Annotated in this window: 46 protein-coding genes (1 of these 46 running past the window's edge); 22 read left to right on the top strand and 24 right to left on the bottom strand. The window is 72.5% G+C overall.

Going from position 1 to position 57671, the window contains the following annotated elements; translation table 11 throughout:
- A protein-coding gene (gene zwf / locus ACI3EY_RS04740) for a glucose-6-phosphate dehydrogenase (RefSeq protein WP_405039587.1) crosses the window boundary here: on the top strand, window positions 1–397 show its final stretch. The gene continues 1037 nt to the left of window position 1, outside the view; the window shows 397 of its 1434 coding nt (coding positions 1038–1434); its start codon lies off the left edge, out of view; its stop codon occupies window positions 395–397.
- A 189-nt stretch (window positions 398–586) separates the two neighbouring features.
- Here the strand turns inward: zwf and ACI3EY_RS04735 are convergent, their stop codons facing one another.
- The 5 genes from ACI3EY_RS04735 to ACI3EY_RS04715 all read right to left on the bottom strand — a co-directional run bounded on the left by ACI3EY_RS04735 (window position 587) and on the right by ACI3EY_RS04715 (window position 5467).
- On the bottom strand, window positions 587–1036 hold the full coding sequence (locus tag ACI3EY_RS04735; RefSeq protein ID WP_405039586.1) for an excalibur calcium-binding domain-containing protein: 450 nt from the start codon (window positions 1034–1036) through the stop codon (window positions 587–589).
- Between the two features lie 155 nt (window positions 1037–1191).
- Window positions 1192–2802, bottom strand: coding sequence for an RNA polymerase sigma factor (locus tag ACI3EY_RS04730; RefSeq protein ID WP_405039585.1), 1611 nt, complete (start codon window positions 2800–2802; stop codon window positions 1192–1194).
- Window positions 2803–3009: 207 nt separating this feature from the next.
- Window positions 3010–3417, bottom strand: a complete 408-nt coding sequence (locus tag ACI3EY_RS04725; protein ID WP_405037730.1) for a universal stress protein — start codon at window positions 3415–3417, stop codon at window positions 3010–3012.
- 46 nt (window positions 3418–3463) lie between these two features.
- Entirely contained in the window at window positions 3464–4690 is a 1227-nt protein-coding gene (locus tag ACI3EY_RS04720) for a DUF4192 family protein (RefSeq protein ID WP_405039584.1), read from the bottom strand.
- Window positions 4691–4753: 63 nt separating this feature from the next.
- Window positions 4754–5467, bottom strand: coding sequence for an EcsC family protein (locus ACI3EY_RS04715; protein WP_405039583.1), 714 nt, complete (start codon window positions 5465–5467; stop codon window positions 4754–4756).
- Between the two features lie 96 nt (window positions 5468–5563).
- Here ACI3EY_RS04715 and ACI3EY_RS04710 point away from each other — a divergent pair, with 96 nt between their 5' ends.
- Window positions 5564–6265: a hypothetical protein gene (locus tag ACI3EY_RS04710; RefSeq protein ID WP_405037727.1), complete on the top strand. Its 702-nt coding sequence runs from the start codon at window positions 5564–5566 to the stop codon at window positions 6263–6265.
- Here the strand turns inward: ACI3EY_RS04710 and ACI3EY_RS04705 are convergent.
- Window positions 6241–7233, bottom strand: a complete 993-nt coding sequence (locus ACI3EY_RS04705; RefSeq protein ID WP_405037726.1) for a PAC2 family protein — start codon at window positions 7231–7233, stop codon at window positions 6241–6243. The two genes, ACI3EY_RS04710 and ACI3EY_RS04705, sit on opposite strands and share 25 nt — an antisense overlap.
- A gap of 85 nt (window positions 7234–7318) precedes the next feature.
- On the opposite strand from ACI3EY_RS04705, the gene ACI3EY_RS04700 reads away from it, so the two are divergent.
- Window positions 7319–9409, top strand: a complete 2091-nt coding sequence (locus ACI3EY_RS04700; RefSeq protein WP_405039582.1) for a S9 family peptidase — start codon at window positions 7319–7321, stop codon at window positions 9407–9409.
- On the opposite strand, the gene coaE is transcribed toward ACI3EY_RS04700, so the two are convergent.
- Together coaE and ACI3EY_RS04690 are read right to left on the bottom strand one after the other, a co-directional pair.
- Window positions 9375–10607, bottom strand: a complete 1233-nt coding sequence (gene coaE, locus ACI3EY_RS04695; RefSeq protein WP_405039581.1) for a dephospho-CoA kinase — start codon at window positions 10605–10607, stop codon at window positions 9375–9377. The genes ACI3EY_RS04700 and coaE overlap by 35 nt on opposite strands.
- Window positions 10607–11287 carry a VOC family protein gene (locus tag ACI3EY_RS04690; protein ID WP_405039580.1) on the bottom strand — a complete coding sequence of 227 codons (681 nt, stop codon included), beginning with the start codon at window positions 11285–11287 and terminating at the stop codon, window positions 10607–10609. Before ACI3EY_RS04690 ends, coaE begins: the two co-directional genes overlap by 1 nt.
- A gap of 60 nt (window positions 11288–11347) precedes the next feature.
- On the opposite strand from ACI3EY_RS04690, the gene ACI3EY_RS04685 reads away from it, so the two are divergent.
- On the top strand, window positions 11348–12688 hold the full coding sequence (locus ACI3EY_RS04685) for an MFS transporter (RefSeq protein ID WP_405039579.1): 1341 nt from the start codon (window positions 11348–11350) through the stop codon (window positions 12686–12688).
- 8 nt (window positions 12689–12696) lie between these two features.
- On the opposite strand, the gene hrpA is transcribed toward ACI3EY_RS04685, so the two are convergent.
- The 3 genes from hrpA to ACI3EY_RS04670 all read right to left on the bottom strand — a co-directional run bounded on the left by hrpA (window position 12697) and on the right by ACI3EY_RS04670 (window position 18489).
- Window positions 12697–16674 carry an ATP-dependent RNA helicase HrpA gene (hrpA, locus tag ACI3EY_RS04680; RefSeq protein ID WP_405039578.1) on the bottom strand — a complete coding sequence of 1326 codons (3978 nt, stop codon included), beginning with the start codon at window positions 16672–16674 and terminating at the stop codon, window positions 12697–12699.
- 55 nt (window positions 16675–16729) lie between these two features.
- Complete coding sequence (locus ACI3EY_RS04675) at window positions 16730–17161, bottom strand: hypothetical protein (protein ID WP_405037720.1); 432 nt, start codon at window positions 17159–17161, stop codon at window positions 16730–16732.
- 77 nt (window positions 17162–17238) lie between these two features.
- Window positions 17239–18489, bottom strand: a complete 1251-nt coding sequence (locus ACI3EY_RS04670) for a DUF445 domain-containing protein (protein ID WP_405037719.1) — start codon at window positions 18487–18489, stop codon at window positions 17239–17241.
- Between the two features lie 172 nt (window positions 18490–18661).
- Here ACI3EY_RS04670 and ACI3EY_RS04665 point away from each other — a divergent pair, with 172 nt between their 5' ends.
- Window positions 18662–20404 (top strand): aminotransferase class V-fold PLP-dependent enzyme, encoded by a 1743-nt coding sequence (locus ACI3EY_RS04665; RefSeq protein WP_405039577.1) that lies wholly within the window; start codon window positions 18662–18664, stop codon window positions 20402–20404.
- Between the two features lie 40 nt (window positions 20405–20444).
- Window positions 20445–20774 carry a DUF1905 domain-containing protein gene (locus ACI3EY_RS04660; protein WP_405037717.1) on the top strand — a complete coding sequence of 110 codons (330 nt, stop codon included), beginning with the start codon at window positions 20445–20447 and terminating at the stop codon, window positions 20772–20774.
- Between the two features lie 12 nt (window positions 20775–20786).
- Here ACI3EY_RS04660 and betT read toward each other — a convergent pair whose 3' ends face one another.
- From betT to ACI3EY_RS04645, 3 genes are read right to left on the bottom strand one after another with little or no spacing between them, the layout of a single operon-like run.
- Window positions 20787–22829, bottom strand: coding sequence for a choline BCCT transporter BetT (betT, locus tag ACI3EY_RS04655; protein ID WP_405039576.1), 2043 nt, complete (start codon window positions 22827–22829; stop codon window positions 20787–20789).
- Complete coding sequence (betA, locus tag ACI3EY_RS04650) at window positions 22826–24616, bottom strand: choline dehydrogenase (RefSeq protein WP_405039575.1); 1791 nt, start codon at window positions 24614–24616, stop codon at window positions 22826–22828. Before betA ends, betT begins: the two co-directional genes overlap by 4 nt.
- Window positions 24613–26136, bottom strand: coding sequence for an aldehyde dehydrogenase family protein (locus tag ACI3EY_RS04645; RefSeq protein WP_405039807.1), 1524 nt, complete (start codon window positions 26134–26136; stop codon window positions 24613–24615). Before ACI3EY_RS04645 ends, betA begins: the two co-directional genes overlap by 4 nt.
- 185 nt (window positions 26137–26321) lie before the next feature.
- Between ACI3EY_RS04645 and ACI3EY_RS04640 the strand changes: the two genes are divergently transcribed.
- From ACI3EY_RS04640 to ACI3EY_RS04580, 13 genes are all read left to right on the top strand, one after another.
- Window positions 26322–27563, top strand: coding sequence for a toxic anion resistance protein (locus tag ACI3EY_RS04640; protein ID WP_405039574.1), 1242 nt, complete (start codon window positions 26322–26324; stop codon window positions 27561–27563).
- Window position 27564: 1 nt separating this feature from the next.
- A complete protein-coding gene (locus tag ACI3EY_RS04635; RefSeq protein ID WP_405039573.1) occupies window positions 27565–28161 on the top strand; it encodes a hypothetical protein in 597 nt (198 codons plus the stop codon).
- Window positions 28158–29744: an AAA family ATPase gene (locus ACI3EY_RS04630; RefSeq protein ID WP_405039572.1), complete on the top strand. Its 1587-nt coding sequence runs from the start codon at window positions 28158–28160 to the stop codon at window positions 29742–29744. Before ACI3EY_RS04635 ends, ACI3EY_RS04630 begins: the two co-directional genes overlap by 4 nt.
- Window positions 29745–29887: 143 nt before the next feature.
- Window positions 29888–30916, top strand: a complete 1029-nt coding sequence (locus tag ACI3EY_RS04625) for a hypothetical protein (protein ID WP_405039571.1) — start codon at window positions 29888–29890, stop codon at window positions 30914–30916.
- A 34-nt stretch (window positions 30917–30950) separates the two neighbouring features.
- Window positions 30951–32489, top strand: coding sequence for a hypothetical protein (locus ACI3EY_RS04620; protein WP_405039570.1), 1539 nt, complete (start codon window positions 30951–30953; stop codon window positions 32487–32489).
- Complete coding sequence (locus ACI3EY_RS04615) at window positions 32486–33658, top strand: hypothetical protein (protein WP_405039569.1); 1173 nt, start codon at window positions 32486–32488, stop codon at window positions 33656–33658. Before ACI3EY_RS04620 ends, ACI3EY_RS04615 begins: the two co-directional genes overlap by 4 nt.
- Window positions 33655–36012, top strand: a complete 2358-nt coding sequence (locus ACI3EY_RS04610) for a serine/threonine-protein kinase (protein ID WP_405039568.1) — start codon at window positions 33655–33657, stop codon at window positions 36010–36012. Before ACI3EY_RS04615 ends, ACI3EY_RS04610 begins: the two co-directional genes overlap by 4 nt.
- Window positions 36009–37115: a PP2C family protein-serine/threonine phosphatase gene (locus ACI3EY_RS04605; protein WP_405039567.1), complete on the top strand. Its 1107-nt coding sequence runs from the start codon at window positions 36009–36011 to the stop codon at window positions 37113–37115. Before ACI3EY_RS04610 ends, ACI3EY_RS04605 begins: the two co-directional genes overlap by 4 nt.
- Window positions 37108–38394 carry a hypothetical protein gene (locus tag ACI3EY_RS04600; RefSeq protein WP_405039566.1) on the top strand — a complete coding sequence of 429 codons (1287 nt, stop codon included), beginning with the start codon at window positions 37108–37110 and terminating at the stop codon, window positions 38392–38394. Before ACI3EY_RS04605 ends, ACI3EY_RS04600 begins: the two co-directional genes overlap by 8 nt.
- A complete protein-coding gene (locus ACI3EY_RS04595) occupies window positions 38394–39338 on the top strand; it encodes an FHA domain-containing protein (RefSeq protein WP_405039565.1) in 945 nt (314 codons plus the stop codon). Before ACI3EY_RS04600 ends, ACI3EY_RS04595 begins: the two co-directional genes overlap by 1 nt.
- 60 nt (window positions 39339–39398) lie before the next feature.
- Complete coding sequence (locus tag ACI3EY_RS04590) at window positions 39399–40307, top strand: hypothetical protein (protein WP_405039564.1); 909 nt, start codon at window positions 39399–39401, stop codon at window positions 40305–40307.
- Between the two features lie 9 nt (window positions 40308–40316).
- Complete coding sequence (locus ACI3EY_RS04585; RefSeq protein WP_405039563.1) at window positions 40317–41042, top strand: hypothetical protein; 726 nt, start codon at window positions 40317–40319, stop codon at window positions 41040–41042.
- 48 nt (window positions 41043–41090) lie between these two features.
- On the top strand, window positions 41091–42827 hold the full coding sequence (locus ACI3EY_RS04580; protein WP_405039562.1) for a hypothetical protein: 1737 nt from the start codon (window positions 41091–41093) through the stop codon (window positions 42825–42827).
- A gap of 4 nt (window positions 42828–42831) precedes the next feature.
- Here the strand turns inward: ACI3EY_RS04580 and ACI3EY_RS04575 are convergent, their stop codons facing one another.
- Both ACI3EY_RS04575 and ACI3EY_RS04570 read right to left on the bottom strand, forming a co-directional pair.
- Window positions 42832–44328, bottom strand: a complete 1497-nt coding sequence (locus tag ACI3EY_RS04575; protein ID WP_405039561.1) for a sodium:solute symporter family protein — start codon at window positions 44326–44328, stop codon at window positions 42832–42834.
- Between the two features lie 82 nt (window positions 44329–44410).
- On the bottom strand, window positions 44411–44884 hold the full coding sequence (locus tag ACI3EY_RS04570) for a cupin domain-containing protein (protein ID WP_405039560.1): 474 nt from the start codon (window positions 44882–44884) through the stop codon (window positions 44411–44413).
- Between the two features lie 134 nt (window positions 44885–45018).
- On the opposite strand from ACI3EY_RS04570, the gene ACI3EY_RS04565 reads away from it, so the two are divergent.
- On the top strand, window positions 45019–46011 hold the full coding sequence (locus ACI3EY_RS04565; RefSeq protein ID WP_405039559.1) for an LLM class F420-dependent oxidoreductase: 993 nt from the start codon (window positions 45019–45021) through the stop codon (window positions 46009–46011).
- A gap of 91 nt (window positions 46012–46102) precedes the next feature.
- Here ACI3EY_RS04565 and ACI3EY_RS04560 read toward each other — a convergent pair whose 3' ends face one another.
- From ACI3EY_RS04560 to ACI3EY_RS04530, 7 genes are read right to left on the bottom strand one after another with little or no spacing between them, the layout of a single operon-like run.
- Window positions 46103–47107, bottom strand: a complete 1005-nt coding sequence (locus tag ACI3EY_RS04560; protein WP_405039558.1) for a sugar phosphate isomerase/epimerase family protein — start codon at window positions 47105–47107, stop codon at window positions 46103–46105.
- 37 nt (window positions 47108–47144) lie between these two features.
- A complete protein-coding gene (locus tag ACI3EY_RS04555; RefSeq protein ID WP_405039557.1) occupies window positions 47145–48299 on the bottom strand; it encodes a Gfo/Idh/MocA family protein in 1155 nt (384 codons plus the stop codon).
- Window positions 48292–49191 (bottom strand): sugar phosphate isomerase/epimerase family protein, encoded by a 900-nt coding sequence (locus ACI3EY_RS04550; RefSeq protein ID WP_405039556.1) that lies wholly within the window; start codon window positions 49189–49191, stop codon window positions 48292–48294. The genes ACI3EY_RS04555 and ACI3EY_RS04550 overlap by 8 nt, the downstream gene beginning before the upstream one ends.
- Window positions 49188–50423, bottom strand: a complete 1236-nt coding sequence (locus ACI3EY_RS04545; RefSeq protein ID WP_405039555.1) for a substrate-binding domain-containing protein — start codon at window positions 50421–50423, stop codon at window positions 49188–49190. Before ACI3EY_RS04545 ends, ACI3EY_RS04550 begins: the two co-directional genes overlap by 4 nt.
- Window positions 50424–50458: 35 nt before the next feature.
- Window positions 50459–51553, bottom strand: coding sequence for an ABC transporter permease (locus ACI3EY_RS04540; protein ID WP_405039554.1), 1095 nt, complete (start codon window positions 51551–51553; stop codon window positions 50459–50461).
- Window positions 51550–52587 (bottom strand): ABC transporter permease, encoded by a 1038-nt coding sequence (locus tag ACI3EY_RS04535; RefSeq protein WP_405037694.1) that lies wholly within the window; start codon window positions 52585–52587, stop codon window positions 51550–51552. The genes ACI3EY_RS04540 and ACI3EY_RS04535 overlap by 4 nt, the downstream gene beginning before the upstream one ends.
- On the bottom strand, window positions 52584–54143 hold the full coding sequence (locus ACI3EY_RS04530; RefSeq protein WP_405039553.1) for a sugar ABC transporter ATP-binding protein: 1560 nt from the start codon (window positions 54141–54143) through the stop codon (window positions 52584–52586). Before ACI3EY_RS04530 ends, ACI3EY_RS04535 begins: the two co-directional genes overlap by 4 nt.
- Window positions 54144–54237: 94 nt before the next feature.
- On the opposite strand from ACI3EY_RS04530, the gene ACI3EY_RS04525 reads away from it, so the two are divergent.
- The gene (locus ACI3EY_RS04525) at window positions 54238–55395 is read left to right on the top strand and encodes an ROK family transcriptional regulator (RefSeq protein ID WP_405039552.1); all 1158 of its coding nucleotides are present in this window, start codon (window positions 54238–54240) and stop codon (window positions 55393–55395) included.
- Between the two features lie 182 nt (window positions 55396–55577).
- On the opposite strand, the gene ACI3EY_RS04520 is transcribed toward ACI3EY_RS04525, so the two are convergent.
- Window positions 55578–55961, bottom strand: a complete 384-nt coding sequence (locus ACI3EY_RS04520; protein WP_405039806.1) for a very short patch repair endonuclease — start codon at window positions 55959–55961, stop codon at window positions 55578–55580.
- A gap of 122 nt (window positions 55962–56083) precedes the next feature.
- Between ACI3EY_RS04520 and dcm the strand changes: the two genes are divergently transcribed.
- Window positions 56084–57610: a DNA (cytosine-5-)-methyltransferase gene (gene dcm / locus ACI3EY_RS04515; RefSeq protein ID WP_405039551.1), complete on the top strand. Its 1527-nt coding sequence runs from the start codon at window positions 56084–56086 to the stop codon at window positions 57608–57610.
- The last annotated feature ends 61 nt before the right edge of the window (window positions 57611–57671 follow it).

Here is a 57671-nt window from a genome sequence, read left to right as displayed (position 1 = left end):
CGGGGTGGGCGACCACGGGCCGGACCACCTGACCTTCGACCTGGCAGACCGGGCGAGGATGTCGCTCAGCTTCTACGGCAAGCGCCCGGGGCCCGGGATGAAGCTGGACAAGCTGTCGATGCAGTTCTCGATGCAGGACACGGACTGGGCGGGCAACGTGCTGGAGGCCTACGAGCGGCTGATCTACGACGCCGCCCGTGGGGACAGGACGCTCTTCGTCTCCGCCTCCGGCATCGAGCGGCTGTGGGAGATCTCGCAGCCGCTGCTGGAGCAGCCGCCGCCCGTCCGTCCCTACCAGCGGGGGACCTGGGGGCCGAACCAGATCCACCAGCTCATCACGCCGTTCACCTGGCGGCTGCCGTTCGAGCGGCCGTGGCGGGAGAAGCCGGAACGCTGACATTCCGTCGCTCGTTCAGCAATAGTTTTCAGGTCCCGTGCCACAGGCCTCGACCTCCGGACGAGAAAGAACGACCTCCCCGGCGGATCCCATTGTGGACGAGCGGGCGAGAATAGATCCTCCGTCACAGACCGGCACCCCCACCCACACACACGGTGAACAGGGGTGCCGGTGACGTCGTGCCAGAGGTCAGGAGTTCTGACGCCGCGCCACGACCAGACCGCCGGCGCCCAGGGCGACCGCAAGACCACCCGCCGCGATGAGCCCGAGGTTCTCCGGGCCAGAGGTGCTGGCTACGCCGGTGGCGACACCACCCTCGGGCATGACGGCGACCTGGCCGCCGCCCTCGCCGCCGCCCGAGGCGCCACCGCCTCCGCCCTGGCCGGGCAAGGACTCGCAGGCGATCCCGTCGTCGTCGGCGTCCAGCCCGTCCGGGTCGCCGGGGTGCGCGTCGAGGTGGGCCTGCGCCGCCCCCTGCGAGGCGAAGTCGTCACAGTTGTAGTCGACGCCGTGGTCGGCGTTGGCCGGGGCCGCCAGGAACAGCGAGCCCAGCAGGAAGAGTCCACCGGTGGCGGCGGCAGTACGCACATTTCTCATCAGAATTTTTTCCTCACAGTTGTCCACATTGACCTGCGTCACGCTACTGCCTGTCCACCGTGCGCGCGCGGTCAAAGCTGTCGGACAGTTTGGGCACCACGGAAATCGCTGGACCATTATTCACCCAGGAATTTCAGAGCCGCAAGAAACGCAGTAGGGCCGGGCGCCGAGCGCCCGACCCTTCGTGCGGTATACCGTCAGTCCAGGTAGTCGCGCAGCACCTGGGAGCGCGACGGGTGACGCAGTTTGGACATCGTCTTGGACTCGATCTGCCGGATCCGCTCGCGGGTCACGCCGTAGACCTTGCCGATCTCGTCCAGCGTCTTGGGCTGACCGTCGGAGAGGCCGAAGCGCATCGAGACCACGCCGGCCTCACGCTCGGAGAGCGTGTCCAGCACCGAGTGCAGCTGCTCCTGCAGCAGGGTGAAGGAGACCGCGTCCGCGGGCACCACGGCCTCGGAGTCCTCGATCAGGTCTCCGAACTCGCTGTCGCCGTCTTCGCCTAGCGGGGTGTGCAGGGAGATCGGCTCGCGGCCGTACTTCTGCACCTCGACGACCTTCTCCGGGGTCATGTCGAGCTCGGCCGCCAGCTCCTCCGGGGTCGGCTCACGGCCCAGGTCCTGCAGCATCTGGCGCTGCACCCGGGCCAGCTTGTTGATGACCTCGACCATGTGCACCGGGATGCGGATGGTGCGCGCCTGGTCGGCCATGGCACGGGTGATCGCCTGGCGGATCCACCAGGTGGCGTACGTGGAGAACTTGTAGCCCTTGGTGTAGTCGAACTTCTCCACCGCGCGGATGAGGCCCAGGTTGCCCTCCTGGATCAGGTCCAGGAAGAGCATGCCGCGACCGGTGTAGCGCTTGGCCAGCGAGACGACGAGGCGCAGGTTGGCCTCGAGGAGGTGGTTCTTGGCGTTCTTGCCGTCGTTGGAGATCCACCACAGCTCACGCTTGAGCTTGGCGTCGAACTTCTCCCCCGAGTTCATCTTCTCCTCGGCGAAGAGACCGGCCTCGATCCGCTTGGCCAGCTCCACCTCCTGCTCGGCGTTGAGCAGCGCCACCTTGCCGATCTGCTTGAGGTAGTCCTTGACCGGGTCGGCGGTCGCGCCGGCGGTGACGACCTGCTGGGCGGGGGCGTCGTCGTCGTCGGCGGTGGAGAGCACGAAGCTGTCGTCCTCGCCCTTGCCCTTGGCGGCCGGGGTCGGCGCGGACACCACCTCGACCTCCGGTCCGGAGGTCTCCTCGCCCTCGTCGGGGTCGACGTCCTCGGACGCGGCAGCCTCGGCGACCGGGTCCACCGCCTTCCGGGACCGCGGCGAGGTCGCCCGCTTGGCGGCGGGCTTCTTCGCGGCACCGTCGGCGGCGTCGGCCGCCGCCCGGGTGCTGGTGGCCTTGGCCGCCGGCTTCTTGGCCGCCGTCGTCTTCGCGGCCGTCGCCGACTTCGCAGCCGTCGTCTTCGGAGCGGCGGGCGCCTTGTCGGCCGTCGTCTTCTCAGCCGCCGTCTTCGGGGCCGCCTTGGTGGCCGGCTTCTTCGCCGCGGGGACGGCCGTCGTGCTCTTGCGGGGGGCGCGCTTGCGGGCGGGCGCCGGCTCGCCGGCACGCACCTCGATCGCCTGGTCGCTGAACACGCGCAGCACCTTCTTCTGGGTGGCTGCCGCGGTGACCTCGGCGGCCTCCAGGGCAGACTTCACCTGGTCAGCCTCGACGAAGCCCTGCTGGGTACCCGATGCCAGGAGAGACCTGAGCGCCTCGTGCTCGAAGGGCGCAGGGAGCTCAGGGGTGCTGGCGCGGGAAGTTCTGGCTGTCACGGGGGGGACCAACTCTTTTCTGACGATGCAGGTACGGCGCTACCGGGCATGACGGGTGGGCCCGGTGGCGGATCAAGAAGTGGTGTGCGGTGCCACTGCGGCACCCGACTCACACCATTATAAAACCCTGCACGGACCGGGGGCATTCCGCGGGGCCCACGGACGCCCGCTCGACGGCCGACAACGGCGTCCCTCGCCGCTGTCAGGTCAGTCGCCCTCGCCCGCCTTCACCGCCAGCACCGGGCACTGGGCCTCGAGCAGGATGCGCTGGGCGTTCGACCCGAGGATGAGCTTGCCGATCGGCGTGCGACGCCGCAGCCCGATGACGATCAGGTCGGCCTCGGCCTCGGTCGCCACCTCGATCAGGTCCTCGGCGGGCTCGTTGCCACGGCCCAGCGCCCGGACCTCGTGCTCGATACCGGCACCGTCCAGGGCCTCCCGGACGCCGTCGAGCTCGTCCTCGAAGCGCCGCGCCTCGCTGGCGTCGAAGTCGCGCCCTCCCCGCTGGGAGTTCACCACGATCAGCCTGGTCTTGCGCAGCAGCGCCTCCGTGCGGGCGGCGTTCAGCGCCGCGCGACCCTCACGGGTGGGGATGTAGCCAACGATGATCGCCATACCTCGGCGCCCTCCTCAGGTCAGTTCCGTCCCGTGAGGTTACACCTCAGGCCGCCGGCCGTCGGTCCGGACTCGCACCTGGGGAGGCCGCACCAGCGGACCTGTCGGCCCGGGGTGGACGCAGCCCGTGCTGCAGGGCCCGGTCGAGCAGCTGCGCCATGACGTAGCCCGGATCGACCTCGAGTGCGAACGCGCATGTCTCGTTGGCGATGCTGCCCTCGCCGGAGCCCCAGGCCATCATCGCCGAGACGGTCAGCAGCGGCGCGCACTCCTCCAACGGAACCTGCGGGACCAGCGCCAGCAACCGGTCCAGGGCCGGGGCCGCCTCCTCGGGCCGCCAGGCCGGCAGCCGGCGGACCAGGTCCCCCACCTGCCCGGGTCCCTCCAGGTCGTGCGAAGGGAAGAGCTCGGGCAGCCACCGGGCGAGCAACGCGTCCCGGGCCCACCGACGGCGCAGCACCCGGGTGATCCGGGCCCGCTCCGCCGGGGTGGGCCGGTGCCCCTGCAGGACGCACGCGGTGAGCAGGGTGAGGCCCTCGTCGACGTCAGGCGGTGGGCCGCCGACGTCCTGCACCGCCAGGGCCACCGCGGTCGCCCGTCCGGCCTCGGGATCGCGGCGGCGGACCAGGGACACCAGCTCGGTGCGTGAGCGCAGCGCCCCCCGTCCGCGCAGGACCAGGTCGGCGGTGGCCGGCACGTCCCGCGGGTCCGGGGACCCCGTCCAGCCCGGCACGGGGTGCACTGGCTCCCCGTCGGCGACGACCGGCAGCAGCGAGCGCCCCTCGTCACGCACCAGCAGCAGGTCGTGCAGGTGCGCGCCGGCCTCGTCGGCGAGCCGCAGCAGCGCGAGGTGCAGGGCTGCCACCAGGTCGGGCCGGGGCCGGCCGTCCGGCCCCTCGTCCAGGTCGTGGCCGAAGGCGTGCAGCAGCCTGATGCCCGGCGTACCGTCGACGGCCCGCCGCAGCACGGGCGCCAGCTGGGCGCTCAGGGCGGGCAGCTCCTGGACCGTCGGTACGTCCAGCCGGCAGCTCATCACCACCCGTGCGGGGCTGCTGGGCGCTCCGGGCGTGGTGCTGGTCTCGGTGAGGACCAGCACCACCGAGTGGTCCGGGTGGTAGCCCAGCAGCCGTGGCAGCAGGGCCAGCAGCTGACGGGCCCCGCTGACCCGCACCTGGGGTGACAGGTCGTCGTGGTGCCGGTCCTCGGGGCGGAAGTCCTCGCGGTCTCGGTCGGGGAGGGGGGCCGAGCGCCCCCCGGGCTCGTGCGTCGTCATCCCCTCAGACTGCCGCGCGCGGGCCCCCCGTGGAGGGCCCGCGCGCAATCTGTGGACAACTCCTCAGGACTGCTGGGTCCCCTCGGTCAGCGCCTGCCCCTGCTCGGTGGACTGGGCGACGAACTCGGACCGGGCGTGGTCGGCGATCCGCTTCATCAGGAAGCCGTCCAGACCGGCACCGATGACGCCGCCGGCGATCGGCACGAACCGGATGACCCGGCCCAGTGCCCGGCCACCGACCGCGGTGAGCAGCCGGAACCCGACGGCCTTGTTCACCATCATCGCGGCCGCCCGCGGCAGCCGGGTGGTGGCCAGCCGTGCCAGCCGACCGGACCCGGTCAGGCCCGCGGCGGTGCTCAGCCCGGCCTTCTGCAGCAGGTCGTCCGCGTCCGCGCCCACCAGGCACAGCACGACCGCCGCCCTCGCCCCCTTGGTGCTGACGTCGTAGCCGCGCAGCTCGGCGATCGAGGCGACCATCCTGGCCGCCAGGGTGTAGAACCCGAGCACGTTGGCGGGGAGCGCGACGGGCATCGTGAAGATCCCGCCCAGACCGGTCGCGAAGCCGCCCGCGGCCGCCTTGCGGACGTGGTCCTTGACGATGGCGTCGATCGCGTTCTCGACGTCGGAGCCGTGGTCCTTGCGGGCCGCGGTGACCACCTGCCCGGCGGAGGTGAACGGTCCGACGCCGTCGACGCTGAAGTCCAGCAGCCGCCCGACGAAGGAGGTGGCCACCCCGTCGAGCATGCCCTGCTGGTCGTCCTCGGCAGGGGTGTTCACGGCAACCTCAGACTCGTGTCGAGCCACGTCTTCTTCTCCTCGGGTCGGTCGGGATGTCCGGGATATCGTGCCACGCGGTGCGTTAGGTTGCGCGGTATGACGACTTCCCCCGTCACCACCACCGGATCACGGTTCCTCTGGGTCTTCGCGGCGTTGCTCGCGCTCGCGGGAGCGGCGCTGGTCGCCGTGGCCCTGCTCGGCGGTGCCGGTCGGGACGGCGGCGACATGGTCGGGGTCCGCCCCGGTGACGAGGTCAGCATCGGCGAGGGTGGGATGTCCGTCTGGGCCCGCGAGCCGGACACCCGGGAGGCGACGGTCTGCACGCTGGGCGACGTCGACCTGCTCCGCCCCGTCGAGGAGCACGCGACGACGGTGGCCGGCACTGCCTTCTACGAGGTGGCGCGCACCCCCGACGGGATGCCGGGCGGCGCCCACCAGATCTCGTGCGACACCCAGGATGCCGTCTATGCCGGCCCCTACGGACCGAGCGTCAGCACCCCCGGCCTGGCCGGGGGCACCGGCCTGATGCTCGGGATCATCCTGCTGGCCCTCGCCCTGCTCTGCCTGGTCCTGGCCTGGCTGGCGGGGCTGCGGCAACCGACGGAGGTCCCGGAGCAAGGCCCCGACCCGGGCGACTACACGCTGCGGCCGGGGATGCCGATGGCAGCCGGACCGCCACCCGGCAGGGCCGCCGCACCGCCTCCGCCCAGCCATACGGAACCCGGGACCGCGGGTCCCCGCCCGGCGCCGGAGGCGCCCCCGGACGGGCCCCGCTACGACCTGCCGCCGCCCTCCTGACCGCTGCCGTCCTGGTCGGTCTGGTCGGTCTGATCGGTGGACGGGTCCTCGGGGGCCGGGTCACCGGCGTCCGGGTCCCGCAGGAAGGCCTCGAGCTGGGCACCGATCTCGTCAGCGCTGGGCAGGTTGGCCGCCTCCGCGGCCAGCAGACTCTTGCGGCGCTGGCCCTCCAGGAAGTGGTCGTACCGCTTCTCCAGGCCCTCGACGACCTCCTTGGCCTCCTCGTTGCCCTCGAGCTCCTCCTCGATCCGGCCGCGGGTCAGACCCGCCGCGGCGATGAGCTCGGCGGTGGGCAGCACCAGACCGGTGAGGTCCATCAGGGTGTCCGCAGCCGCGACCGTGGCGTCACCGAACTGGGTCTCGGCCAGGTAGTGCGGCACGTGCACGGCCACCCCCATGGTCAGCATCCCTGACTCGGCGAGCCGCAGGTGCAGCAGCGAGTCGGCGCTGGAGGGCACCCGGACCTGACCGAACAGCGGGGTGTGGTCGCCGAGCACCGAGCGGTCGCTGGCGAACCGGGTGGTCCCCACCGGCCGGGTGTGCGGAACCGCCATCGGGATCCCGTGCGCGCTCACCATCCGGCGCACGCCGAAGGCCAGGGACAGCTGGCGGACGGCCTCGACGAAGCCCTCCCACCGGAAGTCCGGCTCCGTGCCGTGCAGCAGCAGGAACGGCTCCCCGGCGGCATCCTGCACGCGGTAGAGGATCAGCGAGGGGTCGTCGTAGTCCGTGTAGTGGTCGGCGTCGAAAGTCATCAACGGACGACGGGAGCGGTAGTCCACGAGCTCGTCGGTGTCGAAGGTCGCGACCACCTCGTGCTCGAGGGTGTCCAGCAGGTGCTCGCTGAGCATGGAGCGCACGTGCCCGGCGTCCAGGAACCCGTCCAGGGACACCATCAGCAGGGGGGCGGGCTTCGGCTGGCGCGCGGCGTCGGCCTCCACGCGGAACAGCGGTGAGTGCGGCGTCAACGGTGTCTCCTCTCGATCTACCGGGGTCAACGTCCGGGCATGCCCGACGATTCCACCGAGCACCGACGGGTGATAGGACAGAGGTATGTCGGTTCCCAGCACCCCCTTCCACGACCTCGAGCGGTACACCGCGATCCCCCGTCTGTCGGGCCTGACGCTGAGCCCCGACGGGACGCGGCTCGTCACCACGGTGGCGACGCTGAACCCGAAGGGCACGGGCTACACCACGGCCCTCTGGGAGGTCGACCCCGAGGGGGACCGCGCGGCGCACCGGCTGACCCGCAGCACCAAGGGAGAGACCGGCGCAGCCTTCAACGCCACCGGAGACCTCTACTTCACGTCGGCGCGACCGGACCCGGACGGCGAGGACGACGAGACCGGCCCGGCCCTGTGGCAGATGCCGGCCCGGGGCGGTGAGGCCAGGGTCGTGCTGAGCCGGACCGGTGGCGTCGGTGGCGTCAGCTGCGCCCGCGACGCGGACCGGGTCGTGGTGGTCGCCGACCAGCTCCCCGGTGCGCGGTCCGAGCAGGAGCACCGCACGCTGGCCACCGGCCGCAGCGAGGCCGGGGTCGACGCGATCCTGCACGCGGGCTACCCGATCCGGTACTGGGACCACGACCTGGGGCCGGCCCGCCCGCAGGTCTTCGCCCTGGAGGACGGACCGGACCCCCACGCAGAGGCCACCGACCGCCCCCCGGAGGCCCACCTGCGGTTGCTGAGCGGCGGGATGACCGCGCCGCTGCACGAGCCCAGCCCGGTGCTGTCCCCGGACGGCACCTTCGCGCTGGTGGGGGTCACCCTGCCCGAGGCGCGGGCGGTGCTGCGCGAGGGCGTGGCCCGGATCGACCTGGAGACCGGCGAGGTGCGCACCCTGCTGGACCAGCCCGGGCACGAGGCGCACGCGGGCCCGGTCAGCCCGGACGGCTCGACCGCCGTGGTGGTCGTCGACCGGGTGACCACGCCCACCGACGCGCCGCACCCCCGCCTGCACCTGATGGACACCGCCACCGGTGAGACCACCCCGCTCGCGCACGACTGGGACCGGTGGGGCCGCCCCGTCGCCTGGACCCCCGACGGCGGGTCCGTGCTGGTCCTGGCCGACAGCGACGGCCGGTGCCCGGTGTTCCGGATCGACGTCTCCTCCGGCGAGGTCACCCAGCTGACCCACGACGACGCGGCCTGGAGCACGCTGGTCGTCTCCCCCACCGGCGAGAGTGCCTACGGGGTGCGCAGCTCCTACCTGTTCCCGCCCGAGGTGGCCCGCCTGGACCTGCACACCGGCGAGGTCAGCGCCCTGCGCGGCCCGGCGGAGCGCCCCGAGGTCCCGGGCACGCTGGAGGAGGTCGAGACGACCACCGCCGACGGCACCCGGGTCCGGGCCTGGCTGGCGCTGCCCGGCACCGAGGCACCCGCCGACGGGCACCCGCTGCTGCTGTGGATCCACGGTGGACCGCTGGGTTCGTGGAACGCCTGGACCTGGCGCTGGAACCCGTGGCTGATGACCGCGCAGGGGTATGCCGTGCTGCTGCCCGACCCGGCCCTGTCCACCGGCTACGGCCAGGACTTCATCCAGCGCGGCTGGGGCGCCTGGGGCGACGCCCCGTTCACCGACCTGATGGCGGTGACGGATGCGACGGTGGCCCGCGCGGACATCGACGCCGACCGGACCGCCGCGATGGGCGGGTCCTTCGGCGGCTACATGGCCAACTGGGTGGCCGGGCACACCGACCGCTTCCGGGCCGTCGTCACGCACGCCTCGCTGTGGGCGCTGGAGGGCTTCGGGCCGACGACGGACGCGGCGTTCTACTGGCAGCGCGAGATGACCCCCGAGATGAGCGAGGCCAACAGCCCGCACCGCTTCGTCGAGGACATCGTGACCCCGATGCTCGTCATCCACGGCGACAAGGACTACCGGGTGCCGATCGGTGAGGGTCTGCGCCTCTGGTACGAGCTGCTGTCTCGTTCCGGGCGCCCGGCCGAGGCCGACGGCTCCACCGTGCACCGGTTCCTGTTCTTCCCGCACGAGAACCACTGGATCCTCAAGCCCCAGCACGCGCGGATGTGGTACTCGGTGGTGAGCGGCTTCCTGGCCGAGCACGTCCGGGGTGAGCAGCCGGACGCGCTGCCGCAGGAACTGGGCCTCACGCCTCCCGCGGAGGAGTCGGACCAGGACTGAGGCTCCAACCGGTGGCCACGGCCCAGTCCTGGGCGCGCTCGAAGGCGGACGCGAACCACGGCTCCTTCTGCTGGGCGTAGTCGCTCGCCGAGGTGCCCGCGGACAGGTGCCGGAGTTTGAGCTCGACGTAGGCGGCGCGCTCGTCGACCTCGGCGCTCATCCAGTCCCGGAAGAGGAGCGCCAACTCCCAGGCCTGGGACCCCACCGGTCGGACGTGGCAGTGCACCACCTGGGCCGGGTCTGCTGTCTTCACCATCCGCTTGGGCAGCGTGGGCCTGTGTGCGCCGGCAGCCACGGCCGGATGCCCGTGGTCGAACCACCCGCCGTCGGCGACCAGGAGGCCGACCCGGGCCAGGGCGGTCCGGATGGTGGGGTCGTCGAGCACACCCAGATCGGCGACAACCACCTGCAGGTCGATGACATCCTTAGCGGGCAGCCCCGGGACGCTGGTGCTGCCGATGTGGTCCGCGCGGAGCACGCTCTCCCCCAGCGCCGTACGCACCCGCGCCAGCAGCCGCCGGGCACGGTGCGGCCAGTCAGGGTCTGGGTCGACGATGCTCAGCCGCTCCGGCCTGCGGGACGGCACGCCGGCGCGCAGCCCCCGCTCGAACGGGACCAGCCGGTCGTGCCACAGCGCGTCCACCCGCGGTAGCAGCTCGGCGACGGTGCCGCGGTTGTCCAGCAGCACGTCGGCGGCCGCGGCGCGCGCGGCGTCGTCCGCCTGGGCGGCGATCCGGGCGCGGGCCTGGGCCGAGGGCATACCCCGCAGCTGCACCAGCCGGCGCTCCCGCTCGGCCGCGTCCACGTCGACGATCACGGTGAGCGCGTAGTCCGCGACGAGGTCCAGCTCCACCAGCAGCGGGATGTCGTGCACCACGACCGCGTCCCCGGGGGCGGCCGCGAAGAGCTCCGCGGAGCGGGCCCTGATCCGCGGGTGGGTGATCCGCTCCAGGTCCTGCCGCGCCTGCGGGTCGTCGAAGACCACCTGCCCCAGGGCCGGCCGGTCGAGGGTCCCGTCGGGGGTGAGCATCCCCGCACCGAACCGGTCGACGATCTCGCCCAGCCCGGGGGTGCCCGCGGCGACCACCTCCCTGGCCACCGCGTCGGCGTCCACCACGACCGCGCCCAGCTCGGCCAGCCGCGCCGACACGGTCGACTTGCCGGAGCCGATCCCCCCGGACAGCCCGACCCGCAGCATCAGGCCCCGTCCCCGTCGTCGTCCCCGCCACCCCGGCCCTGCCAGGTGCAGACGCAGGCCTCGTTGCCCTCGTCGTCGGCCAGCACCCACCACGAGGGCGCGTACTCGTCGGTGACCAGACGCCCTCCCGCTGCGAGGGCCGCGGCCACCCGCTCCGGCGCGACGTCGTGCGGGACGTTCACGTCCAGATGAAACCGGCCCCGCCCGGTGCGCGGCTCGGCCAGCTGCTGGAACCACAGGCCGGGTGAGCGACCGGCCGGGTCGGCGAGCTCCTGGTCGGGCTCCGGCGCATACCCCAGGACTGCTGCCCAGAACGGGGAGAGCGCGTCCGGGCCCATGGCGTCCAGGGCGATCTCGAGGACCGCCAGGTCGTGCGGCACCGCGCGCAGCCCCAGGTCACGGGCGACCTCGCTGACGGCCACCGCCAGCCGGCGGTCACGAGCGGTGAGCCTGCCCACGTCGTGGCTGACAGTGCTGATGCTCACGTGCGGGTAGCGCAGATCGATGTCCGGGTGGTGGTCCAGCCGGTCCGCGACCTCGGCCACCCGGGCCACCAGCTCGGCGCCGGTCGCCATGTCCCCGGTGGCGTACCGGGTGCACAGCCGGCCGAGCAGCACCCGCCAGTCGCCGAGCTCCGGGTCGGTGGACAGCTGGTGGTGGGTCGGGTCGTCGGTGGCCATGGTCCGACTCTGCCAGAGCCCCGGCACCGGCGCCGCCCGCGGGCACGGTAGGTTCCTCGGGTGGCGCGGGTGCAGATCCACAACAGGGGGCGGCGACGGGCCTGGGTGATCTGGGCCGTCTCGCTGTCGGTCTACCTGCTGGCCGTCTTCCACCGCAGCTCGCTCGGTGTCGCCGGGATCCTGGCCGCGGAGCGCTTCGAGATCACCGCCACCGCGTTGGCCTTCTTCACCGTGCTGCAGCTGGCCGTGTATGCCGGGATGCAGGTCCCGGTGGGCGTCCTGCTGGACCGCTTCGGCTCGCGGGCGATGCTGCTGGGCGGACTCGCGCTGCTCTCCGGCGGACAGCTCGCCTTCGCCCTCGCCTCGGACGTGGTCGGTGCGGTGCTGGCCCGGGCGGTGGTCGGCGCCGGCGACGCGATGGTCTTCGTCAGCGTGATCCGGCTGGTCTCCGCCTGGTTCCTGGTGCGCCAGGCCCCGATGGTGACCCAGCTGACCGGGATCGTGGGGCAGACCGGCGCCATCCTGGCGGCCGGGCCACTGTCCTTCCTGCTGCACCGGCTGGGCTGGACGTCGACCTTCGCCCTGGTCTCCGGCGTGGGCATCGTGCTGATGGTCGGGGTCGCGCTGCTGGTCCGTGACTCGCCCTACCGCAGCGACGCGGTGACCACGGTGAAGCTGCGGGCGCTGGCGCGCTCGGTCCGGACCGTGTGGGGCAACCCGGGCACCCGGCTCGGCATGTGGTCCCACTTCACCTCGCAGTTCGCGGTGACCACCTTCACCCTGCTGTGGGGCTACCCGCTGCTGGTGCAGGGCCTCGGGTGGTCACCGGGGCGGGCCAGCACCCTGCTCATGCTGATGACGGCCTGGGCCATCGTCAGCGGGCTGGCGCTCGCACGACTGGTGGGCCGGCTGCCCTACTGGCGTTCGTGGATCGTGATCTCGGTCGTCACCGCGATGGCGGTGCCCTGGACCGCCCTGCTGCTGTGGCCCGGTCAGCCCCCGGTCTCGTTGATGGTGCTGGTGGCGTGCGCCACCGCTACCGGGGGCCCGGCCTCGATGGTCGGCTTCGACCTGGCCCGCTCGTTCACCCCGGCCCCGGCCATCGGCCGCGCCAACGGCCTGGTCAACGTCGGCGGCTTCACCGCCTCGCTGCTGGCGATGGCTGCGATCGGGGTGGTGCTGGACCTGGTGGAACCCGGCGGGATGGACGCCTACACCCTCACCGACTTCCGGCTGGCCCTGTCGGTGCAGTACCTCTTCTGGGGTGTCGGCGTGGTCCAGATCCTGCGCTACCGACGACGCGGGCTCGCCCACCTGGAGCGGGAACACCCCGGCTCGTTGGAGCAGCTGCGCGCCGGACGACCCTTCGTGCACCCGGCCACCGACGACGAGGGCGTCTGAGACGTCCGTCAGCCGCGTCCCTCGGCCCGGTCCATCGCGGCGTAGATGCGCTTGGGTGAGACCGGGGCCGGGGTGCCGAGCCGCTGGGCGAAGAGCGAGACCCGCAGCTCCTGGACGGACCAGAGGACGTCGAGCACGTCCGGGTCCTTGCGTCGGTGCGGGGGGAGCTTGTCCAGGAAGCCGGCGACCTCCTCGAGGACGACGTGCACGTCCTCCATCCGCTCCGCGTCCCGCCGCAGGTCCTGCACGCCCTTGTCCAGCCGCTCGGTCATCGCCCGGAGCCAGACCACCATCCGCGGCAGCCGGTCCCGCCCCACGTCGGCGATGAACCCGGGTCGGACCAGCGTGTCCAGCTGCTGGCGCAGGTCGCGCACCATCGGGGCCGCGGCCGGGGCGTCCAGCCGCTGCAGCCGCAGCGACACCTCTCGCGCGGTGTCCAGGATCGGCACCACCGACTCGACGATCTCCAGCACCCGCGGGACGCTCTGCTGGCGCACCCCGACGAGGGCCTGCTCGAGCTGGGCCGGGCTGCGCACGCCAGCACCGGGCTGCTCGGCCACCACCGAGTCGACGGCCGCGGCCAGCGCGTCCTCCAGCAGCGCCGGCACCGACCCGTGCGGGTTGTGCCCCAGCGAGAGCTTCTGGGCGTTGGTCAGCAGCGCGAGCAGCCGCTTCCACGGCGGGGTGGTCCCCAGCAGCAGCAGCCGCCGCACCCCGCGCAGCGTCTCCCGGTCCGCCTCGGACCGGGTGGCGAGCACCCGGACGTCGACGGCGTCCCCGGTGTCCACCAGCGCCGGGTACCCCTGCACCGACCGGGGACCCACCTGCTGGCTGAAGGTCTCCGGCAGCGGGTCGTAGGCGGACCCCTCCGGCCAGGAGGTGAGCCCGGTCCGTTCGACCCCGGAGGCGGCGGAGGCCATCGTGCTGCGGACCTGGCCGGCCAGCTGCTGCTGCAGGATGGCCAGGTCCTTGCCCTCGCCGAGTACCTCGACGCGCCCCCGCGCACCCCGGCGTCCTCTCCCCCGGCCACCGCCGACGGCCCGCTCCACCCGGAACGTCATCCGCAGGTGGTCGGGCACTCGGGACCAGTCCAGGTCCTCGGGGCGGACCCGGGCCAGGCCGCGCCGGGTCAGCTCGGCGGCCATCGTCTCCGGCAGCGGGGCGGTGCCGACGGCTCCTCGCTCCCGCATCTCGCGCAGCACCGCCCGGGCGTGGTCCGGTGCGGGGACGAAGTTGCGACGCAGGTCTTTGGGCAGGGCCTTGATCAGGGCGGTGACCAGCTCCTCGTGCATCCCCGGCACCAGCCAGTCGAAGCCCTCCTCGCGCACCTGGTTGAGCACCTCGACCGGCAGGTGCACGGTGACGCCGTCGGCGTCGGCCCCCGGCTCGAACTGGTAGGTCAGTCCGAAGGTCAGCTCGCCCTGGCTCCACCGGGTCGGGAAGTCGTCCTGGCTGACGGTGCCCCCGCCCTCCCCGAGCAGCAGCTCCTCGGTGAAGGTCAGCAGGTCCGGGTGCTCCCGGCGCTCCTGCTTCCACCAGGTGTCGAAGTGGGTGCCGGAGACCACCTCGGCCGGGATCCTGCGGTCGTAGAACTCCACCAGCGTCTCGTCGTCGGCCAGGATGTCCCGTCGGCGGGCGCGCGCCTCCAGCTCACCGAGGTCGCGGACCAGGGCGCGGTTGGCGTGGAAGAACTCGTGCCGGGTCTCCCAGTCCTGCTCCACCAGCCCCTGCCGGATGAAGAGGTCGCGGGCCGTCTCCGGGTCGATCCGGCCCAGCGGCACCTGCCGTCCCGCCACCAGGGGTATGCCGTACAGCGTCACCCGTTCGTCGGCCACCGCCGAGCCCGCCGACCGGGACCAGCGGGGCTCGCTGTAGGACCGCTTGACCAGGTGCGCGGCGGCCCGCTCCACCCAGGCCGGGTCGATCGCCGCGTTGGTGCGCGCCCACAGCCGGGTGGTCTCGACGAGCTCCGCGCTCATCACCCAGTCCGGGTTGGCCCGGTGCAGCACCGAGCCCGGCTGCAGGACGAAGCGGGCGTTGCGGGCCCCCAGGTAGGCCCGGGACTCGCGCTCGTAGAGGCCGACGTTGGACAGCAGCCCGGTCAGCAGCGACTGGTGGACCTGGTCCGGGGAGGCCGGGTGCCGGTTCAGCTCCAGCCCGAGCCGGGTGACCGCACGCTTCAGCTGGGTGTGCAGGTCCTGCCACTCGCGGACCCGCAGGTAGTGCAGGTACTCGGCCTTGCAGAGCCGCCGGAAGGCGCTGCCGGAGAGCTCCTTCTGCTGCCGCTGCAGGTAGCTCCAGAGGTGCAGGACGACGAGGAAGTCGCTGTCCACCGCACCCTTCGCACCGTCCGTGCCGTCGCTGGGTATGCCGCCGGGTCGGCGGAAGCGGGCGTGCGCCTGGTCCGCCTGCTGCTGCTGGTCGGCGGGCCGCTCGCGCACGTCCTGGATGGAGAGGGCGGAGACCACCACCAGGGCCTCCGTCAGCGCCCCCTGCCGCTCGGCCTCGATGAGCATCCGGGCCAGCCGGGGGTCCACCGGCAGTGCCACGATGGCCCGCCCGTAGGGGGTGAGCCGCTTGCGGGGCAGGTGCGCCGGGGCGTCCGGGTCGATCGCCTGCAGCTCCGTGAGCAGCCGCACCCCGTCGGCCACCTGCCGGGAGTCCGGCGGCTCCAGGAAGCCGAAGCGCTCGATCTCCCCGAGCCCCAGGTTCGTCATCTGCAGGATGACGCTGGCCAGGTTGGTGCGCAGGATCTCCGGGTCGGTGAACTCGGGCCGGGCCGCGAAGTCCTCCTCGCTGTAGAGGCGGATCGCGATCCCGTCGGCGAGCCGCCCGCAGCGCCCGGAGCGCTGGTTGGCGCTGGCCTGGCTGATCGGCTCGATGGGCAGCCGCTGCACCTTGAGCCGCTGGCTGTACCTGCTGATCCTGGCGGTGCCGGTGTCCACCACGTACCGGATGCCGGGGACGGTCAGCGAGGTCTCGGCGACGTTGGTGGAGACCACCACCCGGCGGCCCTGGTGCCGGGAGAAGACGCGGTGCTGCTCGGCGGCGGAGAGCCGGCCGTAGAGCGGCAGCACCTCGGTGCCGGGCAGCCCCAGCCCGGTGAGCGCCTCGGTGACGTCCCGGATCTCCCGTTCCCCGGAGCAGAACACCAGCACGTCCTCGCCCAGCCCGTCCCGACCGGAGGCCGGGGTCGTCCACAGCTCCTCGACGGCCTCCACCACCCCGGTCACCTGGTCCACCTCGACCTGGGTGGGGCGGCCCTCCCGGTCCGGCGGGCCGGGCCGGGTCAGCGGGCGGTAGCGGACCTCGACCGGGTAGGTCCGCCCGGACACCTCGACCACCGGTGCCGGGGCGCCCTCGGCGTCGGCGAAGAAGGCGGCGAACCGGTCGACGTCGATCGTCGCCGAGGTGATGATCACCTTGAGGTCGGGACGCCGGGGCAGCAGCTGACGCAGGTAGCCCAGGATGAAGTCGATGTTGAGGCTGCGCTCGTGCGCCTCGTCGATGATGATCGTGTCGTAGCGGCTCAGCGTCCGGTCCCGCTGCAGCTCGGAGAGCAGGATGCCGTCCGTCATCACCTTGATGAGGGTGTCGCTGCGCGAGCTGTCGGTGAACCGCACCTGGTAGCCGACCAGGGTGCCCAGCTCCGCCCCCAGCTCCTCGCTGACCCGTTCGGCGACCGAGCGCGCCGCGATCCGCCGCGGCTGGGTGTGCCCGATCAGCCCCTCGACGCCCCGGCCCAGCTCGAGGCAGATCTTCGGCAGCTGGGTCGTCTTGCCGGACCCGGTCTCCCCGGCGACGACCACCACCTGGTGGTCGCGGATGGCGTCCCGGATGTCCGCGCGGCGTTCGCTGACCGGCAGCTCCGGGGGGTAGTGCAGGGCCCCCGGCTGCGGCAGGGCGCGGCGGCGGGCCTCGACCAGCTCGGGGCCCCCGCCCCGCTGACGGCGCGGTCGACCGCGGCGTCGTTCTGGCTGGGGCACGCTCTCCACTGTAGCGAGCGGGCACCAGCGGATTTCCCGCCCGTGGTCGTGCGGCTCAGGCGACCCCGCTGCGGGGCCGCAGCTGGGCCGCGACCGGCAGGTGACGGACCCCGGCAAGGGTGACCAGGTAGGTGCCCCAGAGCACCAGCGCGTGCTCCCGGCACACCTGCAGGGCGTGCTCGTGCAGCGCCCGGTCCGCGTCGTCCACCCCGCCCCGGGCCCGGGCGATGGCCAGCACGAAGCCCGAGGTGGCCGGCAGGTCCACGACGACCCGGGCCATCGCGGTGAGCGCCCCGGCCGGGTCGTGGCCGACGTCGGTGAGCATCACCGGTTGGGCCAGCGAACCCTCCGGCCGGCACAGCAGGAAGCCCAGGCCGCCCTGGCGCCGGTCGGTGTCGTTGACCACCAGGTCGACGACGTCCGCACCGATCACGGGATCACCCAGCGGGCGGGCCGGCCAGTCGGCCGGCAGGTCCTCGAAGCTCATGCCCCGAGCCTGCCTCGCCCCGCTCCCCTGCCGCAGAAGTTGTCCACAGGCGGCACCGGGTGGGCCGGACGTACGGCTCAGAGCAGGTGCAGGGAGATCGCGTGGATCACCAGCCCGACCAGGGCGCCGACGACGGTGCCGTTGAGCCGGATGAACTGCAGGTCGCGGCCGACGTGCAGCTCGATCTTCTCGGAGGCCTCCCGGGCGTCCCAGCGCTGGATGGTGCCGGAGATCACCGAGGTCAGCTCCGGACCGTAGCGCCCGATCAGGCTGACCGCGGTGTCCACCACCCAGCCGTCGAGCCGGGACCGCAGCCGCTCGTCCTCGACCAGCTGGGTGCCCAGGCCGACGAGGCCGACACCCATCCGGGTCCGCAGCGTGCCGGTCGGGTCGTCCAGCGCGTCCAGCACCGAGTCGCGCAGCGTCTCCCCCAGGGCCACCCCGGTGGCGCTGACCTGGGGGTGGTCCAGCATCCGGTTCTTCAGCGCCTCGAAGCGGTCGCGGGTGTCCTGGTCCTGCTGCAGGTCCCGGCCCAGGTCCGCCAGCCAGGTGTCCAGGGCGTGCCGCACGTTGTGCTCGGGGTCGTCCTTGACGTCCTTAGCCCAGCGCAGCACCTCGGTGTACACCCGCCGGGTCACCTGGTCGTTCACCCAGGAGGGTGCCCACTGCGGCGCCCGGGACCGGATGACCTCCTCCACCTGGTGCTCGTGCAGGGCCAGCCAGCCGTGCAGCTCGCGGGCGATCAGGTCCACCAGCCCCCGGTGCGAGCCGTCCTCGACGACCCGCTCGAGCAGGTGCCCGGCGACCGGGGAGAGCGGCTCCCGGCGGATCTGCGGGACGACCACGCCGTCCACGAAGGCACGGATCTCGGCCTCGTCCAACCGCTCGACCGCGCTCCGTAGGAAGGGGGCGGCCTCGGCGACCACCCGTTGCGCGTGCTCCGGCTCGGCCAGCCACTCCCCGACCCGGCGCACCACCTGGGCGTCCCGGATCCGCTCCTCCATCACCTGCGGGGTGAGGAAGTTCTCGGCGACGAACTGCTCCAGGCTGGCACCCAGGTCGTCCTTGCGCCGGCGCACCAGGGCGGTGTGCGGGATCGGCAGCCCGAGCGGGTGCCGGAACAGCGCGGTCACCGCGAACCAGTCCGCGATCGCCCCGATCATCCCCGCCTCTGCCCCGGCGTTGACGTAGCCCCAGACCCCCTCCCGGTCGTGGGTGAGGACGTAGATCACCGCCATCAGCACCAGCAGCCCGGTGGCGACGGCGCGCATGCGCTGCAGTCCCGCGCGACGGCTGGCGTCGTCGAGGCGGGGGGCGGTGCGTTCCACCTGGGTCCCTCCTGCTCGGTATGCCGTGGGCAGCAGCTGTCGCCCGCGTGCGCCCGCCACCCTAATCCGCGCGGCTGCGAACCGTCCCACCAGCCGGTATGACCTGGCGTTATGGTCCGCGGGGCACCGACCCCGTTGTGCGCGCGGGCGGCGATGGGTCACCCTGCTGCCCATGCCGAGCACGCCCGCAGCCGCCGACCCCGCAACCGCAGCACCGACCACGTCCCCGGGCGAGCACCCGCTGCTGCGCAGGATCCGGGAGTCGGTGATCGGTGAGGACCACGTGATGACCACCCCCTACGGCCAGCGGCGGGTCACCTACGCCGACTACACCGCCTCCGGCCGGGCGTTGGGCTTCATCGAGGACGCCATCCGCGAGGTGGTGCTGCCCAGCTACGCCAACACGCATACCGAGTCCAGCGGGACCGGGCTGCAGACGACCCGGCTGCGCGAGGACGCCCGGGCCGCGGTGCACGAGGGGGTCGGCGGCGACCGGGACACCGTGGTGATCTTCACCGGGTCCGGGTGCACCGGTGCCATCGCCAAGCTGGTCGGGGTGCTCGGCCTGCGGATCCCCTCGGTGCTGGAGGACACCCACCGGCTCTCCCGGCACATCCCGGCGGAGCAGCGGCCGGTGGTGCTGATCGGCCCGTTCGAGCACCACAGCAACGAGATCCCCTGGCGGGAGTCGATCGCCGACGTGGTGCAGGTGGCGATGGACACCGACGGGCACGTGGACCTGGCCGACCTGCGCACCCAGCTGCGCCGGTACGCGGACCGGCCGCTGCTGATCGGCTCGTTCTCCGCCGCCTCCAACGTCACCGGCATCGTCTCCGACACGGACACCATCACCGAGGTGCTGCACGAGCACGGGGCGCTGGCGTTCTGGGACTTCGCCGCGGCCGGCCCCTACGTGGACATCCGGATGAGCGCCCCGCCCGGGCGCCCGCGGGCCGCCAAGGACGCGGTCTTCCTGTCGCCGCACAAGTTCATCGGCGGTCCCTCGACCCCCGGGGTGCTGGCCGCCCGGCGCGAACTCTTCGGCAACCGGGTGCCGGACGTGCCCGGCGGCGGCACCGTCGCCTACGTCAACCCGGCCGAGCACTCCTACCTGGCCGACCCCGCGCACCGGGAGGAGGGCGGCACCCCGGCCATCGTCGAGTCGGTCCGGGCCGGGCTGGTGTTCCGGCTCAAGCAGGCGGTCGGGGTGGACACCATCCGGGCCCGTGAGGACGAGTTCCTGCGGCGGGCGGTGCGGGCGTGGCGCGCCGAGCCCGGACTGGAGCTGCTGGGCAACCTGGACGCCGAACGGCTGTCGATCCTGTCCTTCGTGGTCCGCGGCCGGGAGCAGCCCTACCTGCACCACAACTTCGTGGTGGCCCTGCTCAACGACCTCTTCGGGATCCAGGCCCGCGGCGGCTGCTCCTGCGCCGGGCCGTACGGGCATACCCTGCTCGGCATCGACCTGGAGCGATCCCAGGCCTTCGAGCGGCAGATCACCGGCGGCTGTGAGGGGATCAAGCCGGGCTGGGTGCGGGTGAACTTCAACTACTTCATCTCCGACACCGTCGCCGACTACCTCGTCGAGGCGGTCCGGATGGTGGCCCGGGACGGTTGGCGGCTGCTCGGCGACTACCGGTTCGAGCCCGCGAGCGGGCTGTGGCGGCACCGGGACGGGCTGGTCGAGCCGCGGGTGCGCCTCGACGACATCCGCTTCGGCGCGGACGGCTCGGTGAGGCTGCCCGAGCCCGGCCCCACGGGGGGTGAGGAGCTGCTGGCCGACCACCTCAGGACCGCGCGCGACATCCTCGCGGCCGCGACCCCGCCAGATCTGCAGCCCGGCTCCGGCATCTCGGGCAGCGACCTGGACCGGCTCCGGTGGTTCGACCTGCCCAGGGACGCGGTGACCGGCTGACGGACAGGATCCGTCCGGGTCGGGCGCTAGCGTGCCTGGCATGGAGGCACCGTCGCAGCACCCGGGTATGCCGCCCGGCTCCCCCGACCTCGAGGTCACCGGGGAGGTCGTCGAGTGGCGCGGCCCGGCGCCCTTCCACTTCGTCGTCGCCCGGGGCGAGGAGGGCGCCTGGCTGGGCGAGGTGATGCGCGAGGTCACCTACGGCTGGGGCATGGTCCCGGTCCGGGGCCGGCTCGGCGGCACCGCGTTCACGACGTCGCTGTGGCCGCGCCAGGGCGACTTCTACGTGCCGCTCAAGGACGCGGTCCGGCGCGCCGAGCGGGTCGACCTGGGTGACGTGGTGACGGTCGCGCTGTGGATCGGCCGCTGAGCACCGGCACGCTCAGGTCACCCGCAGGAACTCCAGGTGCCGCTCGTACTGCTCCAGGCAGTCGTGGATGACCTGGCTGGCGCGGAAGCCCATCACGTCGTAGTCGAGGCCGCCGTTGGGCCCGTGCACCTCGAGCCGCGCGTACTGGTCCCGGTCGCCGACCATCCGGCCGCCGTAGGTGGGCACCGGTGACAGGTGCACCTGCACCCGGTAGACGAAGCGCTGCTCCGCCTCCTCGGTGCGCAGCTCCACGAACTCCCCGAAGCCCTTCTCGCCGGCGACACCGGTGCTTATCGCGGCCGGCACCTCGCGGGCGGTGAGCTCCCCGGCGACCTCCCGGAGGGCCGGCTCGATGACCCGGTGCAGGTACTGCGAGGCGTCCTGCTCGTCGACGAAGTTGGTGGCGCGCGCCAGCCGGGCCCGCCAGATCTCCCGGTTGTCGTCGGCGACGTGCCAGGTGGCCGCGGGGGCCATCGCCCCGCCGACCCCGGCCGCCGCGAGCCGGTCGTCCTCGCGCATCGCCTTGGCCAGCCCGATCATCACCAGCACGATGACGAAGGCGAAGGGCAGCCCCATGATGATGGTGGCGTACTGCAGCGTGACGATGCCCCCGACGAGCAGCATCGCGATGGTGAGCAGGCCGGTGGCGGCCGCCCAGACGATCCGCAGCCAGGGGGCGCAGTCCTGCTGGACGTCGCGCAGCACCGAGCACAGGTTGCCCATCACCAGCGCGCCGGAGTCGGCGGAGGTGACGTAGAAGAGCAGCCCGACGACGACGGCCACCAGCACCAGGCCCTGGGCGCCCGGGTAGCCCTCCAGCAGCTGGAAGAAGCCGCGCCCGTCGAACTCCTGGGCGGCCGCGGCGAAGTCGGTGTCCCCGCTGCGCACCCGGTCCAGGGCGGCGTTGCCGAAGATGCTCACCCACATCACGATGTAGGCGAACGGGATGGTGAGGGCACCCAGCACGAACTGCCGGATCGTCCGGCCACGGCTGATCCGGGCCAGGAAGAGGCCGACGAAGGAGGCCCACGCGACCCACCAGGCCCAGAAGAAGAGGGTCCAGGAGGACTCCCACGCCGCCGTGTCGGAGAAGGCGAAGGTCTCCATCGTGCGGGTCCCGAAGGTCTGCACGAAGTCCCCGACGTTCATCACCACGGACTCCAGCAGGAACTGGGTCCGGCCGGTGACCAGCACCCAGGCGGCCAGGCCGAGGGCCAGCAGCACGTTCAGCTGGGAGAGCAGCCGGATTCCCTTGTCGACCCCGGTGGTGGCGGACACGGTGGCCATCCCGACGGCGAGCGCCACCAGCGCGATCTGCGCCCCGGTGCCGATCGGTACGCCGAAGAGCGTGTTCAGCCCGAAATTGAGGAAGACCACGCCGATCCCGAGGCTGGTGGCCACCCCGAAGATGGTGCCGAGCACGGTCGCGGTGTCCACGGCGTGCCCCAGCCCACCCTCGATCCGCCGGCCGAAGAGCGGCTGCAGCGCGGAGCGCACCGCCAGCGGCAGGTGCCGCCGGTAGGCGAAGTAGCCCAGCGCCAGACCCATCAGCACGTACAGCCCCCAGCCGGAGATGCCGTAGTGGAAGAGCGTCCACACGGTGGCCTCGCGGGCGGCCTCGACGGTCTCGCCCTCCCCGACCGGCGGGGCGACGTACTGGCTCACCGGCTCGACGACGGAGTAGAACATCACGTCGGTGCCGATCCCGGCCGCGAAGAGCATCGAGGCCCAGGCGAAGGTGGAGAACTCCGGGCGGGAGTGGTCCGGGCCCAGCCGGATCCGCCCGAACCGGGAGAAGCCGAGGTAGACGACGAAGGCCAGCACCACGGTGGTGAGCAGGATGTAGAACCAGCCGAAGGCGCCGGTCACCCACTCGACGACGGTGAGGATGACGCCCTCGGCGTTGGCCGGCGCCACGATCGCCCACAGGGCGACGAGGACGACGCCGGTGAGCGCGGCGATGAGGACCGGCCAGCGCACCTCCGGCGGTGAGTCGTCGGGCAGCTCACGCTCGGCGGCAGGCGTGCTGGTGGTGGTGCCGGGTCCCTCGCTCATGGCTGCTCCTCGGGTGTCGCGTCGGCCGCCAGCCGGGCACGGGAGGCCGAGGGCGGGTCGGTGGTGGCGTCCCAGGCGTCGTTGCGGGGGTCGCCCGGTGGGTACAGCGGCTGCCCCTGGCCGTGCCGGTACCAGGGGGCGTGCTCGGCCGGCAGCGGGGTGTTGCCCGCGATCAGGTCGGCGGCCTTCTCGGCCACCATCATCACCGGGGCGTAGATGTTGCCGTTGGTGACGAACGGGAAGACGGAGGCGTCCACCACCCGCAGCCCCTCGGTGCCGTGCACCCGCATCGTGCGCGGGTCGACCACGGACTGCTCGTCGGTGCCCATCCGGGCGCTGCACGAGGGGTGCAGGGCGGTCTCGGCGTCCTTGCGGACCCAGTCCAGGATCTGCTCGTCGGTCTCCACCTCGGACCCGGGCGAGATCTCCCCGCCGGAGAAGGCGGAGAAGGCGGGCTGTCCCAGGATCCCGCGGGCGGCGCGCACCACCTCCACCCACTCCCGACGGTCGGTCTCGGTGGACAGGTAGTTGAACAGGACGGAGGGACGCTGCGCCGGGTCGGCGGAGCGGATGTGCACGTGGCCGCGGGTGTCGGCATACATCGGACCGATGTGGACCTGGTAGCCGTGGATGCCGTGCTCGGTCTCGGCCGGCTTGCTGCCGTCGTAGCGGATCGCGATCGGCAGGAAGTGGAACATCAGGTTCGGCCAGTCGACGACGTCGTTGGACCGGATGAAGCCGCCCGCCTCGAAGTGGTTGGACGCGCCGACGCCGCTGCGGCCGAAGAGCCACTGCGCGCCGATCCGCGGCTTGTGCTGGTGCGCCAGCCAGGGGGCGATGGAGACGGGCTGGGTGGAGGCGTGCTGGACGTAGACCTCGAGGTGGTCCTGCAGGTTGGACCCCACCCCGGGCAGGTCGACCCGGGTGGGGACGCCGGCTGCGGAGAGCACCTCGGGGTCGCCGATCCCGGCCAGCTGCAACGTCTGCGGGGAGCCGAAGGCGCCGCCGCAGAGGATGACCTCGCCGGCCTGCGCGGACCGCTTGAACCGCCCGGCGCGCAGGTACTCCACACCGGTGCACCGGGTGCCGCTCATGGTCAGTCCGGTGACGGTGGCCAGCGTCTCCACGCTCAGGTTCTTCCGGCCCTTCACCGGGTGCAGGTATGCCCGTGAGGCGGACAGCCGGCGTCCCCGGTGCACGTTCCGGTCGAACTTGGCGAAGCCCTCCTGGCGGTAGCCGTTGACGTCGTCGGTCAGCGGGTAGCCCGCCTGCTGGACCGCCTCGAAGAAGGCACCGAAGAGAGGGCTGCGGGCCGGGCCGCGCTCGGTGACCAGGGGCCCGGAGCCGCCGCGCCAGGCGTCGGCGCCGGTGCTGCCGTCCTCGAGCAGCACCGTCTCCATCCGCTTGAAGTAGGGCAGGCAGTGCGCGTAGTCCCAGTGCTCCATCCCGGGCTCGGCGGCCCAGCGCTGGTAGTCCATCGGGTTGCCGCGCTGGAAGATCATCCCGTTGATCGAGGAGGAGCCGCCGAGCACCTTGCCCCGGGCGTGGAAGACGCGCCGACCACCCAGGTGCGGCTCCGGGTCGGTCTCGTACTTCCAGTCGTAGAGCCGGTTGCCGATCGGGTAGGGCAGCGCCGCGGGCATGTGGATGAAGGGGTCGACGCGGGCGTCGCTGCGGCCGGCCTCGAGCACCAGCACGCTGACGCCAGGGTCGCTGCTCAGCCGGTTGGCGAGCGCGGACCCGGCCGAGCCGCCCCCGACGATGACGTAGTCGTAGCCGTCCCTCATGCCTGCTCCTCGCGGACCTCGAACCAGCCGGCCGGGGCCGGTCGGGTGTTGTGCCAGATGTGCTTGCTCTCCCGGTACTCGGCCAGCCCGGCCAGGCCCAGCTCGCGACCGACCCCGGACTGCTTGTACCCGCCCCACTCGGCCCCCGGCACGTACGGGTGGTAGTCGTTGATCCAGATCGTCCCGTGCCGGAGCCGCCGGGCGACCCGCTCCGCCCGGCCCGCGTTCTGCGTCCAGACCGCGCCGGCCAGGCCGTAGATGGTGTCGTTGGCGATGGCGACCGCGGCGTCCTCGGCCTCGTCGCCGGTCCCGGAGAAGGTCTCGACGGTGAGCACCGGCCCGAACGACTCGTCGTGCACGCAGCGCATGTCCTGGGTGCACCTGTCCAGGACGGTGGGCCGGTAGAACCAGCCGTCCGCGAGCTCGGGGTCCTCCGGCGGGCCACCGCCGCAGCGCAGCACCGCACCGTCCTCGATCGCCTCCCGGACGTAGGTCGCCACCTTCTCCCGGTGCGCCTCGCTGATCAGCGGACCCGCCTCGGCGTGCTCGTCGAAGGGCCCGCCCAGGCGGATCCCCTCGGCCCGGGCGACCAGGGTCTCCACGACCTCGTCGCGGATGCTCTCCTGGACCACCAGCCGGGTGCCGGCGCTGCAGACCTGGCCGGAGTCCAGGAACACCGCGGTGAGGGCGTTGTCGATGGCGGCCGGCAGGTCGGCGTCCTCGAAGATCACGTTGGGGTTCTTGCCCCCCAGCTCCAGGGCCACCCGCTTCACCGTCGGCGCCGCGGCCGCCATGATCGCCCGGCCGGTGACGACGCCACCGGTGAACGAGACCAGGTCCACGGCCTGATGACCGGTGAGCACCGGGCCCAGCACGGAGCCGGCGCCCAGCACGAGGTTGGCGACCCCCGGCGGGAGGCCCTCCTCCTCCAGGGCCCGGACCAGCCAGATCGAGGTGTGCGGGGTGAGCTCGCTGGGCTTGAGCACGAAGGTGTTGCCGGCGGCGAGCGCGGGGGCCACCTTCCAGCTGGTCTGCAGCAGCGGGAAGTTCCACGGGGTGATCAGCGAGCAGACGCCGACCGGTTCGTGCACCACCCGGCTGGAGACGTCCGGCATACCGGTGTCGACCACCCGGCCGGCGTCCGCGGAGGCCAGGTCCGCGAAGTGGCGGAAGACGGCCTCGATGTCGTCGACGTCGATCCGGGACTCCACCATCCGCTTGCCGGTGTCCAGGCTCTCGGCACGCGCCACGGTCTCCTTCTCCGCCACCAGCCGGTCCGCCAGCCGGCGCAGCAGGGCCGCCCGTTCGGGCGCGGGGGTCAGCGGCCAGGGCCCCTCGTCGAAGGCCCGGCGCGCCGCCAGCACGGCGGCGGTGGCGTCCTCGGGGGTCGCCTCCGCCACGGTGCCTACCGGGGATCCGTCGGCCGGGCACGCGATGGTGCGGGTGCCGCCGTCCGAGGCGGGGCGCCAGGATCCGTCGATGAGCAGGGTGTGGTCCGGGAGAGAAGTCACGCCGATCAGCCAACCACGCCCGGCGCCCGGCGTCGAGACGCCTGCGGTGAGCGGTCGGGGCCCCCACGAGGACCGTGGGGCTGACCCCCGTGTGCAGGAGGCGGAACTCAGGACACAATGGGCACGTCACAGCCGGTGACGTCGTGTCCTGACGGGGGACGCAGGCACGCACCGACCTGCACCGAGGAGAGAGCATGACCGACCAGCCCCAGCCGCTCGCCGCACCCGAGCCCACGGCGGAGCCCCTGGTGCTCACCGCCCCGGCCGCGACCGAGCCGGTGACCAGCACCTCGGCCCCGGCGATGGCCCCCCAGGTCGACCCGGAGGCGATGCCCGCCCTGGACGCCAAGGTGGAGGCATACCTGAACGGCCTCACCCAGACGGAGACGAAGTCGCCGGAGTTCGCCCAGCAGGCCGCGGACGTGCGGACCATGGGTGACGCCGACATCCGCGCCGCCGCGGAGACCTCCAACCGGCTGCTGCAGTCCCCCGTGCGGGCCCTGCAGCAGGGTGGGGTATCCAAGGAGTCCAAGGTGGGCGCGACGTTGATGGAGCTGCGCCGCACCATCGAGGACCTGGACCCTGCGCAGGCGACCGGGGTGAAGAAGTGGTTCGAGCGGTTGCCGTTCTCGGACCGGCTGACGAAGTACTTCCAGAAGTACGAGTCCTCGGAGAAGCACCTGGACGCCATCCTGCATTCGCTGCGCAGCGGGCAGGACGAGCTGTCCAAGGACAACGCCGCGCTGAACATGGAGAAGCAGCAGCTGTGGGCGGCGATGGGACGGCTGAACCAGTACGTCTACATCGCCGAGCAGCTGGACGCCAAGGTGGCCGCCAAGATCGCCGAGCTCGACCAGAGCGACCCGGAGCGGGCCAAGGCACTGCGCGAGGACGTCCTGTTCTACGTGCGCCAGAAGCACCAGGACCTGCTCACCCAGCTGGCGGTCTCGATCCAGAACTACCTGGCCATCGACATCGTCATCAAGAACAACATCGAGCTCATCAAGGGTGTGGACCGGGCCTCCACCACCACCATCTCCGCGCTGCGCACAGCCGTGCTGGTCGCGCAGGCGCTGAACAACCAGCGGCTGGTCCTGGACCAGATCACCGCGTTGAACAAGACCACCTCGGCGATGATCGAGAGCACCAGCGTGCTGCTGCGCGACAACTCGGTGGCGATCCAGGAGCAGGCCGCCTCGGCCACCGTGGGGCTCGAGCAGCTGCAGGCGGCGTTCACCAACATCTACGCCACGATGGACGCGATCGACGAGTTCCGGGTCCAGGCCCTGGACGGGATGTCGCAGACCATCGGGGTGCTCGAGGGCGAGGTGGAGAAGTCACGGAGCTACCTGGACCGGGCCCAGCGCACCGACGCCAGGCTGGCCGGCGGCCAGCTCGACATCGGCGGCACCGGCGGGTCCGCCTCCGGGCGCTGAGATGGCGTTCTCCGCCCTGCTGGACCGGATGCTCGGGCGCTCCCCCGACGGTCCGGGCGAGGACCGGCTGACCCTGCCGCCGCCGCCCACCGCCCAGGACGTGTATGCCGCGCTGGACGCGACCGAGGCACTGCTCACCTCCGCGGCGCTGCCCTCGGTGGTGGTCGCCCGCGGCAACCGGATCATCGGCACCGTCCGGGACACCGTGCCCCGGCTGGAGAAGGTGAGCGGCAGCGACCTCGGCTACACGGTGGTGGCCACCGCCACGGACTACCTGCCGGAGGCCGTCGGGTCCTACCAGCGCCTGCCCCGGCGGTATGCCGACACCCGCCCGGTCGACGGCGCGAAGACGTCGCTGATGGTGCTGGTGGACCAGCTGGACCTGCTGGGGCTCACCATGGACCGGGTCTTCGACGCGGTCTACCGGCAGGACGCGCAGGAGCTGGTGGCCCAGGGGCGGTTCATCGCCGAGAAGTTCGGCTCCGCCGGGGCCGGGGGGTCGTTGCGGCTCTCGGAGGAGGACCACGCACCGGTCCCCGAGGCAGAACCGGAGAGCGGGGTCGCCCCGTTGGCACCACCGCAGGGAGGGAACGGATGAGTGAGCTGAGCGACGCGGTCGACCTGCTGGCGCGGGTCGGGCGGGAGGCGGGTCTGGACGAGCAGGGGGTGCGCGCCGAGGGGCAGCACCTGGCGGCGGCCGTGCTGGAGCAGCCCGGGCCGAGCAGCGCGCATACCGTGTGGGCGAGTGCCTTCGACCGACCCGCCAGCGACTTCTTCGGCGCGGTCCCCAAGGGGCGCCGGTATGCCTCGATCCCGACCCCGCTGCTGTCCACCCTGGTCGCCGAGCGGAGCACCCGGGCCGCCGGTTACGCGCAGGCGCTGGCCGACGTGGCCACCGCGGCCTGCACGATGCCCGGTGCCGGCCAGGTGAGCGTCGGCAGGGCCACCTCGGTGGCCCGGGCCCAGCTGGCCGCCGCCGGGGTGGCGTCCGCGCACGGCCCGGGGACGGCGACGTCCGGTCTCACCCCGCCCGGCGAGGCGTCGGGGGCACTGCCCGGGGCGGGCGGTCACGGCCTGCCGCGGACCCCGGAGGGGCTGGAGCTGTGGTCCGGGGACCTGCTGCGGCGCGCGCAGGAGCAGTCGGACCGGGTCCGGCAGATGCTGGGGCAACCACCGGCGACGCCCGGTGGGGTCGGTGGGCAACCACCGGCGACGCCCGGTGGGGTCGGTGGGCAACCACCGGCGACGCCCGCCGGTGCGGAGGCTGAGGCGACCGCTGACGAGGTGGACGAGGCGGTCGAGCAGGAGCCGGAGCGTTCCGTCGAGGAGCTGCTGGCCGAGCTCGACGAGCTCATCGGGCTGGACCGGGTGAAGGCCGAGATCCACCGTCAGGTCGCCGTCCTCAAGATGGATGCCCGGCGGCAGGAGGCGGGCCTCAAGATCGCGACGCTGACCCGGCACCTGGTCTTCGTCGGCAACCCGGGCACCGGCAAGACGACGGTCGCCCGGCTGGTCGGCGCCATCTACCGTGCCCTCGGGCTGCTGTCCAAGGGCCAGCTGGTCGAGGTCGACCGCAGCGAGCTGGTCGCCGGGTACCTGGGGCAGACCGCGGCCAAGACCGCGGAGGTGATGGCCAGCGCCCACGGCGGCGTGCTCTTCATCGACGAGGCCTACAGCCTGGGCGGCGACCAGTACGGCAAGGAGGCCATCGACACCCTGGTCAAGGAGATGGAGGACCACCGCGAGGACCTGGTGGTCATCGTGGCCGGCTACCCGCAGCCGATGGCGGAGTTCGTCGCCACCAACCCCGGGCTGGAGAGCCGCTTCCGCACCATCATCGAGTTCGAGGACTACACCGACACCGAGCTGTCCGCGATCCAGGCCCACCTGGCCGGGCAGATGGACTACGACGTCTCCGTCGACGCCCAGGAACGGTTCCGGGAGATCCTGGCCGCCACCCCGCGCGGGCCCAGCTTCGGCAACGGACGGTTCGCCCGGAACATGCTCGAGGCGGCCATCGGCCGGCACGCGTGGCGGCTGCGGGACGTCGAGGACGCCGAGGTGAGCGACCTGATGACCCTGCAGCGCCAGGACTTCGAGGACCGCGACGCCGTGGACCTCGCCACCGGCCCGGACGAGCCCGGGACCGGCGCCGACACGCCGTCGGAGGACCCACCGTGAGGACCCCCGGTCAGCAGCCCACCGGTGCTCCGGGACCGAGCACCACGACCTCGGCCACGACCCCTGCCACGACATCGAAGGCGACGGCGACCACGACCTCGCAGGCGACGTCCACCACGACCTCCACCCCACGGTTCCTGCGGGTGGCCCGCGCCGCGGCGGCCGCGGCGGCGCTGCTCACCGGGGTCGCCGCCACCGGCACCTTCTCCACCGGGGGCATCAACGCCACGCCGAACGTCATCGCGGGTGAGTGGACGGCGGCCGAGCAGGCCGGGGTGCGGGTCGCCGAGGCGGACCTGCTGGCCGCCACCCGGCTGGCGGCCGACGACCCGCAGCAGGACGTGGAGGCCTACGACGCCGCGGTCGGCCAGGCGAGCCGGGACCTGGGCAGGATGGGCGACCCCTCCGGCGACGCCGCGTCCGACTGGAGCGCCGCGGTGCTGGGCGCCGAACGTGCCGTGGCCGTGGTCGCCGAGGAGGGATCAGCCTCCGACCAGCTCTACGCGCCGTCCTCCGCGCTGGCGCGTGCCGCCGCCGCCCAGAGCGACGTGGTCGCCGAGCGGCACGCCGACGACCTGCTGACCGGGTCCCGGTCGATGCTCACCGCGATCGTCGGCACCCTGGGGACCCTGGTGCTGGCCGCGCTGCTCGTCCGGCTGGCGCTGCGGACGCGGCGCATCCTCAACGTGCCGCTGCTGGCGGCCACCCTGATCACCGGCGGCCTGACCTACCTCTCGGTGAACCCCTCGGCGCTGCCCCTCGACTACGACCAGCGGGTCACCGGGACCACCGACACCGCCCAGGCCCTGCAGACCGTCTACCAGGCCCGGCAGGCCCAGCAGGCCCAGGCCCTGGGTGTGGGCGAGAACTGGGACGCCGCCGCCGGCACCGCCACCACGACGCTCGAACGCCTCGACGACGACGACCTGACGCAGGCCTGGGACCGGGTGTCCGCGACCACCGCCGACCCGGAGGCGGTAGCGGCAAGCCAGCAGGACTTCGACACCGTCCGGGAGGAGCTGGACGCGATGTTCGCCGACCGCGTCGGTCGCGTCGCCGGCGAGGTGAGCGCGCCGGCCGTGATCACCTCGGGGATGGCGCTGCTGCTCGGGCTGGCCGGGGCCTGGCTGGCCTGGGCCGGGGTGTCCCAGCGGCTGCGGGACTACCGATGAGGGCAGCGGGCACCACCATCCAGGAGGGGGAACGATGAGCGAACGTCCGGGGGACGACGAGCAGCCGATGCTGGTGCTCGGCGAGGACCGGCCCGACGTCGAGGACACCACGGCGGAGCAGCTGCGCGAGCAGCAGGCCGAGCTGGAGCGGCAGCGGGCCAGGCACGCCCAGGAGGTGGCCCGGCAGCGGGCCAGGCACGCCGAGGAGGTCGCCCGGCAGCGGGAGAAGTCCCAGGAACGGCTGGAGCAGGAGCGCGAGGAGGCCGAGCGCATCCTGGCCCGGCGCCAGCGCGAGATCGACGACGCCGAGCGGCAGCTGCAGCGCACCGAACGGCGGCTGCGCCAGCAGGCGCAGCGGCTCGGGCGGGCGCACGAGGTGCCGCGGGTACGGCCTACCGGCGGCCGGTCGGCCGGGAAGGGCGGCAAGGGCAGGAAGGGCGACAAGGGCGCCGGCCGGGACACGGCCAGCAGCGGCGCGCGCGCCCTGCTGGCCGGCGCCCGGGCCGCCGCCGACGAGCGGGTCCCCCGGGCCGTCCCGGTCCTGGTGCTGCTCGGGTTGGCCTCCGCCGCCCTGATCGGCGGCACCGCCGCCACCAGTGCCACCCCCGCGACGGAGGAGGTCAGCAGCGTCACCAGCCGCGAGGAGGCCCGGGAGCTGCTCTACCGCTCGGCCCTGGCGCTGGACCGGGAGGTCCTGCTGGCCCTGGCAGGGCAGGACCTGCCCGCCGACGGCGACGGCGACCTGCCCTCGGTCACGCTGATCCAGGAGGCCGCCGACCTCCACCCGGACCTCGCGGACTACTACGTCGAGCGCCTGGAGGAGCACGCCGACGTCCTGCTGGACGGGGCGGGCGACACCCCGGTGCGCGCCGCCACGGCCTGGCAGGAGGCCAGGTCGATGACCAGCTACGCGGTCCCCCAGAGCCGGGTCACCGAGGACGTCGCCGCCCTGCCGTCCTCCGTTGCGGGCACCGTGCTGCTCTGGGGTGCCGCCGTCCTGCTCGCCCTGGCCGCCCTGGTGCTGGCCCTCGGGAGCTCGTGGGTGGCGGCCGTGCTCACCCTGCTCGCCCTGGTCCCGGCCGGCCTGGTGCTGGCGACCGACCCCCGGTTCGACGCGGCCTTCGCCGAGCAGTCGGAGCGCCGCACCGAGGCCGTGGACCAGGCGGACGACGTGCGCACCCAGGTGGGCCGGGATCTGGAGGTCGTCGTCGGGCTGCGGGCCCTGCAGTCCTACGAGCTGCCCTCTGACCGCTCCCCCGGCTACTGGGAGGAGAACGACCGCCTGCCGCCCGGCACCGAGGAGCTGGCCGCGGCTCGCAGCACGCTCGGCCAGGTGCTGGAGGAGGGTGGGAACGAGCAGGTCACCGAGGCCGCGCTGGCCGTCGTCGACAGCGGCGAGGAGGCGCTGGCCGAGACCGAGCAGCGCGCCGACGAGGCCCGGACGGCCCTGCTGGCGACCGCCCAGGACCGGAGCGACACGGGGATGCGCTGGGCGGCGGCACTGGCCGCCGTCGCGCTGCCGCTGGTCGGTCTGGGCGGGGAGTGGCTACGCCGACAGAGGAGGACCACATGAGCAGCACCTACGCCGTCGCACCGGCGGCACCCGGCTCGCTGGGCTCGGACGTGCCGGACACCGAGCTGCTGCGCTACCTGGACGCCATGCTGCACTGGAAGGACCGTCGGCGCACCGAGCTGGCAGCCCTGGACCAGGCGGCCCTGGAGCTCCAGGACCCCGGCGAGCGGGCCGCGGTCACCCCCGACGTGACGCTGTCGATGACGCTCTGGCAGGGGGTCGCGGACCGGTTGTCGCTGATCACCGCCACCTGGGACAGCGGCCGGGTCGGCGAGAGCGAACGTCGCCGGATCACCACCCTGGTCTGGGGCACCCTCGAGCAGCCGGGCTCGCGCGGCACCCAGTCGCTGGCGGTGTCGCTGCCCGAGGCGTGCCGGCTCTCGGACTCGCTGGCCTCCTCGCTGCGGTCCCGGCTGCGCCTGGACGGCGCCGACCCCGACCTGGCGGGACGCCTGCGGTCGTTGCGTCAACAGGTGGAGCGGATCGCCGACCAGGTGCGGCTGGTCCCGGGCTCGCGCAACGCGTCGGCCGCCGCCGCGCACGCGTCCCTGGACCAGCGGCTGGAGGACGTCACCGAGCGGGCCCGCCGCGGCGCCGACGTCGGTGGCCTGCTCGGGCCCCTGGAGTCCCAGGCCGCGACCGTCGAACGTGACCTCATCGTGGCCGCCTCCGCGCGCGCCCACGCCAAGGCCGACCATGCGCAGGCGACCCGCGAGGTCGCCGAGCTCACCGCCCGCGGGCAGGCCGTCCGGGCCCTCGCCGGACGGACCCGCGCCCAGGTGCGTCCGGCACCCACCCTGGCCGTCCCCGACGCCGCCGCCCTCGGTGCGGTGCCGGGGGACCCGGAGGAGCTGACGGCATACCTGACCCGGCTGGAGCGGGTGGAGCGGGCGCTGACGATGGCGCACGGGGAGTATGCCGCCGCGCTCGCCCGGCGTGACGACCTCGCCGAGCGCGCCGCCGCGGTCCGTGACCGGCTGACCGGACCGGCGGGTGACGGGGACGACGGAGATCCCGACGACCCCGACGACCCTGCCGCCGTCGCGATGTCCGGCCTGGTCCGCCAGACGCAGGCCCTGCTCGCGGCCACCCCGACCGACCTGACCCGCCTGGAGGCCCTCGTCCAGGCGCAGGAGACCTTCCTCCGGACGATGGGAGCGCCCTCATGACCGCCTGCCTGGAGCCCGGGTGCACCGGCGCCTACGAGGACGGGTGGTGCAACGTCTGCGGCTCCCCCGAGCCGACCCAGTCCCCGGTGGCCGCGACCCCGTTGGACCCCTCCGAGAGTGCCGACGGGACCGACGCCGCCGCGTCCTCGCGGTCGCGACCGGACGGGAACGACAGGCAGGACGGACAGGCGGGCACCGGTGGATCCGACACGTCCGGTGCGCCCGCCTCCTCCGGTGCGCTTGACGGGGACGGCTCCGGTGACGCCGCTGCGGGCTCCGCCCACATGGTCGCCACCCCCGCCCCCGGCCAGACCAGGCAGGCGGTGCGGGCGGCGACGGTGCGACGGCGCCGTGCCGACGCCGGTCGCCGGTCGCGGCTGGGGCTCGGCCTCACCGACGTCCCCGACATCCCGCTGAGCGACCCGGCCGAGAAGGTGCTGACCGACCCGGCGGTCCCGGAGGACCGGCGCTCCTGCCCGGCCTGCGGTGCGCGGGTGGGCCGCGGCGCGGGTGAGTCCCAGGGCCGTCAGCAGGGGTTCTGCCCGCAGTGCCGGGCCCCCTACTCGTTCACCCCGAAGCTGGCCCCCGGTGACCTGGTCGCGGGGCAGTACGAGGTGGTCGGGGCGCTCGCGCACGGCGGCATGGGCTGGATCTACCTGGGCCGGGACCGCAACGTCTCGCACCGGTGGGTGGTGCTCAAGGGCCTGCTGAACACCGGTGACGACGACGCCCTGGAGGCCGCGGTCGCCGAGCAGCAGTTCCTGGCGCAGGTGAAGCACCCGCTGATCGTCGAGATCTACAACGTGGTGCAGCACGAGGGCGACGCCTACACGGTGATGGAGTACGTCGGTGGCCGCTCGCTGAAGCAGCTGCTGCAGGACCGGATGCGCGAGGCCCGGGGCTACACCCCCTTCCCCGTGGACCAGGCCCTCGCCTACGTCATCGAGACGCTGCCGGCCTTCGGCCACCTGCACGACCTGGGCCTGCTCTACTGCGACTTCAAGCCGGACAACCTGATCCACGAGCGGGACGGGGTCAAGCTCATCGACCTCGGTGGGGTGCGCCGCCAGGACGACCTGAACTCCCCCATCTACGGCACCGTCGGCTACCAGGCACCGGAGGTCGCCGAGGTCGGGCCCTCGATCGCCTCCGACATCTACACCATCGGCCGGACGCTGTGCGTGCTCACCTTCGAGTTCCGCGGCTACCAGAGCGAGTACGAGCACTCGCTGCCGCCGATGTCGCAGATCCCGGCGTTCACCGAGCACGACGCCTTCTACCGGCTGGTCGCCCGTTGCTGCGCCCCCGACCCCAACGACCGGTTCCTCACGGTGGAGGAGCTGCGCAGCCAGATGATCGGGGTGCTGCGCCAGGTGGTGGCGGCGCAGGGCACCGGCGGCCCGGCCACCATGTCCGCCCAGAGCGCCGCCTTCGAGCCGCCGCTGTCCACCGGCGAGACGCTCGCGTGGTGGGAGCTGCCCGAGCTCAAGCGGGACGACACCGACCCGATGCTGGACTGGATCGCCGGGCACTCCGCCGCCGACCCGCAGTCCACCTTCGACGCGTTGCGCGCGGCACCCGAGCAGACGCCCGAGGTGCACCTGGCGCGGGCCCGGGCCGGCATCCGGGTGGGACAGCGCCCCTGGGTCGACGACGCGGTGCGCGGGCTGCTGGGTCACGACCCGTGGGACTGGCGCGCCTCCTGGGTGCGGGGCCTGTGGGGCCTGTCCCAGGCGGAGGGCGAGCAGGCCGCGACCCTGGCGCAGGAGGCGGCAGGACACTTCGCGGCCGTCCGGGACGCACTGCCCGGGGAGGTCGCTCCCCGGCTGGCGCTGGCCCTGTCCACCGAGCTGGGCGGCTACAGCCGGGCCGCCGAGCTGGACTACCAGCGGGCCTGGCGCACCGACGCCGGGTATGTCGCGCCCGCCGCCTTCGGGCTGCACCGGGTCCGGCTGGGTCGGGACGACGTCCCGGGGGCGATCGACGCCCTGGACTCGGTGCCGCCGAGCAGCCGGGCCCACCCGCGGGCCCGGTGGCTGCGGGCCGAGCTGCTGCGCGGCCGTGGCAGCCTGGCCGACCTGCGCGAGGCGGTGCACTCGGTGCGCCGGCTGACCCTGGACCCCCGGCAGCGGGCACAGTTCAGCGCCACCCTCTACGAGCAGGCGCTGCAGCAGGTGACCGCGCACGGTGAGCAGCCGGACTGGCGGCTCGGCGAGGTGCCGGTGACCCGGGAGGCCCTCCGGCGAGCGCTGGAGCGGGAGTACCGGGTGCTGGCCGACTACACCCCGGACCCGCAGGAGCGGGCCCGGTTCATCGACCGTGCCAACGCGGTCCGTCCCTGGAGCTGGATATGAGCGAGAGCAACGGCCGCCCCGAGGATCCGGAGGTCGCGGAGCAGCAGACCGCGGAGCAGGAGGTCACGGAGCGGGAGACCACGGAGCCGGAGACCACGACCCCGGAGCACGAGGCGCAGGAGGCCGAGCCGTTCAGCGAGGGCCCGCCCCCGCTGCCGGAGCCGATGCTGGTGCTGGACGGCGACCTGCCGCCGGTCACCGAGCAGAGCGAGGACGCACCTCTCGACCACGGCACCTGCGCGGCCTGCGGCGGCGCCTTCGACGAGGACGGCTGGTGCACCCGCTGCGGCGAGCGCCGGCCCGACCCGCGGGACCACTACAGCGAGGCGCCCGCCCCGCACGCGGCCGGGGTCTGCGACCGGGGGGTGCGGCATACCGAGAACCAGGACTCGCTGGCGGTGCTGGCCGACATGGGCTCCCCCGGCGAGGCGGCCCTGGTGGTCTGCGACGGCGTCTCCAGCGCCCCGCGCTCCGGCGAGGCGAGCCTGGCGGCGGCCGCGGCGGCGGTCCGGGAGCTGGCCGACCGTTCGACCCCTGCCCGGGACCGGCTGGCGCGGGCCGCCGCGGCCGGGTCGGCCGCCGTGTCCGAGGTCGGCCGGCAGGTCCCCGACGGGGCACCGTCCTGCACGTTCGTGGCCGGGGTGCTGGAGGAAGGCGTGCTGACGGTCGGCTCGGTGGGCGACAGCCGGGCGTACTGGTTCCCCGACGAGGGCCCCGGCGTGCTGCTGACCACCGACGACTCGATGGCGGAGGAGCAGATCCGGGCCGGGATGAGCCGGGTCGAGGCCGAGACCGGTCCGTTGGGGCACACGATCACCCGGTGGCTGGGCCCGGACGCACCCGACCACCGCCCGGCGGTCACCGTGCAGGAGGTCGGGACTCCCGGCTGGGTGGTGCTGTGCAGCGACGGGCTGTGGAACTACGCCTCCGAGGCGTCCGACCTGGAGCGGGTGCTGCGCACGGAGCTGTCCCGCACCGGGCAGCAGCCGTTGCCGCTGGCGGAGGCGCTGGTCGCCTGGGCCAACGGGCGGGGCGGCATCGACAACGTGACGGTCGCCCTCGCCCGGGTGGAGGGCACCAGGCAGGATGGACGACATGTCTGAGTTCACGTCGAGGGTCCACCAGAACGAGTTCCTGCCCGACGGCGGCACGGACGTGCACGGCATCGTCTCGGTCACCTGCACCGGGGCCGGGACCGTGGCCCCGATGAGCAGCGCCTCCGGCGAGGCCGGGGAGATCATCATCGTCGACGTCTCCGGCTCGATGGACGTGCAGGGCGTGCAGGCGGCGGCGTATGCCGCGTCGGCCGCGCTCGACCAGATCGTCGACGGCGTGTGGTTCGCCATCGTCGCCGGGAACCACGAGGCGGCCCTGTGCTACCCCAGCACGACGGCCGCCGCGATGGCGCAGATGTCGCCGCAGACGCGGCTGGAGGCCAAGCGGTCGCTGCAGCGGCTGGTGCCCGGGGGTGGCACCGCCATGGGCCGGTGGCTGCTGGCCGCGGCACAGCTGTTCGGGACCGTGCCGGCGCTGTCCAAGCGGCACGCCATCCTGCTCACCGACGGGGCCAACCAGCACGAGACCCCGCAGGAGCTGAGCTGGGCGATCGAGCAGGTGCGGGGCCGGTTCCAGGCCGACTGCCGCGGGCTGGGTGCCGCGTGGCAGGTGGCCGAGGTGCGCCGGATCGCGGAGGCGCTGATGGGTGGCGTCGAGCTGATCCGCACCTGGGACGGGCTGAGCGAGGACTTCGCGGCGCTGATGCAGTCGTCGATGGGCAAGGGGGTGAGCGGGACCGAGCTGCGGGTCTGGGCGCCGCAGGGGGCCGAGGTGCTCTTCGTCAAGCAGGTCAGCCCCACCCTGGAGGACCTGTCCGCGCGGCGGACCGAGGTCAACGCCCTCACCGGCGGCTACGACACCGGGGCCTGGGGGGACGAGACGCGGGACTACCACGTGGCGGTCCGGCTGGCCCCCAAGGCGCTGGGCCAGGAGCAGCTGGCCGCCCGGGTCCAGCTGGTCGTCGGCGGCGAGGTGCGCACCCAGGGGCTGGTGAAGGCGGCCTGGTCGGGTGACAGCGGGCTCACCGCGCAGATCAGCCCTGAGGTCGCGCACTACACGGGGCAGACCGAGCTGGCCTCGGCGATCCAGGAGGGGCTGCGGGCCAAGTCGCTGGGCGACGACGCCACCGCCACCTCGCGGCTGGGCCGCGCCGTGCAGCTGGCGCAGGAGACCGGGGACGCCGGTGCCACCTCGCGGCTGGCCCGGGTGGTCGACATCCAGGACGCCGCGACCGGGCGGGTGCAGCTGCGCCGCCACGTCGACAAGCTGGACGAGATGGAGCTGGACACCGCCTCGACGAAGACGACCCGGGTGCGGCCCAGCTGATGGCGACCTGTCCCGAGGGCCACGACAGCGAGGCGAGCGACTACTGCGACACCTGCGGGTCGCCGATCGGTGCCGCGCCGGGGCCGTCCGGAGACGGTCCGGAGGGCGCGAGCACTCCCTCGGAGGCCTCCGGGGCGTCCCTGCTGGACCTGGGACCGGCGGTCGCGACCCTGGACTGCCCGCACTGCGGGGCGGTCAACCTGGCGGACGCACTGTTCTGCGAGGCCTGCGGGTACGACTTCACCACCGGTGCCCTGCCGATGGGGGCCGAGCCGGAGCCCGAACCAGAGCCCGAACCAGAGCCAGAGCCGGCGGTGGCTGCGGAACCTGAGGTCGAGGTCGAGGTGGAACCTCCACCCGAGGTCCAGCCCGACGTCGACCCGGAACCGCAGCCCGTACCGGACCCGGAATCAGCACCAGAACCGAAACCGGAACCAGAACCGGAACCAGAATCCCGACCGGCACCGGAACCGGCGGCGGCCGCCGCGCACCCCCGGCCGCGGCATACCCCGCCGTCGCGCGACCTGGCCGACACCTGGGTGGTGGAGGTCTGGATCGACCCGGACTGGTATGCCGTGCAGCAGACCGAGGAGGCGTGCCCCAGCGCCGGGGTGCCCGACGTCGTCACCGTGCGCCGCAACGTGGTCGTCGTCGGTCGCCCGTCCGGCAGTCTGGGCGGACGACCGGACGTGGACGCCGGCGCCGACAGCGCCGTGTCCCGCCGGCACGCCCAGCTGACCAGCGACGGGCGGCGCTGGTGGATCGAGGACCTGGGCAGCAGCAACGGCACCTTCGTCGGAGTCGTCGGCGAGCCGCTGCCGACCGTGGCCCTGACCCCTGGGCAACGGGTCGAGATCGACCGGGACGACCGGATCTACGTCGGCGCCTGGACCCGGCTGGTGCTGCGCCAGGCCACCGAGTCCGAGCGCCGCGGCGAAGGGTGAGGACGTCGGCGGCGTGCCGTACCCGGCGTCAGCCACGACCCGCCGCCTAGAGTCGTCCCCATGTCCCCCGACCCCGGCACACCGGACCCCTCCCGGACCGGCCGCGCCCGGCTGCGCCGCTCCGGGCGCCACCTGCTGCGCCTCGGTGCACTGCTCGCGGTGGTGTCCCTGGTCGTCACCCTGATCGCCGGCTGGGCCACCCGTTCGCTGCTGGACCACCTGCAGACCAACTCGGCAGAGCTGCTGGACGGCACCGCCACCATCACCCTGTCCGAGGGTGAGGAGCGCACGCTCTACGTCACCGGCGGGCTGGTGGCGCCCGGTGAGACCGTCCCCACCCCGGTCGACCAGATCAGCTGCACCATCACCGGGCCGGGGGGCGAGCTGCCCTTCGCCGACCTCGCCTCGCAGGACCGCCGGGTCGGGATCGACACCGCCCTCGCCCGGTTCCAGGTCGTCGGCGACTTCGCCGCCGAGCAGTCCGGCGAGCACCGGATCGACTGCGAGGGCCTCGGCGTCGTCGTCGCCCCCGAGGTGAGCCCGGTCTCCGCGCTCGCCCGTCTCGGCGGGCTGGCGCTGGGCACCATCGGCTCGTTCGCCGGCCTGTCCATGGTGCTCATCGGGGCGATCCTGGTGTTCTTCGTGCGCCGGGCAGGCGAGGAGGACGACGAGGTCCTGGACGACGCCGTGCCGCCCGAGGAGGGCGCCGACGAGTGGTGGGAGGAGGAGTCCACCTCCGGACCCGAGGGCAGCGACGACGAGTACGTCGAGCTGAGCCCGGAGGAGCTGGAGGCGATGTCGCCGGAGCAGATCGAGGAGCTGGTGCGCTCCGGGGCGCTGGTCTTCGACGACGACGACGAGAGCGGCGCCGACGGGACCGGCACCGCTGACGCGGCCGACACCGGCAGCCATACCGACACCGACGACCGGCGCGCTCGTCCTCCCGGGGACCGCGGCGACGCCGGTTAGGCTGGTCGCATGAGCTTCGGGAACCAGCAGCCGGTACGGCGCAGCGGACTGACCACGGCCGGCAAGTGGATGTTCATCATCGGGCTGGTGCTCTCGTTGATCACCGGAGCCGTCGTCGCGTGGGGCGCGTTCCAGGGGGCCAGCCTCTACAACGACGTCACCAACGACACCAGCACCTTCGAGAACGGTGAGGCCACCGTCGCCATGGAGGAGGGCGACTCCCGCTTCGTGGTCGACGAGGCCAGCGGCGGCGACGCGGCCAGCTGCACCGTCAGCACGCCTGACGGCACCCAGGAGCAGCTCTCCACGGACAGCCAGATGGGCGCCGAGAGCGGCACCGACGTGACCATCGTCGGCTCGTACGCCGCGACCACCTCCGGGGAGCACACCTTCGCCTGCGAGGGTGGCTCGCCGTCGCTCAGCCCCAACATCAGCAGCAGCGCCATCATCGGCATCGGGGTGGCCGCGCTCGGCGTGCTGGCCCTCATCCCGCTGGTGCTGCTGACCGTGATCGGTCTCATCATGTGGCTGGTCGGACGCGGCCGGGACCGGCGCGCGCAGCAGGCTCCGGTCGGGGGCGGCGGCTACCCGGGCCAGGGTGGCTACGGCGCCCACGCCTCCCCGGAGCAGGCCGGCTACCAGGGACAGGCATACCCGCAGCGGCACGACGCGGGCCCCAGCTACCCCGGTCCCGAGTCCCCCTACCAGCGCCCCGAAGACGACACGCGCCGCTGAGGCCGCGCACACGCAGAGCGCCGTCACCACGCCGAGGAGAACACCATCGTGACCCGCGCCACCGGACGACCCCGATCGGCGATGCTGGCCGCAGGCCTGGCGACGACGCTCGTGCTGGCCGCCGGCTGCACGCCGGAGGGCGACACCGGGACCGAGGACCAGGCCACGCACACCCGTGACGACGGGACCACCGCGGCCCCGCCCAGCGACCCCGAGGCACTGACCTCGCTGGTCGCCTCCGCAGCCACGGAGCCCGTCGTGCTGGACGCGCCGGAAGCGGCCGGGCTGTCGGCGCAGGCCTCCGGACAGTTCTTCGACCGGGCACCGGTCGTGGTGCTGGCCGGCGAGCAGGACCAGCTGCGGGCTGCCTCCGCCGCGCTCTCGCTCGGCGTGCCGGTGCTGGTCGACGGCCCCGAGGTCGCGGATGAGCTGGAACGGCTGGGGACGGAGGTGGCCCTGGTGGTCGGGGACGTCACGGACCCCGGGGTGGACGTCGTCGTCGCGCAGGACGAGGACCGGCTGCGCGAGCTGGCCGGCCTGCAGGGGGACCCGGTCGCGGTGAGCGAGGACGAGCAGGTGGCGGCGCTGGCCGAGGCCGAACCGGGCGAGCTGCTGTCGGGTGACGGGGCCACCGAGATTGCCACCGAGGGCGACGCAGCCTCGAGCACCGCCGACACCGCCGGCAGCACGGCTGCCGCCGGCGAGCCCCTGGAGTCCGACCTGGACGAGCTGCCGCTCACCGAGCCGCCGGAGCAGGTGCCCGGCGTGACCGTCCTGGCCACCGGCGACGCCGCCGAGACCGCCGCGGTGGCCACCGCCCGCGCCGCCGGGGCCCGGGTGGTCGTCTCCCCCGAGCCGGACCCGCGGGCGAGCACCGAGAGCGTGCAGGCGCTGGCCGACGGCGAACCCGGGGCCGTGGTGGCCCTCGGCGACGGCACCGATGCCGAGACGCTCGGCTGGCAGGCGCGGGCCGCCGCCTCCGGGGTCGAGCTGCCCGGTGGTGGTCAGCTGACCCTGCCCGGCAAGACCTACGTCGCGCTGTACGGCACCCCCTCGACGCCGTCGCTCGGGGTGCTCGGCGAGCAGGCCCCCGAGGAGACGATCGCCAGGGCGCAGGAGCACGCCGCCTGGTTCGAGTCGCTCACCGACCAGCCGGTCGTGCCGACGCTGGAGATCATCGCGACCGTCGCCAGCGCGGACGCCGGGGCGGACGGGAACTACTCCAACGAGCTGCCGGTCGAGGAGCTCGAGCCGCTCGTCGACCTGGCTGGGGAGCACGGCATCTACGTGGTGCTGGACCTGCAGCCCGGGCGGACCGACTTCCTCACCCAGGCGAAGCTGTACGAGGACCTGCTGCGCCGGCCCCACGTCGGGCTGGCGCTCGACCCGGAGTGGCGGCTGGGACCGGACGAGCGACACCTCGTGCAGATCGGCAGCGTCGGCATCGACGAGGTCAACGAGGTCGTCACCTGGCTGGCGGATCTCACCCGTGACGAAGGGCTGCCGCAGAAGATGCTGGTGCTGCACCAGTTCCGGATCTCGATGATCGGCGACACCGACCAGGTCGACCGCTCCCGCAGCGAGCTCGCTGTCGTCCTGCACGTGGACGGGCAGGGTGGGCAGCTCGACAAGCAGGCGACCTGGTCGGCGCTGCACCAGAACGCACCGTCGATCGACTACTGGGGCTGGAAGAACTTCTACGACGAGGACGTACCGGCCCCGTTGACCCCGGAGGAGACGATGTCGCAGGTCGACCCGGTGCCGGACTTCATCACCTACCAGTAGGCGATCACCTACCCGTCGTCGACCGGGTCGCCCCGACCCTGTCCACCTCGTCGACCCGCGGGGGCGACCCGGCGTTGTCCACCAACGTGCCGCGGCGGGAGTCGAGGGCCTGGACCGCCAGGAAGGTGAGCACGCTCACCGGGAAGCCCACCAGCACCGGGTGCACGCCGGTCGCGCCACCGAACAGGGCCCACAGCACGGCCACCCCCAGCCCCGACCACATGGCGGCGATGCCGGCGCGGGCGGAGACCCGCGGCAGGTAGAGCGCCATCAGGGCCGGGAAGAGCAACCCGGAGACGAGCATCGCGGTGCCGGTGACCCACAGCTCCACCAGCCGGGGCACCGCGAGCGCCAGGGCGAGCGCGATCGCCGAGGTGATGACCACCGCGGCCCTGCTCCACCGCAGCAGCGTCCGCTGACCGGTGTCCGGGGAGAGCCGCGGCCGGATCACGTCGTTGACGATGGAGGACGCCCCGCACATGAAGAACGAGTCGGCGCAGGAGATCACGGTCGCCATCAGCGCGACGATGAGGACGACGACCACCGGGAACGGCACCAGCTCGTTGATAACCTCGTAGTAGATGAGCGCGGGGTCCGCGGACTCGATGCCCAGACCGAACCGGGCCCAGACGCCGATCCAGACCACCATGACGATGGTCACCGTCATCAGCACGATCGAGATCCAGTAGCCGGTCATCACCGTCCGCAGGTCCCTGGCCGCCCAGGCCCGCTGCCACAGGTCCTGGCGGATGAGCTGGTACGCGCCGACCGTGAGGGCATACACCAGCACCTCACCGGCGCCGATCCCGAAGAGGCTGACCATCTGCCCCTCCCCCGCGGCACGGGCGTTCTCGGAGACGGTCGACATGTCGCCGACCACGACCAGGACGAGCACGAAGAGGCCGAAGATGGCCACCGTCTGCAGGGTGCCGTGCACCGCGTCCTGCCATATGACGGCCTTGAGCCCGCCGAAGACGGTCTTCAGGGTCAGCACCAGGCAGGAGATGAGGATGCCCTGGGTCAGCGGGATCCCCGCGATGAGGTCGAGCACCAGCGCGATGGAGACGAACTGCATACCGGTGACCGCGCAGTATGCCGTCAGCACCGAGAGCGTGGTCGGGATCCGGGCGCCCGGGCCGAAGCGGTGCGCGGTGAAGTCACCGATGGTGACGTAGCGGTGCTCCTCGCCGAGCTCGCGGATCCGGCGGATCACGAAGAGCGCCATGATGACGCTGACGACGAGGATCATGATGTTGAACCACTGCTGCCCCATGCCGAGCACGTAGCCGTTCGTCATGATGCCGAGCAGCAGCGAGCCACCGATCGCCGTGCCCACGTAGGTGAGGATCAGCGGGAACAGCGAGACGTTGCGGGAGGCGACGTTGAAGTCGTCGTAGGTGCGGATCTGGCGGACGCCGATCCACACCGAGACCCCCAGCAGGAAGAGGAAGTAGAGCACCGTGGTGACGGCGAGGACGGTCTGCTGACCTTCGGTGAACATTCCACCACCTTGGCGCACTTCGGTGTCGGCCGCGTTTCGGCGACGTCAGGGCTTTCCCTGCTGGTGTGCCGGGGGCCTCCCCTCAGGCGTGACCGCCCGAGGCCCCGGCTCCCGGCTGGACGGACCACGACGGGGGCTCGTCGACGCCGGACTCCTCGTCCCGTTCGGCGTCCGCAGCACTCTGCTGCACCACTCCCTGGGCGTGGTGCACCGGGGCGTAGACGGCATACAGGCGCATCGGCTCGTCACCGGTGTTGATGACGTCGTGCCAGGTGCCGGCGGGGACCTGGATGGACCAGCCGTCGGACACGTCCTGGGTGAAGGTGAGGTCGTCCTGCGCCGGGCCCATGACGCAGCGGCCCCGGCCGGAGTCGAGCCGCAGGAACTGGTCGGTCTCGGGGTGCGTCTCGAGCCCGATGGACTCCCCCGGCGGGATCGACATGAGGGTGACCTGCAGGTACTTCCCGGTCCAAGCGACGGTCCGGTAGGTGTCGTTGCCGCGGGTCTCGGTCTCGATGTCGAAGGCGTGCGGCTGGGGGCCGTTGTCGGTGACCATGGTCGTCCTCTCGGTGCGGTGGCTCTGGTGTCCCAACCTACGACCTCGCACCGACACCGTGTGGTGCGGCGTCCGCGGCGTCCGGGTGACGGCTGGGCGTGCGGCCTGATGCGCGTTGCCGCACAGTGGGGTCCATGGAACAGGTCAGGTTCGGGTACACGCTGATGACGGAGCAGGCCGGCCCCAAGGAGCTGGTGCGGTATGCCGTCGCCGCCGAGGAGCGCGGCTTCGACTTCGAGGTCTCCAGCGACCACTACTTCCCGTGGCTCTCGGCGCAGGGTCACGCCCCGCACGCGTGGACGGTGCTCGGCGCGGTGGCGCAGGCGACCGAGCGGGTGGAGCTGATGACCTACGTCACCTGTCCGACGATGCGCTACCACCCGGCGATCGTGGCCCAGAAGGCGGCGACCCTGCAGATCCTCGCGGACGGCCGCTTCACCCTCGGGCTGGGCAGCGGTGAGAACCTCAACGAGCACGTCATCGGGGCAGGGTGGCCCACCGTCGACACCCGGCAGCGGATGCTGGCCGAGGCCATCGAGGTCATCCGGCAGCTGCACACCGGGGAGCTCGTCGAGTTCCACGGCGACTTCTTCGACGTGGCCTCCGGGCGGGTCTGGGACCTGCCCGAGCGGCCGGTGGAGATCGCGGTCGCGGTGAGCGGGGAGAAGTCGGTCGCCACCTTCGCCCCGATCAGTGACCACCTCATCGCCGTGGCGCCCTCCGCCGAGCTCGTGTCCGGGTGGAACGACGCCCGCGGGTCGTCGACCATCGGGTCCTCGGCGCGCGCGATCGGCCAGATCCCGATCTGCTGGGACCCGGACGAGCAGGCGGCGGTCGAGCGGGCGCACGACCAGTTCCGCTGGTTCGCCGGCGGGTGGGTGGTGAACGCCGACCTGCCGACGACGGCCTCCTTCGCCGGGGCCACCCAGTTCGTCCGCCCCGAGGACGTTGCCGCGCAGATCCCCTGCGGCCCCGACCTGGACAAGATCGTCGAGGCGGTGAAGCCCTACTGGGAGGCGGGCTTCACCGACATCGCGATGGTGCAGATCGGCGGTGAGCACCAGGACGCGTTCCTGGAGCAGGTCGCCGAGCCGCTGCTGGCGAAGCTGCGCCGCGCGGCCGGCTGACGGCATACCGAGACGCCCGGTCCGGCAATCCGAGACGCCCGGTCGGGCAAGTCGGGACGTCCGGTCCGGCAATCCGGGACGCCCGGTCGGGTCAGGACTGGGAGGAGAAGGCGGCGTCGAAGGAGGTCGTCGACGGCGGGAAGTCCAGGCCCTTGAGGAAGTCCAGCGCCTCCTTGGCCCCGTGCAGCCGGTCCATCCCGGCGTCCTCCCACTCCACCGAGATCGGCCCGGCGTAGCCGGCCCCGGCCAGCGCCCGGAAGCAGTCCTCCCAGGGCACGTCGCCCCGGCCGGTGGACACGAAGTCCCACCCACGACGCTGGTCGCCCCACGGCAGGTGCGAGCCGAGGCGGCCGTTGCGGCCGTTGCCGACCCGCATCCGGGTGTCCTTGCAGTCCACGTGGTAGATCCGGTCCGCGAAGTCGGTGATGAAGCCGACCGGGTCGATGTCCTGCCACATCATGTGGCTGGGGTCCCAGTTCAGCCCGAAGGCCTCCCGGTGCCCGAGCGCCTCCAGGGCGCGGTGCGTGGACCAGAAGTCGTAGGCGATCTCGGAGGGGTGCACCTCGTGCGCGAACCGCACGCCGCACTCGTCGAAGACGTCCAGGATCGGGTTCCACCGGTCGGCGAAGTCCTGGTAGCCGGCCTCGATCCGCTCGGCGGGGACCGGCGGGAACATCGCGACGTACTGCCAGATCGAGGATCCGGTGAACCCGACGACGGTGTCCACCCCCATCCGCCGGGCCAGCCGGGCGGTCAGCGTCAGCTCCTCAGCGGCCCGCTGCCGCACCCCCTCGGGGTCGCCGTCGCCCCACACCCTCGAGCCGACGATCGAGCGGTGCCGCTCGTCGATCGGGTCGTCGCACACCGCCTGCCCGGTGAGGTGGTTGGAGATCGCCCACACCCCCAGCCCGTGCCGGCGCAGGATCTCCAGCCGTCCCTCGACGTACTCCTCGTCGTCCCAGCGCCAGGCGTCCAGGTGCTCACCGGACACGGCGATCTCCAGGCCGTCGTAGCCCCAGCCGGCCGCCAGCGAGGCGACCTCCTCCAGGGTGAGGTCGGCCCACTGGCCGGTGAAGAGGGTGAACGTGCGTGCCATGGCGTCTCCTTCGTGCGGGTGCTGCGGGTGGTCCTGCTCAGGCGGGGGTATGCACCGGGGCCGCCGGCTGCGCGCTCGGCACCTCGACCCGCGCTCCCCCGGCCTGGTGGCTGGTCTCGATCGCGGCGAGCACCTGCTGCACGGCGAGACCGTCCTCGAAGCCGGGGTGGATGGGGGTGCCGTCGGCGACCGCGCGCAAGAGGTCGGCGGCCTGGGAGGTGAACGTGTGGTCCCAGCCGAGGGTGTGCCCGGTGGGCCACCAGGCGTCGAGGTACGGGTGCTCGGGCTCGGTCACCAGGATCGTGCTGGCCCCCTGGCCGTCGACCAGCACCAGCTCGTTGAGCCGCTCCAGGTCGAAGCGCAGCGAGCCCCGGGTGCCGAAGACCTCGATCTGCAGCGAGTTCTTCCGCCCGGTGGCCATCCGGCTCACCTCGAGGCTGGCGACCACCCCGGAGTCGGTCTCCAGGGTCGCCCATGCGGCGTCGTCGACGGTGACCTGCTCGAGGGTGCCGTCGGGTCCGGGTCGCTGCGGGACGAAGGTGCGCAGCTGACCGCGGACGGCCTGGACGCCCTGGCCGAGCAGGAAGCGCAGCTGGTCGACGGCGTGCGAGCCGAGGTCGCCGAGCACCCCGGAGCCGGCGGTCTCGCGGCGCAGCCGCCACGACATCCCGGCATCCTCGTCGGCGAGCCAGTCCTGCAGGTAGGCGATCCGGACCTGGCGCACCTGGCCGACCCGGCCCTGGGCGATCAGGTCGCGGGCCAGCGCCAGCGCGGGCACCCGGCGGTAGTTGAAGCCGAGCATCGAGCGGCCGGCACCGGGTGCCTGGGCGGCGGCGACCAGCGCCTCGCAGTCGGCGACCGTGTTGGCCAGCGGCTTCTCGACGAGCACGTGCTTGCCGGCGGCCAGTGCCGCCAGCGCCACCTCGGCGTGCAGGTGGCCGGGGGTGCAGACGTCGACGACGTCGATGTCGTCCCGGGTGAGGACCTCGCGCCAGTCGGTGGCGGTGTCGGCCCAGCCGAGGGTGTCGGCGGCCCGGGTGAGGGCGGTCTGGTCGCGACCGACGAGCGTCTGCATCCGCACCCGCGGGGCGTCGGGGTAGAAGGCGCCGACGTTGCGCCAGGCGTTGGAGTGCGCCCGGCCCATGAAGGAGTAGCCGATGACGGCGACCCCCAGGGCGTCCCGGTCAGTCATGGGTGGGTCCTTCGGTAGCGGTCAGCGAGCGGAGGAAGGCCAGGCCGTCGGCGGCCAGGGCGTCCTGGGTCGGGGCGAGCGGGCGCCAGATGGAGGCGGCAGTGGCGATGGTGTCGTTGTCAGCGGTGAACGACTCGATCACCAGCGGACCGGCATACCCGACCTCGGTGAGCGCGGCGAGCACCGCCGGCCAGTCGGTCTGGTCGCCGCCGGGGGCGCCGCGGTCGTTGCCGCAGACCTGGACGTGCACCAGGTGCTCCCCGGCGAGCCGGATCGCCTCGCTGCTGGAGCGCTCCTCGATGTTCAGGTGGTAGGTGTCCAGCGCCAGGCCGACGTGCGCGGCGAGCGGGCCGTCGAGCAGCGGCCCCAGCGCGGTCAGCGCCTGCTGGGTGGTGTTGATCAGCGACGTCTCGTAGCGGTTCAGCGGCTCGATCCCGATCCGGACCCCGGCGTCGGCGGCGTGCTCGACGACCGGCTCCAGGGCGTCCCGCCAGCGCGCGTAGGTCTGCTCACGCTGCACCGGCGTCATCCGCCAGGTGCGGCCGGTGGCCGCGGAGAAGGGCCCGCACACGGCGGTGGCACCGATCCCGTGCGCCAGGTCGACGCACGCGCGCAGGTAGTCCTGGGTGGCGCGGACGGTCGCGGCAGTGGGCGGCTCGTCGTCGGGACCGACCAGGTCCCGGCCCGGGCCCATGGCGCCGACGACGCAGGCCTGCAGGCCGGTGTCGTCCAGCGCCGCCCGCGTCGCGGCGACGGTGAGGTCGCCGGGCTGCTCCAGGGGCAGCTCGACGACGTCGAACCCCGTCGCCGCGACGTGGGCGAGCAGCTCCCGGGCCTGGACGTCGCACAGCGGCGACGTCCAGACCCAGGTGTTGATCCCGATCAGTGTCACGGGATGACGCGGTCCTGCCACACCTGCGGGTAGCCGGGAAGGTCCTCGCCACCGAACTTGACGTAGTGCCCGTCGGGCATGCCGTCGTTCTCGGTGAGGAACTGCTCACGCTCGTCCTCGAGGATCGGGGTCTGCGGCAGCACCCACTCGGTGGGAACCTCCTCGCCGGCGAAGATCATCTCCAGCGCCAGCAGCGGGGTCCGCCACTGGAAGTTGGAGTAGACCGGGGCCATCCCGGTGAGGCCGGTCTCCTCCCACTTGCGCAGGAAGCTCATCTCGTCCTCGCCGGTCATCACCGGGTAGTCGGCGCCGGCGTCCTCGAAGGCCTCGATCGCGGCGACCGCACCGTCCCCGGCGTCCATCCAGATGCCCTGGACGTCGCCGGTGGCGAGCTCGTCGGAGACGATCTTCTTGATCTCGGTCGGGTCGGCGCCGGTGAAGTAGTCGGTCGCCTCGATGCCGTTCTCGTCGAAGATCTGCTCGGCCGCTGCCCACCGGTGCTCCAGCACGTCGACGCCGGGCAGGATGCGCAGCGCGACGACCTTGTCACCCTCCTCCAGGTTCTCGGAGAGGAACTCGGCGGTGTCGATGCCCCAGGCATACCCGCCGATCGGGTGGATGAAGGTGGTGGCGCAGTCGGTCTCGACGCCACGGTCGAAGACGACGACCGGCAGACCGGTGTCGCAGGCGCGCTCCACGGCTGGGGTGATCGCCGCCGTCGAGTTCGGGGAGATCACGAAGGCGTCGCACCCGCCCTCGGCGATGAAGTAGTCGATGTCGGCGATCTGGGTGTTGTCGTCGTCCTGCGCGTCACGGGTCTCCATCTCGGAGATCACGCCGGACTCCTGGAGCGCCCCGAGCTGCTCGTTCATGGTGATCCAGCCGGTCTGCCGCCAGGGGTTGCTGATGCTGGCGTTGGAGAAGCAGACCTTCTTGGCGCCCTCGGAGGCGAACTCGGAGGTGTCGGTCATGTCGCCGTCGATGTACTGCAGGTGCGGCGCCGCGGGGTCACCCTCGAAGGTGGCCGAGCGCTGCTCGAACTGCTCGTCGTAGTCGGCCTGCTGGAACCACTCCTCGGAGCCGGCCTCCTCGTCGGCGTCGCCCTCGGTCTCAGCATCGGCATCGGCATCGGCATCGCCCTCGGCCGCCGGGTCCTCGGCGGACTCGGCTGCGCCCGGGTCGTCGAGGGACTCGTCGGTCGAGCACGCCGCCAGCATGGCGAGCGCTGTCATGGCGGCGAGAGTGCCGCCCATCATCTTCCTGCGCATCAGTGATCTCCTGTGGTGGTGCCCGGTGCGGGCGGGGTGGGGTCGGTGGAGGAATCGGGGGTGGCGCCGGCGTTGCGGCGGCGACCGGCCTGCCAGGCGCGGGCGCCGGCCGCGACGGCGACGATGATGATGACGCCCTGCACGGTGGGTCGCCAGGTGGAGGCGACGCCGACGAAGTTCAGCAGGGTGAAAAGCAGCTCCAGGGCGAAGGCACCGGCCGCGGCGGAGAGCACCCAGCCGCGTCCGCCGCCGAGCACGACGCCACCGACGACGACGGCGGTGATGGCGGTGAACTCGTAGCCGCTGCCGACCGAGGGGTGGACGCCGGCATACCCGACCAGGATGATCCCGGCGACGGTCGCGGCGAGCGAGGAGAGGATGAAGGCCCGGGTGGTGAGCCACCAGGTCGCCGACCCGGAGAGCAGCACCGCCTGCGGGTTGTCGCCGACCGCGACCAGGGTGCGGCCGAAGGGGCGGCGCATCAGCCAGACGGCGGCGACCGCGAGCACGCCCAGGATGATGGCGGGGTAGGGGATGATCTCCAGGACCGGGACGTCGCGGATGCCGCCGCGCCCGATCTGGCGGAACGAGTCGACCGGGTTGCCGGTGGCCGCGCCGCCGGTGAGGTAGAGGACGAGCCCGGACAGGGCCAGCATGGTGCCGAGCGTCACGATGAAGCTGGGGACCTTGAGCAGCGTGGTGGCCAGCCCGTTGACCAGCCCGACGAGCACGCCCAGGGCCAGCATCAGCAGCATCCCGGGCAGGATCATGGCCTCGTCCTGGCCGATGACGTTGCCGGCGACGACGACCTGCATCGCGACCACCGAGCCCATCGACAGGTCGAACTCGCCGGAGACGATGACGAAGTACTGGCCCATCGCGGCGATCGCGATCGGGGCGGTGCGGCCGATGAAGCGGATCAGCGAGCCCGGCTCGCCGAAGTTCGGGTTGACCGCGATGACGCTGACGAGGAGCACCGCGACCAGGACGAAGACCGCTCCCCCGGGGGTGCGCAGCGCGCGCAGGGCGCGGGAGGCGGTGCTGCCCTCGTGGACCGGCAGGTGCGCCGTGCGGGGCTGGGTGGCGGCGGTCATCGGGCACCTGCCTGGGTCGCGGTGAGGGATCGGGGTTCGTCGGCGCCGTCCGGGGTATGCCGGAAGCGGGGCGGGCGGGCGTCGACACTGCGCCGGGCGTAGACCGCGACGGCGATGACGATGACCAGGCCGCGGACGACGTCCTTGAGGAAGGCGTTGAGCTCCATCACGCCCATCACGTTGTCCAGCACGGCGAAGATGGCGACCCCGCCGAGGGTGCCGAGGATGTTGCCCTTGCCGCCGGCCAGGATGGTGCCGCCCAGGACCACCGCGGCGATCGACATCAGGTCGTAGCCGCCCTGGCTGCCGATGGTGGGGCTACCGACGGAGAGCCGGGCCAGCAGCAGCAGGCCGGCCATCCCGGCCAGCACGGAGCAGAGCACGTGCGCCAGGATCAGCGGCGGCTGGGTGCGCACCCCGGAGAGGCGGGCGACGTCGCGGTTGCCGCCGACGGCATACAGGTGGTGGCCGACACGGGTGCGGCGCAGCAGCAGGATGACCAGCACCGCGCAGCCCAGCATGAGCAGCGTGGACACCGGGACCGGGCCGATGTTGGTGGCGCCGATGAGGCGGAAGTCGCGCGGTGCGGAGCCGGCGGAGCCCTGGTAGGTGGTGCCGAGATAGCCGGCCAGGATCAGCCCCATGCCGAGGGTGGCGATGAAGCCGTGCACGTGCAGGTAGGTGACCACCAGACCGTTGACCAGACCGATCAGCGCGGAGACGCCGAGCGCCAGCAGCACCGCCACGGCGATGTTGCCGCTCTGGCCGGCCATGGTGACGCCGGCGACCAGGCTGGAGAGGCTGACCACGTAGGGCACGGACAGGTCGAGGCTGCCGCCGAGGATGACCAGCGTCTGACCGATCGCGATGAAGCCCAGGATGCTGGTGCCGGTGAGGATCGCCGAGACGTTGCCGCCGGAGAAGAAGTTGCGTCCGGCGGAGGCGGTGAGGATCGCGCCGGCGACGATGACCAGGGCCAGCACGAGGAAGACGATGCCGGTGCTGGTGAGCCGGCGGGGGCGCAGGGCGTTCATGAGGCGGCTCCGGTGGCGAGGGCGAGGACGTCTTCCTCGGAGGATCCGGCGGGCAGCTCGCCGGCCAGGCGGCCGTCGCGCATGACCAGGATGCGGTCGGACATGCCGATCACCTCGGGCAGCTCGCTGGAGACCATGAGCACCCCGACCCCGTCCGCGGCCAGGCCGCGCATCAGCTCGTAGATGGCGTGCTTGGCGCCGACGTCGATGCCGCGGGTCGGCTCGTCCATGAGCATCACCCGGGGCTGGGTGGACAGCCAGCGGGCCAGCACCACCTTCTGCTGGTTGCCGCCGGAGAGGAACTGGACCTCCTGGTCCAGGGCCCGGGCGGAGACGGCCATCGAGGACAGCACGCCGGGCATGTCGGCGCGGGCGGCGCCGGTGCGGCCGGGGAAGACGGAGCGGACGACACCGAGCGCGTTGTCCAGGATGGACTGCTGCAGGGCCAGGCCCTTGGCCTTGCGGTCCTCGGTGATCAGCGCGAGGCCGCGGCGGATCGCCTGGCGCGGGGTGGTGGGGGCACCGGACGTGCCCTTCTCGCCGGAGACGGTGACGGTGCCCCGGGTGAGCGGGGTGACACCGAAGATCGACTCGACGAGCTCGGTGCGCCCCGAGCCCTGGAGCCCGGCCAGGCCGACGATCTCCCCGGCGCGCAGGGCGAGGTCGATGCCGTCGACATACCCGTTGCCGGCGCCGGAGAGGACCAGCAGGTCCTCCCCCGGCTCGGTGCCCTCGACGGGGTCGGGGAAGAAGGAGGACATGGGGCGACCGACCATCAGCCGCACCAGGGTGGCCTCGTCGAGCTCGGCGGTGGGGCTGGTGGTGACCTGTTGGCCGTCCTTGAGGACGGTGATGGTGTCGCAGAGGTCGAAGATCTCCTTGAGCCGGTGCGACACGTAGAGGATCGCGACGTCACGGGCGAGGAGGCGGCGGACGATGGCGTACAGCAGCTCGACCTCGTGGTCGGCGAGGGCGGCGGTGGGCTCGTCCATCGAGATGATGCGCGCGTCGTAGCTGACCGCCTTGGCGATCTCGACGATCTGCTGCTCGGCGACCGAGAGGGAGCGCGCGGTGCGGGTGGGCTCGAGTCCGGTGACACCCAGGCCGTCGAGGAGCTCTGCGGTGTCGCGCTGCATGGCGGCGGTGTTGACGAACGGACCCTTGCGGGGCTCGCGACCGAGGTAGATGTTCTCGGCGACGGTGCGGTCGGGCAGAAGGTTGAACTCCTGGAAGACGGTGGACAGGCCGGCCTGCTGCGCCTGGACCGGGTGGGTGAAGCGGCGCTGCTCGCCGGCCAGCTCAACGGTGCCCTCGTCGGCCTGGTGCACCCCGGCGAGGATCTTCATCAGGGTGGACTTGCCGGCGCCGTTCTCGCCGACGAGGCCGTGCACCTGGCCCGGGTGGAGCTCGATGCTCACATCGCTCAGCACGGTGTTGCCGAAGAACCGCTTGGTCAGGCCGGTCGCACGCAGCACGGGAGGGCCGGAGACCTCCGGGGTGGAGGTCGCAGCGCTTTGGGTGCCAGCAGCCGTGGCGACGGCGTCGTCGAACGTCACATCGGTGACTATGGCACGGCTCACACACTTTTGTCGAGAGCCTGGCAAAAGTTGATGCTTGATGGTGACGAAGTGGTCGTGGTTCACTTCCGAGGTGCGCACCAGCGATATCTTCGACCTGCTCCGGGACGGCCGACCCCGGACCCGGGCGCAGCTCGCGGACGAGACCGGGATGGCGCGTTCGACCATCGCCGCACGGGTGGACGTGCTCATGCGGCTGGGGCTGGTAGCGCCCAGCGGCGGCGCTCGGTCGACCGGTGGGCGACCGCCGTCGCTCTTCGCGCTGAACCCGGCGGCGCGGGTCGTGGTCGGCGTGGATGTCGGTGCGACACACGCGATCGCGGCGGTGACCGACCTGGGTGGGACCGTGCTGGGGGAACGTCAGGCCGCACTCGACATCGCCGACGGGCCCGAGGTGGTGCTCGGCTGGGTGGTGTCGGTGATCGGTGAGCTGCTGGCCGATGCGAAGCGCCCCGAGGCGGACCTGGTGGCGGTCGGGATCGGGCTGCCCGGCCCGGTCGAGCACTCGACCGGGCGGCCGATGAACCCGCCGATCATGCCCGGGTGGGACCGGTACGACGTGCCCGGCCATGTGCAGCGCACCTACCCGGTGCCGGTGCTGATCGACAACGACGTGAACATCATGGCCCTGGGTGAGCGGGGCGCCTACCTGCCGGATGTGGACGACCTGATCTTCATCAAGGTGGCCACCGGCATCGGCGCCGGCATCATCTCCGGGTCACGGCTGCAGCGCGGGGCCCAGGGCACCGCGGGCGACCTCGGTCACGTGCGGGTCGGGACCGGTGACGGGGTGGTATGCCGGTGCGGCAACGAGGGCTGCCTGGAGGCCGTGGCGGCGGGGCCGGCGCTGGTCAGTGCCCTGACGGCGAAGGGGCTGGCCGTGGCCTCGACCGGCGGCGTGGTCGAACTGGTGCGGGGCGGGGATGCCTCTGCCGTGCAGGAGGTGCGGCGTGCGGGACGCGACATCGGTGAGGTCGTCGCCACGCTGGTCAACGTGATGAACCCCTCCGTGGTGGTGATCGGCGGGCGGCTGGCGGACGCGGGTGAGCACCTGCTGGCGGGGATCCGGGAGATCGTCTATCAGCGGTCGCTGCCGTTGGCGACCGAACACCTGCAGATCGTGGCGTCCCGGGCGGGGGCCCAGGCGGGCGTGCTCGGGGCTGCGACCATGGCGGTCGAGCACGTGCTGTCACCGGAGGCGATCGAGGCGGCCAGCGCGGGGGTCGGGTAAGGCAGGGCCGGAGACATGCGCCTGCGCGAACTCCAGGTCCGGATCCGCCGTGGCCCGCCCTCAAGCGAGAACAAGGACGGGTCCAGGATGACTCTGCTCAAGGGCGACAACCTTCGCTCGAATCGGGTCGGCAGGTCCCTGAGGGTTGGACACGAGCCCGCCGTCAGCCAGGCGCCCAGTCGCTAGGTAACCGCCCTTCGCCGGTCGAGGGCCTCCACGACCTTGCAGATCGCTGTCTCGACAGGCTCGTGCTCCCAAATCCGCAGCACCTCCCACCCAGCCCTACGCAGAAGACCGTCAGTGTCGCGATCTCTTGACTCATTCGCAGCGAACTTGGCCTTCCACCACTCACTGTTGGCTCGAGGTCTCATGCCATGGTCGGGGCAGCCGTGCCAGAAGCATCCGTCGACGAAGACCGCGAGCCGGACTCTGGTGAACGCGATGTCGATAGAGCGGCGGCGATTGCCAGGGACTGGGTAGACGACACGAAAGCGCAGGCCACGCGCGTGGAGCGCCCGGCGAAGCAGAAGTTCGGGCACGGTGTCGCGCCGGCTGAGGCTCGACATCCTTCGCGAGACGCTGACCGAGGAGCCACCCGGGTGCGGTGGCACGGTGAAGCCGCTCACGAGATCACCGTAGTTGATCCGTCCAGATCAGGGCTGTCGGTAGTGGCTGCTGTACTGAACACATGTTCGAACAGCAGCCCCTTGCTCCCTTCCGGCCGGAGACCGTCAAGCGCGTCATGCCAGGTCCCTCGCCGGATCGCGATACGTTGTGGGACGTGAGCCCGAGCAACCGTGACGATGAGGTGGCCTTCACCTTCTCAGACCTCTTCGCAGGCATCGGCGGCTTCCACTCCGTGCTCTCGGACGCCGGTGGCCGGTGTGTCTTTGTCTCGGAGATCGACAGAGAAGCTCGCACGACCTACCTCCGCAACTGGCCCGCCTACGGTGAGGGCTACCACCTCAACGAAGACATCAACGAAGCCACACCTGAGACCGGCCAAGTGGCCCTGCCTGAGCATGACGTCCTGGCCGCCGGGTTTCCTTGCCAGCCGTTCTCCAAGTCCGGTCGCCAACGTGGGATGGACGAGGTGCGGGGCACCCTCTTCTGGAACATTGCTCGAGCACTGCAGGCACGGCGCCCATCGATCATCTTGCTGGAGAACGTCCGAAACCTGGCGGGCCCCCGCCATCAGCACGAATGGCGCATGATCATCCGCACGCTGCGCGAGTTGGGCTACCGGGTGAGCAGCACGCCGACGGTCTTCAGCCCCCACTTCTTGCCCCCGTCCCTCGGAGGCACGCCCCAGGTGCGCGATCGCGTGTTCATCCTGGGGACCTACGTGGGGCCGGAGCGAGCTTTGGCTGAGACCGATGCCCCCCCGACTGTCATCCGGGGGCCGGTCGATGGCTGGGACCCGATGTGGTGGAAGGTGGGCTGGATTCTCGACGCCGACAGCACCGTAGACGCAACCACCTACGGGCTCTCGCGGGACGAGACGAAGTGGATCGACACCTGGGACGACTTCGTCGTACGGCATCGAGTCGCCACGGGTGAGCGACTGCCCGGACATCCACTCTGGTTCGACGAATGGGGCAGCGAGGATCGGTACACACCTGGAGCACTGGCGGCGATGCCAGCCTGGAAGGTCGACTTCATCAACAAGAATCGAACCTTCTACCGCAAGCACCAGGACCTGATAGAAGAATGGATCCGTGACAGGCCGGAGATTCGGGGCTTCCCAGAGAGTCGGCGCAAGCTCGAGTGGCAAGCGCAGGACACCCCGCGCCTGTGGAACACCTTGATGCACCTCCGACCTTCGGGGATCCGCGCCAAGGCACCGACCTACCTACCGGCCCTCGTGGCGATCACCCAGACCTCGATCGTGGGGCCACGCCGTCGGCGGCTGACCCCGCACGAAGCCGCCCGCGCTCAGGGGCTCCCGCGTTCTTTCAGTTTCGCAGGGCAGCGGGATTCTGCCTCCTACAAGCAGGTCGGCAACGGGGTGGCTACGGGGGCGGCCTGGTATGTGTTGAGGCAGCACGTGCTACAAGACACCGCGAATGCTGCGGACATCCCGCCAGCGTTGCGCGAGGCGATCCTTGGCGCACCGGCCAGTCCGACCGGGGATGCCCTGTCCCCGGAGGCCCATCTCTTCGAGGCTACCTGGCGTCAAGCTCAGGGACAGTCCGCGAGCAGGCTCGCGTCCTGAGATGCCTGACCGCCTGGAGGTCAGGCCATCCTCACGCCCGCCGAACTTTCATTGAACATGA

It is taken from the genome of Serinicoccus shuyuelongi (genome assembly GCF_045032955.1).
Taxonomy (GTDB): Bacteria; Actinomycetota; Actinomycetes; order Actinomycetales; family Dermatophilaceae; genus Ornithinicoccus.
Note: the sequence above shows the minus strand (reverse complement) of the source record. Positions and strands in the feature narration are given on the sequence as shown.

Excerpts from the sequence above, each read along its gene's own strand:
- ACI3EY_RS04725 (WP_405037730.1), bottom strand. The coding sequence starts at position 3,417 with ATGGCGATCATCGTTGGCTACATCCCCACCCGTGAGGGTCGCGCGGCG.
- ACI3EY_RS04720 (WP_405039584.1), bottom strand. The coding sequence starts at position 4,690 with ATGACGACGCACGAGCCCGGGGGGCGCTCGGCCCCCCTCCCCGACCGA.
- ACI3EY_RS04710 (WP_405037727.1), top strand. The coding sequence starts at position 5,564 with ATGACGACTTCCCCCGTCACCACCACCGGATCACGGTTCCTCTGGGTC.
- ACI3EY_RS04700 (WP_405039582.1), top strand. The coding sequence starts at position 7,319 with ATGTCGGTTCCCAGCACCCCCTTCCACGACCTCGAGCGGTACACCGCG.
- coaE (WP_405039581.1), bottom strand. The coding sequence starts at position 10,607 with ATGCTGCGGGTCGGGCTGTCCGGGGGGATCGGCTCCGGCAAGTCGACC.
- ACI3EY_RS04690 (WP_405039580.1), bottom strand. The coding sequence starts at position 11,287 with ATGGCCACCGACGACCCGACCCACCACCAGCTGTCCACCGACCCGGAG.
- ACI3EY_RS04675 (WP_405037720.1), bottom strand. The coding sequence starts at position 17,161 with ATGAGCTTCGAGGACCTGCCGGCCGACTGGCCGGCCCGCCCGCTGGGT.
- ACI3EY_RS04665 (WP_405039577.1), top strand. The coding sequence starts at position 18,662 with ATGCCGAGCACGCCCGCAGCCGCCGACCCCGCAACCGCAGCACCGACC.
- ACI3EY_RS04660 (WP_405037717.1), top strand. The coding sequence starts at position 20,445 with ATGGAGGCACCGTCGCAGCACCCGGGTATGCCGCCCGGCTCCCCCGAC.
- betT (WP_405039576.1), bottom strand. The coding sequence starts at position 22,829 with ATGAGCGAGGGACCCGGCACCACCACCAGCACGCCTGCCGCCGAGCGT.
- betA (WP_405039575.1), bottom strand. The coding sequence starts at position 24,616 with ATGAGGGACGGCTACGACTACGTCATCGTCGGGGGCGGCTCGGCCGGG.
- ACI3EY_RS04640 (WP_405039574.1), top strand. The coding sequence starts at position 26,322 with ATGACCGACCAGCCCCAGCCGCTCGCCGCACCCGAGCCCACGGCGGAG.
- ACI3EY_RS04635 (WP_405039573.1), top strand. The coding sequence starts at position 27,565 with ATGGCGTTCTCCGCCCTGCTGGACCGGATGCTCGGGCGCTCCCCCGAC.
- ACI3EY_RS04630 (WP_405039572.1), top strand. The coding sequence starts at position 28,158 with ATGAGTGAGCTGAGCGACGCGGTCGACCTGCTGGCGCGGGTCGGGCGG.
- ACI3EY_RS04620 (WP_405039570.1), top strand. The coding sequence starts at position 30,951 with ATGAGCGAACGTCCGGGGGACGACGAGCAGCCGATGCTGGTGCTCGGC.
- ACI3EY_RS04615 (WP_405039569.1), top strand. The coding sequence starts at position 32,486 with ATGAGCAGCACCTACGCCGTCGCACCGGCGGCACCCGGCTCGCTGGGC.
- ACI3EY_RS04610 (WP_405039568.1), top strand. The coding sequence starts at position 33,655 with ATGACCGCCTGCCTGGAGCCCGGGTGCACCGGCGCCTACGAGGACGGG.
- ACI3EY_RS04605 (WP_405039567.1), top strand. The coding sequence starts at position 36,009 with ATGAGCGAGAGCAACGGCCGCCCCGAGGATCCGGAGGTCGCGGAGCAG.
- ACI3EY_RS04600 (WP_405039566.1), top strand. The coding sequence starts at position 37,108 with ATGTCTGAGTTCACGTCGAGGGTCCACCAGAACGAGTTCCTGCCCGAC.
- ACI3EY_RS04595 (WP_405039565.1), top strand. The coding sequence starts at position 38,394 with ATGGCGACCTGTCCCGAGGGCCACGACAGCGAGGCGAGCGACTACTGC.
- ACI3EY_RS04590 (WP_405039564.1), top strand. The coding sequence starts at position 39,399 with ATGTCCCCCGACCCCGGCACACCGGACCCCTCCCGGACCGGCCGCGCC.
- ACI3EY_RS04585 (WP_405039563.1), top strand. The coding sequence starts at position 40,317 with ATGAGCTTCGGGAACCAGCAGCCGGTACGGCGCAGCGGACTGACCACG.
- ACI3EY_RS04575 (WP_405039561.1), bottom strand. The coding sequence starts at position 44,328 with ATGTTCACCGAAGGTCAGCAGACCGTCCTCGCCGTCACCACGGTGCTC.
- ACI3EY_RS04570 (WP_405039560.1), bottom strand. The coding sequence starts at position 44,884 with ATGGTCACCGACAACGGCCCCCAGCCGCACGCCTTCGACATCGAGACC.
- ACI3EY_RS04565 (WP_405039559.1), top strand. The coding sequence starts at position 45,019 with ATGGAACAGGTCAGGTTCGGGTACACGCTGATGACGGAGCAGGCCGGC.
- ACI3EY_RS04560 (WP_405039558.1), bottom strand. The coding sequence starts at position 47,107 with ATGGCACGCACGTTCACCCTCTTCACCGGCCAGTGGGCCGACCTCACC.
- ACI3EY_RS04555 (WP_405039557.1), bottom strand. The coding sequence starts at position 48,299 with ATGACTGACCGGGACGCCCTGGGGGTCGCCGTCATCGGCTACTCCTTC.
- ACI3EY_RS04545 (WP_405039555.1), bottom strand. The coding sequence starts at position 50,423 with ATGACAGCGCTCGCCATGCTGGCGGCGTGCTCGACCGACGAGTCCCTC.
- ACI3EY_RS04540 (WP_405039554.1), bottom strand. The coding sequence starts at position 51,553 with ATGACCGCCGCCACCCAGCCCCGCACGGCGCACCTGCCGGTCCACGAG.
- ACI3EY_RS04535 (WP_405037694.1), bottom strand. The coding sequence starts at position 52,587 with ATGAACGCCCTGCGCCCCCGCCGGCTCACCAGCACCGGCATCGTCTTC.
- ACI3EY_RS04520 (WP_405039806.1), bottom strand. The coding sequence starts at position 55,961 with ATGTCGAGCCTCAGCCGGCGCGACACCGTGCCCGAACTTCTGCTTCGC.
- dcm (WP_405039551.1), top strand. The coding sequence starts at position 56,084 with ATGTTCGAACAGCAGCCCCTTGCTCCCTTCCGGCCGGAGACCGTCAAG.